The organism is Constrictibacter sp. MBR-5 (assembly GCF_040549485.1).
Classification (GTDB): Bacteria; Pseudomonadota; Alphaproteobacteria; order JAJUGE01; family JAJUGE01; genus Constrictibacter.
Map to the genome: position 1 here is coordinate 675,547 of NZ_JBEPTK010000001.1, position 54,174 is coordinate 729,720.

At 69.8% G+C, this 54,174-nt stretch carries 60 protein-coding genes (1 of these 60 only partly in view); 27 read left to right on the plus strand and 33 right to left on the minus strand.

Annotated features, from left to right (window positions below):
- Positions 1–20 precede the first annotated feature (20 nt).
- Entirely contained in the window at positions 21–434 is a 414-nt protein-coding gene (locus tag ABIE65_RS03215) for an OmpA family protein (protein WP_354075452.1), read from the plus strand.
- Positions 435–452: 18 nt separating this feature from the next.
- Here the strand turns inward: ABIE65_RS03215 and ABIE65_RS03220 are convergent, their stop codons facing one another.
- Positions 453–2,942 carry a cation:proton antiporter gene (locus tag ABIE65_RS03220; RefSeq protein ID WP_354075453.1) on the minus strand — a complete coding sequence of 830 codons (2,490 nt, stop codon included), beginning with the start codon at positions 2,940–2,942 and terminating at the stop codon, positions 453–455.
- Between the two features lie 168 nt (positions 2,943–3,110).
- On the opposite strand from ABIE65_RS03220, the gene ugpB reads away from it, so the two are divergent.
- The 5 genes from ugpB (at position 3,111) to ABIE65_RS03245 (ending at position 8,111) form a co-directional block, all read left to right on the plus strand.
- A complete protein-coding gene (gene ugpB / locus ABIE65_RS03225; protein WP_354075455.1) occupies positions 3,111–4,418 on the plus strand; it encodes a sn-glycerol-3-phosphate ABC transporter substrate-binding protein UgpB in 1,308 nt (435 codons plus the stop codon).
- A 130-nt stretch (positions 4,419–4,548) separates the two neighbouring features.
- Positions 4,549–5,430, plus strand: coding sequence for a sn-glycerol-3-phosphate ABC transporter permease UgpA (gene ugpA, locus ABIE65_RS03230; protein ID WP_354075456.1), 882 nt, complete (start codon positions 4,549–4,551; stop codon positions 5,428–5,430).
- Positions 5,430–6,275 (plus strand): sn-glycerol-3-phosphate ABC transporter permease UgpE, encoded by an 846-nt coding sequence (gene ugpE / locus ABIE65_RS03235; protein WP_354075458.1) that lies wholly within the window; start codon positions 5,430–5,432, stop codon positions 6,273–6,275. Before ugpA ends, ugpE begins: the two co-directional genes overlap by 1 nt.
- Before the next feature lie 4 nt (positions 6,276–6,279).
- Positions 6,280–7,365 carry a sn-glycerol-3-phosphate import ATP-binding protein UgpC gene (locus ABIE65_RS03240; RefSeq protein ID WP_354075459.1) on the plus strand — a complete coding sequence of 362 codons (1,086 nt, stop codon included), beginning with the start codon at positions 6,280–6,282 and terminating at the stop codon, positions 7,363–7,365.
- Entirely contained in the window at positions 7,362–8,111 is a 750-nt protein-coding gene (locus ABIE65_RS03245) for a GntR family transcriptional regulator (protein ID WP_354075460.1), read from the plus strand. The genes ABIE65_RS03240 and ABIE65_RS03245 overlap by 4 nt, the downstream gene beginning before the upstream one ends.
- Positions 8,112–8,137: 26 nt before the next feature.
- Here ABIE65_RS03245 and ABIE65_RS03250 read toward each other — a convergent pair whose 3' ends face one another.
- The 5 genes from ABIE65_RS03250 to ABIE65_RS03270 are packed head-to-tail and all read right to left on the minus strand — an operon-like array spanning position 8,138 to position 14,123.
- Entirely contained in the window at positions 8,138–9,007 is an 870-nt protein-coding gene (locus tag ABIE65_RS03250; RefSeq protein ID WP_354075461.1) for an alpha/beta hydrolase, read from the minus strand.
- A gap of 35 nt (positions 9,008–9,042) precedes the next feature.
- The gene (locus tag ABIE65_RS03255; protein ID WP_354075462.1) at positions 9,043–10,182 is read right to left on the minus strand and encodes a DUF1513 domain-containing protein; all 1,140 of its coding nucleotides are present in this window, start codon (positions 10,180–10,182) and stop codon (positions 9,043–9,045) included.
- A gap of 4 nt (positions 10,183–10,186) precedes the next feature.
- Positions 10,187–11,320, minus strand: a complete 1,134-nt coding sequence (locus tag ABIE65_RS03260; RefSeq protein ID WP_354075463.1) for an imelysin family protein — start codon at positions 11,318–11,320, stop codon at positions 10,187–10,189.
- A 10-nt stretch (positions 11,321–11,330) separates the two neighbouring features.
- Positions 11,331–12,833, minus strand: a complete 1,503-nt coding sequence (locus ABIE65_RS03265) for a di-heme oxidoreductase family protein (protein ID WP_354075464.1) — start codon at positions 12,831–12,833, stop codon at positions 11,331–11,333.
- A gap of 9 nt (positions 12,834–12,842) precedes the next feature.
- A complete protein-coding gene (locus tag ABIE65_RS03270) occupies positions 12,843–14,123 on the minus strand; it encodes an imelysin family protein (protein WP_354075465.1) in 1,281 nt (426 codons plus the stop codon).
- A gap of 346 nt (positions 14,124–14,469) precedes the next feature.
- Between ABIE65_RS03270 and ABIE65_RS03275 the strand changes: the two genes are divergently transcribed.
- A complete protein-coding gene (locus tag ABIE65_RS03275) occupies positions 14,470–16,290 on the plus strand; it encodes an ATP-binding protein (RefSeq protein ID WP_354075466.1) in 1,821 nt (606 codons plus the stop codon).
- On the opposite strand, the gene ABIE65_RS03280 is transcribed toward ABIE65_RS03275, so the two are convergent.
- A complete protein-coding gene (locus tag ABIE65_RS03280) occupies positions 16,274–17,359 on the minus strand; it encodes a mandelate racemase/muconate lactonizing enzyme family protein (protein ID WP_354075467.1) in 1,086 nt (361 codons plus the stop codon). The two genes, ABIE65_RS03275 and ABIE65_RS03280, sit on opposite strands and share 17 nt — an antisense overlap.
- A 164-nt stretch (positions 17,360–17,523) precedes the next feature.
- On the opposite strand from ABIE65_RS03280, the gene ABIE65_RS03285 reads away from it, so the two are divergent.
- The 6 genes from ABIE65_RS03285 (at position 17,524) to ABIE65_RS03310 (ending at position 24,324) form a co-directional block, all read left to right on the plus strand.
- A complete protein-coding gene (locus ABIE65_RS03285; RefSeq protein WP_354075468.1) occupies positions 17,524–18,342 on the plus strand; it encodes a glycosyltransferase in 819 nt (272 codons plus the stop codon).
- Positions 18,343–18,355: 13 nt separating this feature from the next.
- Positions 18,356–19,384, plus strand: a complete 1,029-nt coding sequence (locus tag ABIE65_RS03290) for a glycosyltransferase family 4 protein (protein WP_354075469.1) — start codon at positions 18,356–18,358, stop codon at positions 19,382–19,384.
- A gap of 51 nt (positions 19,385–19,435) precedes the next feature.
- Entirely contained in the window at positions 19,436–20,872 is a 1,437-nt protein-coding gene (locus ABIE65_RS03295) for a mannose-1-phosphate guanylyltransferase/mannose-6-phosphate isomerase (RefSeq protein WP_354075470.1), read from the plus strand.
- Positions 20,873–21,108: 236 nt separating this feature from the next.
- A complete protein-coding gene (locus ABIE65_RS03300; RefSeq protein ID WP_354075472.1) occupies positions 21,109–22,131 on the plus strand; it encodes a glycosyltransferase family 2 protein in 1,023 nt (340 codons plus the stop codon).
- Positions 22,128–23,411 carry a glycosyltransferase family 4 protein gene (locus tag ABIE65_RS03305; RefSeq protein ID WP_354075474.1) on the plus strand — a complete coding sequence of 428 codons (1,284 nt, stop codon included), beginning with the start codon at positions 22,128–22,130 and terminating at the stop codon, positions 23,409–23,411. The genes ABIE65_RS03300 and ABIE65_RS03305 overlap by 4 nt, the downstream gene beginning before the upstream one ends.
- Complete coding sequence (locus tag ABIE65_RS03310; RefSeq protein WP_354075476.1) at positions 23,404–24,324, plus strand: glycosyltransferase family 2 protein; 921 nt, start codon at positions 23,404–23,406, stop codon at positions 24,322–24,324. The genes ABIE65_RS03305 and ABIE65_RS03310 overlap by 8 nt, the downstream gene beginning before the upstream one ends.
- Here ABIE65_RS03310 and ABIE65_RS03315 read toward each other — a convergent pair.
- From ABIE65_RS03315 to ABIE65_RS03345, 7 genes are all read right to left on the minus strand, one after another.
- Positions 24,247–25,455 (minus strand): Coenzyme F420 hydrogenase/dehydrogenase, beta subunit C-terminal domain, encoded by a 1,209-nt coding sequence (locus tag ABIE65_RS03315; protein WP_354075478.1) that lies wholly within the window; start codon positions 25,453–25,455, stop codon positions 24,247–24,249. The genes ABIE65_RS03310 and ABIE65_RS03315 overlap by 78 nt on opposite strands.
- Positions 25,452–26,606 carry a polysaccharide pyruvyl transferase family protein gene (locus ABIE65_RS03320; RefSeq protein WP_354075479.1) on the minus strand — a complete coding sequence of 385 codons (1,155 nt, stop codon included), beginning with the start codon at positions 26,604–26,606 and terminating at the stop codon, positions 25,452–25,454. Before ABIE65_RS03320 ends, ABIE65_RS03315 begins: the two co-directional genes overlap by 4 nt.
- A gap of 60 nt (positions 26,607–26,666) precedes the next feature.
- Positions 26,667–27,323 (minus strand): hypothetical protein, encoded by a 657-nt coding sequence (locus ABIE65_RS03325; protein WP_354075480.1) that lies wholly within the window; start codon positions 27,321–27,323, stop codon positions 26,667–26,669.
- Between the two features lie 237 nt (positions 27,324–27,560).
- Positions 27,561–27,785, minus strand: a complete 225-nt coding sequence (locus ABIE65_RS03330; protein WP_354075482.1) for a hypothetical protein — start codon at positions 27,783–27,785, stop codon at positions 27,561–27,563.
- Between the two features lie 17 nt (positions 27,786–27,802).
- Positions 27,803–27,997, minus strand: coding sequence for a hypothetical protein (locus tag ABIE65_RS03335; protein ID WP_354075484.1), 195 nt, complete (start codon positions 27,995–27,997; stop codon positions 27,803–27,805).
- A gap of 145 nt (positions 27,998–28,142) precedes the next feature.
- Entirely contained in the window at positions 28,143–28,298 is a 156-nt protein-coding gene (locus tag ABIE65_RS03340) for a hypothetical protein (protein WP_354075485.1), read from the minus strand.
- A 60-nt stretch (positions 28,299–28,358) separates the two neighbouring features.
- Positions 28,359–28,973, minus strand: coding sequence for a cold-shock protein (locus ABIE65_RS03345; protein WP_354075486.1), 615 nt, complete (start codon positions 28,971–28,973; stop codon positions 28,359–28,361).
- 244 nt (positions 28,974–29,217) lie between these two features.
- Between ABIE65_RS03345 and ABIE65_RS03350 the strand changes: the two genes are divergently transcribed.
- Positions 29,218–30,534, plus strand: coding sequence for an aspartate aminotransferase family protein (locus ABIE65_RS03350; protein WP_354075488.1), 1,317 nt, complete (start codon positions 29,218–29,220; stop codon positions 30,532–30,534).
- A gap of 114 nt (positions 30,535–30,648) precedes the next feature.
- Here ABIE65_RS03350 and ABIE65_RS03355 read toward each other — a convergent pair whose 3' ends face one another.
- From ABIE65_RS03355 to ABIE65_RS03365, 3 genes are all read right to left on the minus strand, one after another.
- Positions 30,649–30,822, minus strand: a complete 174-nt coding sequence (locus tag ABIE65_RS03355; RefSeq protein ID WP_354075489.1) for a hypothetical protein — start codon at positions 30,820–30,822, stop codon at positions 30,649–30,651.
- A gap of 77 nt (positions 30,823–30,899) precedes the next feature.
- A complete protein-coding gene (locus ABIE65_RS03360; RefSeq protein WP_354075491.1) occupies positions 30,900–31,535 on the minus strand; it encodes a hypothetical protein in 636 nt (211 codons plus the stop codon).
- Entirely contained in the window at positions 31,535–31,951 is a 417-nt protein-coding gene (locus ABIE65_RS03365) for a RusA family crossover junction endodeoxyribonuclease (RefSeq protein WP_354075492.1), read from the minus strand. Before ABIE65_RS03365 ends, ABIE65_RS03360 begins: the two co-directional genes overlap by 1 nt.
- A gap of 175 nt (positions 31,952–32,126) precedes the next feature.
- Between ABIE65_RS03365 and ABIE65_RS03370 the strand changes: the two genes are divergently transcribed.
- The gene (locus ABIE65_RS03370; RefSeq protein WP_354075494.1) at positions 32,127–32,804 is read left to right on the plus strand and encodes a nitroreductase; all 678 of its coding nucleotides are present in this window, start codon (positions 32,127–32,129) and stop codon (positions 32,802–32,804) included.
- Positions 32,805–32,886: 82 nt separating this feature from the next.
- Here ABIE65_RS03370 and leuB read toward each other — a convergent pair whose 3' ends face one another.
- Complete coding sequence (gene leuB, locus ABIE65_RS03375) at positions 32,887–34,002, minus strand: 3-isopropylmalate dehydrogenase (RefSeq protein WP_354075495.1); 1,116 nt, start codon at positions 34,000–34,002, stop codon at positions 32,887–32,889.
- 161 nt (positions 34,003–34,163) lie between these two features.
- Here leuB and ABIE65_RS03380 point away from each other — a divergent pair, with 161 nt between their 5' ends.
- The gene (locus ABIE65_RS03380) at positions 34,164–34,553 is read left to right on the plus strand and encodes a PRC-barrel domain-containing protein (protein ID WP_354075497.1); all 390 of its coding nucleotides are present in this window, start codon (positions 34,164–34,166) and stop codon (positions 34,551–34,553) included.
- Positions 34,554–34,586: 33 nt separating this feature from the next.
- On the opposite strand, the gene ABIE65_RS03385 is transcribed toward ABIE65_RS03380, so the two are convergent.
- From ABIE65_RS03385 to ABIE65_RS03455, 15 genes are all read right to left on the minus strand, one after another.
- Entirely contained in the window at positions 34,587–35,144 is a 558-nt protein-coding gene (locus ABIE65_RS03385; RefSeq protein WP_354075499.1) for a PRC-barrel domain-containing protein, read from the minus strand.
- Between the two features lie 59 nt (positions 35,145–35,203).
- Positions 35,204–35,833, minus strand: a complete 630-nt coding sequence (leuD, locus tag ABIE65_RS03390) for a 3-isopropylmalate dehydratase small subunit (RefSeq protein WP_354075500.1) — start codon at positions 35,831–35,833, stop codon at positions 35,204–35,206.
- Positions 35,834–35,869: 36 nt separating this feature from the next.
- On the minus strand, positions 35,870–37,279 hold the full coding sequence (gene leuC, locus ABIE65_RS03395) for a 3-isopropylmalate dehydratase large subunit (RefSeq protein ID WP_354075501.1): 1,410 nt from the start codon (positions 37,277–37,279) through the stop codon (positions 35,870–35,872).
- A gap of 103 nt (positions 37,280–37,382) precedes the next feature.
- Entirely contained in the window at positions 37,383–37,778 is a 396-nt protein-coding gene (rplS, locus tag ABIE65_RS03400) for a 50S ribosomal protein L19 (RefSeq protein ID WP_354075502.1), read from the minus strand.
- Entirely contained in the window at positions 37,775–38,488 is a 714-nt protein-coding gene (gene trmD, locus ABIE65_RS03405) for a tRNA (guanosine(37)-N1)-methyltransferase TrmD (RefSeq protein WP_354075503.1), read from the minus strand. The genes rplS and trmD overlap by 4 nt, the downstream gene beginning before the upstream one ends.
- A complete protein-coding gene (gene rimM, locus ABIE65_RS03410) occupies positions 38,485–39,039 on the minus strand; it encodes a ribosome maturation factor RimM (RefSeq protein ID WP_354075504.1) in 555 nt (184 codons plus the stop codon). The genes trmD and rimM overlap by 4 nt, the downstream gene beginning before the upstream one ends.
- A 111-nt stretch (positions 39,040–39,150) precedes the next feature.
- Complete coding sequence (gene rpsP / locus ABIE65_RS03415) at positions 39,151–39,501, minus strand: 30S ribosomal protein S16 (protein WP_354075506.1); 351 nt, start codon at positions 39,499–39,501, stop codon at positions 39,151–39,153.
- Between the two features lie 153 nt (positions 39,502–39,654).
- Positions 39,655–41,070 (minus strand): signal recognition particle protein, encoded by a 1,416-nt coding sequence (gene ffh / locus ABIE65_RS03420; protein WP_354075507.1) that lies wholly within the window; start codon positions 41,068–41,070, stop codon positions 39,655–39,657.
- A 224-nt stretch (positions 41,071–41,294) separates the two neighbouring features.
- On the minus strand, positions 41,295–42,407 hold the full coding sequence (locus ABIE65_RS03425; RefSeq protein WP_354075508.1) for an endonuclease/exonuclease/phosphatase family protein: 1,113 nt from the start codon (positions 42,405–42,407) through the stop codon (positions 41,295–41,297).
- A 97-nt stretch (positions 42,408–42,504) separates the two neighbouring features.
- On the minus strand, positions 42,505–42,870 hold the full coding sequence (gene queD / locus ABIE65_RS03430; RefSeq protein WP_354075509.1) for a 6-carboxytetrahydropterin synthase QueD: 366 nt from the start codon (positions 42,868–42,870) through the stop codon (positions 42,505–42,507).
- A gap of 26 nt (positions 42,871–42,896) precedes the next feature.
- Entirely contained in the window at positions 42,897–43,529 is a 633-nt protein-coding gene (gene queE / locus ABIE65_RS03435) for a 7-carboxy-7-deazaguanine synthase (RefSeq protein WP_354075510.1), read from the minus strand.
- A gap of 109 nt (positions 43,530–43,638) precedes the next feature.
- Positions 43,639–44,844 (minus strand): CaiB/BaiF CoA transferase family protein, encoded by a 1,206-nt coding sequence (locus ABIE65_RS03440; RefSeq protein ID WP_354075512.1) that lies wholly within the window; start codon positions 44,842–44,844, stop codon positions 43,639–43,641.
- Positions 44,845–44,920: 76 nt separating this feature from the next.
- Positions 44,921–45,313 (minus strand): hypothetical protein, encoded by a 393-nt coding sequence (locus ABIE65_RS03445; protein ID WP_354075513.1) that lies wholly within the window; start codon positions 45,311–45,313, stop codon positions 44,921–44,923.
- A gap of 18 nt (positions 45,314–45,331) precedes the next feature.
- A complete protein-coding gene (locus ABIE65_RS03450) occupies positions 45,332–45,874 on the minus strand; it encodes a glycine/sarcosine/betaine reductase selenoprotein B family protein (protein WP_354075515.1) in 543 nt (180 codons plus the stop codon).
- A gap of 163 nt (positions 45,875–46,037) precedes the next feature.
- The gene (locus ABIE65_RS03455) at positions 46,038–46,667 is read right to left on the minus strand and encodes a S24 family peptidase (protein WP_354075516.1); all 630 of its coding nucleotides are present in this window, start codon (positions 46,665–46,667) and stop codon (positions 46,038–46,040) included.
- 84 nt (positions 46,668–46,751) lie between these two features.
- Here ABIE65_RS03455 and ABIE65_RS03460 point away from each other — a divergent pair, with 84 nt between their 5' ends.
- From ABIE65_RS03460 to ABIE65_RS03510, 11 genes are all read left to right on the plus strand, one after another.
- On the plus strand, positions 46,752–47,117 hold the full coding sequence (locus ABIE65_RS03460) for a hypothetical protein (protein WP_354075517.1): 366 nt from the start codon (positions 46,752–46,754) through the stop codon (positions 47,115–47,117).
- Positions 47,114–47,521: a hypothetical protein gene (locus ABIE65_RS03465; protein WP_354075518.1), complete on the plus strand. Its 408-nt coding sequence runs from the start codon at positions 47,114–47,116 to the stop codon at positions 47,519–47,521. Before ABIE65_RS03460 ends, ABIE65_RS03465 begins: the two co-directional genes overlap by 4 nt.
- Positions 47,522–47,643: 122 nt before the next feature.
- The gene (locus ABIE65_RS03470; protein WP_354075519.1) at positions 47,644–47,844 is read left to right on the plus strand and encodes a hypothetical protein; all 201 of its coding nucleotides are present in this window, start codon (positions 47,644–47,646) and stop codon (positions 47,842–47,844) included.
- A gap of 1 nt (position 47,845) precedes the next feature.
- The gene (locus ABIE65_RS03475) at positions 47,846–49,378 is read left to right on the plus strand and encodes a portal protein (protein WP_354075520.1); all 1,533 of its coding nucleotides are present in this window, start codon (positions 47,846–47,848) and stop codon (positions 49,376–49,378) included.
- Positions 49,365–49,565, plus strand: a complete 201-nt coding sequence (locus ABIE65_RS03480) for a Bbp19 family protein (RefSeq protein WP_354075521.1) — start codon at positions 49,365–49,367, stop codon at positions 49,563–49,565. The genes ABIE65_RS03475 and ABIE65_RS03480 overlap by 14 nt, the downstream gene beginning before the upstream one ends.
- A gap of 45 nt (positions 49,566–49,610) precedes the next feature.
- Positions 49,611–50,318 (plus strand): capsid assembly protein, encoded by a 708-nt coding sequence (locus tag ABIE65_RS03485; protein ID WP_354075523.1) that lies wholly within the window; start codon positions 49,611–49,613, stop codon positions 50,316–50,318.
- 41 nt (positions 50,319–50,359) lie between these two features.
- On the plus strand, positions 50,360–51,178 hold the full coding sequence (locus tag ABIE65_RS03490) for a phage capsid protein (RefSeq protein ID WP_354075524.1): 819 nt from the start codon (positions 50,360–50,362) through the stop codon (positions 51,176–51,178).
- 208 nt (positions 51,179–51,386) lie between these two features.
- Positions 51,387–51,626, plus strand: coding sequence for a hypothetical protein (locus tag ABIE65_RS03495; RefSeq protein WP_354075526.1), 240 nt, complete (start codon positions 51,387–51,389; stop codon positions 51,624–51,626).
- Positions 51,627–51,655: 29 nt separating this feature from the next.
- Positions 51,656–52,207 (plus strand): phage connector family protein, encoded by a 552-nt coding sequence (locus ABIE65_RS03500; protein ID WP_354075528.1) that lies wholly within the window; start codon positions 51,656–51,658, stop codon positions 52,205–52,207.
- Positions 52,204–54,114, plus strand: a complete 1,911-nt coding sequence (locus tag ABIE65_RS03505) for a phage tail protein (protein WP_354075529.1) — start codon at positions 52,204–52,206, stop codon at positions 54,112–54,114. The genes ABIE65_RS03500 and ABIE65_RS03505 overlap by 4 nt, the downstream gene beginning before the upstream one ends.
- A protein-coding gene (locus ABIE65_RS03510; protein WP_354075530.1) for a hypothetical protein crosses the window boundary here: on the plus strand, positions 54,114–54,174 show its 5' end (the start). The gene runs 350 nt beyond the window's last position; only the first 61 of its 411 coding nucleotides appear in the window; its start codon is at positions 54,114–54,116; the stop codon falls past the right edge of the window. Before ABIE65_RS03505 ends, ABIE65_RS03510 begins: the two co-directional genes overlap by 1 nt.

Below are 54,174 nucleotides of genomic sequence, written 5' to 3' on the forward strand. Positions count from 1 at the left end.
CCGCTAGTGGGGGTACATCGATGTCCGTATTGAAGAGCCTGGCCTTGGTCGCTGTCCTGTCCGGGCTCGCCGCGTGCGGCGGCATGAATTTCGGTCAGGGGACGCCGCCGGCCACCTATCTCGTCTTCTTCGAGCCCGGCAGCACGGACCTCGGGCCGGATGCGCGGGCCGTGGTGGCACGGGCGGCGCGCGATGCGGCCGCGGTCCGGCCGAACGTCGTGCGCATCACCGGCTACACCGACAAGGCGGGAACGACGACGGAGAACCTGACCCTGTCCGAGCGGCGGACGCAGACGGTGGCCGAGACGTTGCTGGCCGACGGCGTGCCGCTCGACAAGATCCGGCGTCAGCCCCTCGGCGAGGCCGTGGCGACGGATGTCGGCCTGGACGCGACACAGGACCGGCGGGTCGAGATCACGTTCGCCGACCGGTAGACCGGAGACGGATCCGGTTCAGTCACCCGACTCGGCCGCTTCGACCAGGTTGCTCTCGCTGCGCCGCCGGGCGATCGCTTCGATCTCGGCGCGCAGTTCCGGCACGCCGCGGACGAACCGGCGGAAATCCGCCGCGTCCAGGCACAGCAGTTGGCTGTAGCCGATCGAGACGACGTCGGCCACCCGCGGCTGCCCGAGCACGAGGGCCATCTCGCCGAACACGTCGCCGGTCGCCAGTCGCACCGGCCCCCCGGGCAGGCGGACCTCGAGGCTGCCGGCGGCGACGAGATACATCGCGTCGCCGCGCTCCCCACGCCTCACCACGGACTCCCCGGGTGTCGCCAGGATCGGCCGCAGCATCCGCGCCAGACGCTCGAGCTGCGATTCGGTCAGTTTGGCGAACATCGGCACCCGCCGCACCATCTCGGCCAGCTTGAAGCCGAGGTCCAGTGCCGGTCGTCGCCGGATGGCGTCGCGGCGGGCGCGCAGGTCGGCCTGGAGATTCTCGAAGACCTCGCGGCTGATCAGCGCCTCTTCCCGCTTGAGCTGGTACTGCCGATCCTCGAACCGCAATGCGGCACGGCCGAGATGCTGCACACCCAGCGCCGTCGCGTAGACGGGATACTGAAGCTCCAGCGCGGCGAGCGCCCGCTGCACGGCCTCCATGCGCTCGGCGAGCCGTGCCGCGATCTTCTCGCTGGCGTCGGCGCCGAGCACCGGGCGGATCGAACGGTCGTTGAACTGGCGCGCCTCGCGCAGCACGAGGCGCTGGATCAGCAGCATCTCGAACCAGTCCGCCAGTTCCGATGCCAGCGGCCGGCTCCACCCCAACCGCCGATGCAGCCACAGGGCAAAGCGCAGGCGGCGGCCGATGCGGGCCGCTCCCGCCACGGCGTAGCCCTCGACGCCCTCGACTTTCACACGGTCCGCAAGGGCGTCGGCGCCGGCCACCAGGATCGCGACGAGACGGCGCGAGATGGTCTGCTGCTCGAAATGGTCGAGATAGGCTTCCCGTTCGCGTGTCACGAGGGTGAGCAGACCGACCTGGATCCGCACGGGCAGCGGAATGTCGACGCCTCCCGCGCCGGCTTCGGACGCCGGCCGCGTCGTCGACACCACCTTGTCGACCAGGCCCGGTTCGAGCCCGTAGTCGCGTGCCACCTCGGTCACCCGGTCACGCAGCCCGACGAGCGACAGGCCCATCACCCGATCGCGCAACGCCCGCTCCACCGGATCGAGGCGGTCGAGGCCGAGCAGGCGCAGCAGCGGCCCGAGGGTCGGCGCGTTCAGGAACAGCGTCAGGAGCACGAAGCCGATCGCCGCGATGGCGACGAAGCGGCGGATCTCCTGCGGCACCGCCATGTTCTCGCTGATCGCGATCGCCAGCACCATGGTGACGGCGCCGCGCAGGCCACCCCACAGAATGACCGCCTTGTAGCGGTTGCTGACCGGCTGAACGAGGCGCAGGGCGGAGAGAAGCGGCAGCGGCCCCCAGAGGACGAGGGCCCGCGCCAGGATGGCGGCGACCGCCAGCAGCGCGATGAATCCCAGATCGCTCAGCGACGCCTCGGACAGCACGCGCGACGCCACCATCGAGGCCATGATGAAGATGAGCGAGGTCGCCCAGAACTCGATCTTGCTCCAGGCCTGGATGAGCGAGCGCCAGTTGGCGGGCGAGAGGCGCAGCGGGCCGTAACTCGCCATGACGACGGCGGCGGTCGCGACCGCGACCACGCCGGAGACCTGGAAGTAGAGTTCCGCGATCACGTAGGACAGGTAGGCCAGCGCCACCGTCAGCGTCGTCTCCGCCGTGAGTGCGCCGCCCATGCTGGGCAGCAGCCCGCAGATGGCGCGCGCCAGGACGAAGCCGACGGCGATACCGCCGGCGAAGCTGGTGAAGAATGCCATGGCGCCGGCACCGAAGCTGGGTGCAGCGGTGCCGGTGACGAAGGCGAGCAGGATCGAGAAGAGCGCGATGGCGGCAGCGTCGTTGAAGATGCTTTCGCCTTCGACCAGGACACTGAGGCGCCTGGGCGCGCCGAGATCGCGGAAGATGGCGACCACCGCGGCGGGATCCGTCGTCGCGATGATCGAGCCGAGGAGCAGGCACGGCACGATGCCGAGCGGCGACAGCCAGCCGAGCAGAAAGCCGACCACCCCGGTGCAGACCACCACGGCGACGACCGCGAGCAGCAGTACGGCCGCGATCTCGTCGAAGAGGCGGCGGACATCGAGATTGAGCCCGGCGGAGAAGAGCAGCGGCGGCAGGAAGATGGCGAGGAAGGCCGGCGCGGAGATGCCGAGATTGCCCAGGCCGCGGACCAAATCGTCGCCCATCATGCTGCCGCCCGCGTCCTGGCGGACCATCACCACCAGACCGAGAAGCAGGCCGAGGGCGGCGAGAAGCACGCTGTGCGGGATGCGCAACCGTGCCGCGACGGGCACCGATACGCTCACCGCCACCAGGAGGGCGGCCACCGCAAGGACAGGCGTCAGTATCTCAGGCATCGGCTGGGGACCAGCTGCTCCACACGTCACCCTTCAGCCCGCGGCCGACCGCCCTCATGGCAGTCCGGCGCAAAGGCCTGTCACAAATCCGTAACCGCAGTATAAAAGTATGGTCACAGCGGCCGTTTAAGAGACCGCGATCACACGCCACGGGAGGCTCTGAATAACATGATTCGCAAATCGCTGCTGCTAGCCGCAGGCATTAGCGCTTTCGCGTCGCCGGCGTTCGCCGCGACCGAGATCCAGTTCTGGCACGCCATGGGCGGCTCGCTGGGCGAGGAGATCCAGGCCATCACCGAGGAGTTCAACGCCTCGCAGGGCGATTGGAAGGTGAACGCGGTCTACAAGGGCAACTACACGGAAACGATGACCGCCGCGATCGCCGCGTTCCGCGCGAAGCAGGCGCCGCATGTGGTCCAGGTGTTCGAAGTCGGCACCGCGACGATGATGTCGGCCGCCGGCGCCGTCTACCCGATCCACGAACTGATGAAGTCGGCGGGCGAGACGTTCAGCGAGGACAAGTTCGTCCCCGCGGTGGCGTCCTACTACACGACGCCCGAAGGCAAGATGCTGTCGATGCCGTTCAACAGCTCGACGCCCGTCATGTTCTACAACAAGGACGCCTTCAAGAAGGCCGGCCTCGACCCCGAGAAGCCGCCGAAGACCTGGCCCGAACTCGTCGAGATGTCGAAGAAGATGATGTCGTCGGGTGCCACCCAGTGCGGCTTCACCACCGGCTGGCAGTCGTGGGTGCAGCTGGAGACCTTCTCCGCCTGGCACAACGTGCCGTTCGCGACCAAGGAGAACGGCTTCGGCGGCCTCGACGCCGAGCTGGCCTTCAACAAGGGCCCGGCGCTGAAGCACATTCAGAACATGGCCGAGTGGACGAAGGACAACACCTTCAAGTACGGCGGCCGCCGCGGCGACCCCAACCCGCTGTTCGTCAACGGCGAGTGCGGCGTTCTCTTCAATTCGTCGGCCTATTACAACGGCTTCAAGAAGTCGATCAAGTTCGACTGGGGCGTGGCCGAACTCCCCTACTATCCGGACGTCCAGGGCGCGCCGCAGAACACCATCATCGGCGGCGCCACCTTCTGGGTGCTGAAGGGCGCACCGCAGGACGAGTACAAGGGCGTGGCGCAGTTCATGAGCTTCGTCTCGAAGCCGGAAATCCAGGCGAAGTGGCACCAGAACACGGGCTACGTCCCGGTGACGACGGCGGCCTACGAGATGACGAAGAAGACCGACTACTATCAGAAGAACCCCGGCGCCGACGTCGCCATCGCGGAACTCAGCAAGAACGCACCGACCCCCAACTCCAAGGGCGTGCGGCTCGGCAACTTCGTCCAGATCCGCGACCTGATCAACGACGAGCTCGAGAACATCTGGGCCGGCAAGAAGACGGCACAGCAGGGCCTCGACGATGCGGTGGCGAGCGGCAACCGCCTGCTCCGGCAGTTCGAGAAGGCCAACTGAGACGTCGGCTGGCGACATGAAGACCGCGGTCCACCGTCGGGTGCGACGTGACGTCCGCGTATAGCAAGGATGCCGTCGGGACAGTCCCGACGGCATTCTCTTTCGATTCCGTCCGGCGAAGGGTCGGCCGATGCTGAAGCGCGTGCATTTCCGTTCGCCGGTGCTGCCCTACCTGCTGGTGGCGCCGCAGATCGCCATCACGCTGATCTTCTTCATCTGGCCGGCCGCCCAGGCGCTCTATTTCTCGGTGCAGCGCCAGGACGCGTTCGGCCTCTCGGTCGTGTTCGTCGGACTGGAGAACTTCGTCGACCTGTTCGACGATCCGCTCTACCTGAACGCGTTCGAGGTCACGGTCGTCTTCAGCCTCGCGACCGCCGCCCTGTCGATGGGCCTGTCGCTGCTCCTCGCCGTGATGGCCGACGGCGCGCTGCGGGCACGAACGGGCTATCAGTCGCTGCTGATCTGGCCCTATGCCATCGCGCCGGCCGTCGCCGGCATCCTGTGGCTGTTCATGTTCAATCCGACGGTCGGCATCCTCGCCTACGTCATCCGGGCCTTCGGGGTCGACTGGAACTATCTGCTGCGCGGCGACCAGGCGATGGTGCTGGTGATCGTCGCCGCCGCCTGGAAGCAGATCAGCTACAATTTCCTGTTCTTCCTGGCCGGGCTGCAGTCGATCCCGCGCTCGCTGATCGAGGCGGCCGCCATCGACGGCGCCGGGCCGGCGAAGCGCTTCTGGACGATCGTCTTCCCCCTGCTCTCCCCCACCACCTTCTTCCTGCTGGTCGTGAACGTCGTCTACGCCTTCTTCGACACGTTCGGCATCATCCACGCGGTGACCCGCGGCGGGCCGGCCCGGGCGACCGAGACGCTGGTCTACAAGGTGTTCAGCGACGGCTTCATCGGGCTCGATCTCGGCGGATCGGCCGCGCAGTCGGTGATCCTGATGGTCATCGTGGTGGGGCTGACGGTCGTCCAGTTCCGCTACGTCGAGCGGCGGGTGCAGTACTGATGGTCCAGAACCGCCCCCTCCTCGGCCTCCTGCGGCACCTCGTGCTGCTGGCCGGCGTCGCCATCGTGATGTTCCCGATCTACGTGGCGCTGGTCGCGTCGACGCACACCGCACCCGACCTCCAGAGCACCTTCCCCGGCTGGTTCGGCGACCAGCTCGTCGAGAATTACGGCACGGTGCTGAGCAGCGGCATGCGATCCGCCGGTGGTGCGCCGGTCGGCACGATGATGTTCAACAGCCTCGTGATGGCGCTGACGATCGCGATCGGCAAGATCGCGATCTCGCTGATTTCCGCGTTCGCCATCGTCTATTTCCGCTTCCCGTTCCGCATGGGCTTCTTCTGGATCATCTTCCTGACGCTCATGCTGCCGGTCGAGGTGCGCATCCTGCCGACCTACGAGGTGGTCGCCGGCTTCGGCATGCTGGACACCTATGTGGGCCTCACCCTCCCGCTGATCGCGTCGGCGACGGCGACCTTCCTCTTCCGCCAGTTCTTCCTGACCGTGCCGGACGAACTGACCGAGGCGGCGCGGATCGACGGCGCGGGGCCGATGAAGTTCTTCAAGGACATCCTGCTGCCGCTGTCGCGCACCAACATCGCGGCGCTGTTCGTGATCCTCTTCATCTACGGCTGGAACCAGTATCTCTGGCCGCTGCTGATCACGACGCGCGAGGACATGTACACCGTCGTCATGGGCATCCAGCGGATGGCCAACGTCGACGAGGCGCTGATCCAGTGGAACCTCGTGATGGCGACGGCCATCCTGGCCATGCTGCCGCCGATCCTGGTGGTCGTCGGCATGCAGCGGCTGTTCGTCAAAGGTCTCGTCGAGACGGAGAAATAGGCCGATGGCCGGAGTACAGCTCAGCGGCGTTCGCAAGGTCTACCCCGGCGGGGTCGAGGCGATCCGCGGCATCGACCTGGAGATCGCCGACGGCGAACTCGTCGTCCTGGTCGGCCCGTCCGGCTGCGGCAAGTCCACCCTGCTGCGCATGGTCGCGGGGCTGGAGGAGATCAGCGACGGCGAGATCCGCATCGGCGAGCGGGTGGTGAACCGGCTGGAGCCGGCCGACCGCGACATCGCCATGGTGTTCCAGAACTACGCGCTCTACCCGCACATGAGCGTCTACGACAACATGGCCTACGGCCTGCGTAACCGGAAGACACCGAAGGCGGAGATCGACCGGCGGGTGAACGAGGCGGCGCAGATCCTGGGGCTGGGCGACTTCCTGAAGCGGAAGCCGCGGCAGCTTTCGGGCGGCCAGCGGCAGCGAGTCGCCATGGGCCGGGCCATCGTGCGCGAGCCGGCGGCCTTCCTGTTCGACGAGCCGCTCTCCAACCTGGACGCGAAACTGCGCGTCCAGATGCGCCTGGAGATCAAGCGCTTGCAACAACGGCTCGGTACGACGAGCATCTACGTGACGCACGATCAGGTCGAGGCGATGACCCTCGGCGACAAGCTGGTGGTGATGCGGGACGGAATCGCGGAACAGGTCGGCACGCCGATCGAGGTTTACGAACGTCCCGCCACCGTTTATGTCGCCGGGTTCATCGGTTCGCCCGCAATGAATTTCCTGCCCGGACGGGTGGACGGCGGCTCGATCGCCCTCGACGAGGGGCCCGTGCTGCCGCTGCCCCATGGAGCGGGCGGCGTCGAACAGGGCAGACCGGTGACCCTGGGCATCCGCCCGGAGCACATCGTCGCGGGAGAAGAACATGATCAAGAAGCGGCGCACTTCGCGATGACGGTGGACATCATCGAGACGTTGGGCGCGGACACTCTCATCTACGGCCCCGTCACCGCCAGAGGCGACGTCATCACCGTCCGCACGGCCGGACAGCGCAGGTTCCGGCAGGGCGACAGCATCCCCTTGGAAGTCTCGCTCGACCATCTGCACGTCTTCGATCCCGAGACCGGGCGGAGGCTGATTTGAACGGGGGACGCGAACCGCGCTACCGCGAGATCGCCGAAGTCCTGATCGAGGAAATCCGCTCCGCCAAATATCCGGTCGGCTCGATGCTGCCGCCGGAACTGGACCTGTGCGAGCGATTCCAGGTCAGCCGCTTCACGATGCGCGAGGCGCTTCGGCGGCTGCACGAACTGGGACTCGTCAGCCGCCGCCGCGGCGCCGGCACGACGGTCGAGGCGCTGGAGACGCCGCAGCCCTATACGCAGTCGCTGAAGACGCTCGACGAGCTGCTGCAGTATCCGCCGGAAACGATGATCACGCTGCGCGGCAGCAAGAAGATCAAGGCGGACCGGCTGCTGGCGCAGACGCTCGGTTGCCAGCCGGGCGACCGGTGGACACGGATCAGCCTCACCCGCGGGCTCGCCGACAGCGACCTGCCGATCTGCTGGAACGACATCCACATCCTCCCCGAGTATGGCGAGGTCGCCAAGCATGTCGGCGGCCAGGGCCGGCCCGTCTATCGGGTCGTGGAGGAGATGTACGGCTGCAGCGTCGACCGGATCGAGGTGCAGATGTATGCCGCAGCCGTCAGCTCGGAGATCGCGGAGACGCTGCGCACCGAACCGGGGACTCCGGCCTTCTGCATCGTGCGCCGGTTCTTCGACAGGGACTCGCGCATGTACGAGGTCTCCGTCGCGATCCACCCCGCGGGCCGCTTCTCCTACTCCATGCAGCTGCGCCGCCAGTGGCAGACCGGCCAGGGCGGCTGAGGCCGCCCGCTCCGCTCTGAAGCCCTCTACGCCTTGAAGAAGGCGGCCAGTTCGGCGGCCGTCTCTTCCGGCGCCTCCTCCGGCAGGAAGTGGCCGCAGTCGAGCGCACGCCCGCTGACGTCGGTCGCCCAGTGCCGCCAGACGTCGACGACGCCCGAGCGCCGGCCGCGGCCGCCCCAGAGGGCCAGCATCGGGCAGGCGATCTTGCGCCCGGCCGCGCGGTCGGCGTCGTCCAGGTCGAAGTCGACGGTGGCCCCCGCCCGGTAGTCGGCGCAGGTCGCGGCGATGGTCGCCGGGTCGCGGAAGCAGCGCAGATACTCGGCCATCGCCTCCGGTGCGAAGCAGCCCGGCGTGCCGCTCCACTTGTCGAGCAGGTAGCGCAGGAAATAGTCGGGGTCGCGGCCGATCATGTCCTCGGGGAACGGCGCCGGCTCGGCCAGGAAGTACCAGTGGAACTTGCCGAGCGCCGTCGCCTTGCCGGGGGCGGAGAACTCCTCCCAGGTCGGGACGATGTCCAGCGTGCAGAGCTTGGCCACGCGGTCGGGATGGTCGAGCGCCAGGCGGTAGGCGACGCGGGCGCCGCGGTCGTGCCCGCACAGCAGGAAGCGGTCGTGCCCCAGGGCCGCCATCGCCTCGACCATGTCGCCCGCCATCACCCTCTTGGAATAGGCGGTGTTGGCGGGGTCAGGCGCCGGCTTGCCGCTGTCGCCATAGCCGCGCAGGTCGGGCGCGACAACGGTGAAGTCGGCGGCGAGCAGGGGCGCCACGCGGTGCCAGATCATCTTGCACTGCGGATAGCCGTGCAGAAGCAGCACCGCCGGGCCGCTGCCGCCGGTCAGCAGGTCGATCTCGACGTCGCCCACCGGGATGCGGCGGTGCTGGAAACCCTCGAACATGACGTACCCCGCGGAAATGCCGGACGGCGGATCCGTCAGACGTTAACCGAGACGATGTGATTGTCCCAGCGCGCCGCGTCGGCCGCGGCACTGGCGAGGCGGCGGCGCCCGCCGTCCCCGGGCCGGACCTCGGCGATGCCGCCGACGCCGCTGCTGAAGAGGAACACGCCCGGCGCGCCCGCCGCCGCGATGCCGCAGCCGTCGGTCAGCCGGGCGGTTCCGACCGGCCGGTTCGCCTCCAGGTCCCAGAACAGGCCGACGCCGCCGCGCGGGCTGGAGACGGCGAGAACCCTGCCCTCGGCGTCGACCGCGGCGCTGCCGCAGTAGTTGCGCATGCCGCGCAGCACCTCGTCCGGCACCTCGACCGTCTCCAGCGCCGCGGCACCCGGCCGATGCAGGCAGACCAGCGGCACGAGATCGCCGGACGGCCCCTCATACTGCAGCGCGGCGGCGACAACGCCGTTCCGGCCGATCGCGAGGTGGCGGATGCTGAGGCGGTGCATCTCGTCGGGCAGGCGCAGGATGGAGACCTTCGTGCCGTCGCGGCCATCGAGATAGGTCAGGTTCGGCCGCATCGTCGCGACGTTGAGCTTGATGCCCGGCGCGTCGGGGTGGGTCAGCAGGCCGCCATTGGCGACGACGAGGGTGCGCCCGTCGGCCAGCAGGCGGATGTCGTGCGGGTCCAGGCCGTTCGAGCGGAAGAAGCCGACACGGCGATAGCCGTCGACCGGGTCGTAGATGCCGACGATCCCCTCGCCGCTGGCGATCTCCGTCTCGGTGGCGAACAGACGCTCGCCGTCGGCGGCGAAGGTGCCGTGGCCGTTGAAGTGGAAGCCGGGCGCCGCCGGGATCGTGCGGAGCGCGCGCCCCGCCTTCAGGTCGATGACCAGCGCGAATGCGCCGGGCCGGCGGCCGAAGGCGATGGCCTCGGGGCGCTGCGGGTGGATCGCGAAGGAATGCCCGCGCGTCGGCAGCGGCAGGTCGAAGGCGAAGCGGCCGTTCGGCCCGAAGCCGGTGGCGTAATAGTTACCCTCGGCGTCGCCGCGTGCGCTGAGCCAGAGGGGCGCGTGCGCCTCGCCCGAAGCCGCTTCCGCCGCACGCGCTAGCGGGACGAACGGTAGGCTGAGCGATGCGGCCATGCCGGCGAGGATCGTGCGCCGTCCGATGTCCGTCACGGCGTCAGTCTCCATCCAGGGCGTTGAAACCGACCGGAATGCCCAGCGCCGCGCTGAGACGCTGCACCAGAAGCTGCTTCAGGGCCGCCGCCTCGGTCGCGAGTTGCTCGACCGCGGGCCGCGCCGCGGGGTCGGACACGGCAGACTCCAGCGGCAGGGCGATCTGGTCAGCCGTCGCACGGGTCTGGGCGAAGGCACGGGTCAGCAGGTCGTCGAGCGCGGCATCGCCCGCCGCCTCTCGCACGAAATCCGACATGCCGTGGCCGCCCGCGCCGCGGTACATCGCTTCGGCGGCTGCGAGATTCGCCCTTATGTTTTCGATCGAGCGGCCGCTCCGCCAGGATTCGGCGAGGTTGGGCCGTGCCGCCGCCGGCGATGCGCCGAGCGGCTTGGCGAGCTTGTGGTCGGCGACCAGTTCGACGGCGGTGTAGAGGCTCTTGAACAGGTCGAGCGTCGCCTCCTTCGGGTCGCGGTAGCGGTCGTTGCCGGGCCCCGCCTCGGCGATCACGGCGGCGAAGGCGCCGGGACCGTCGGTCCAGGCGGTCTCGACCTCCGCGGCGATGACCGCGAGATTGCGCGACACGGCCACGACCATCGTGCAGCGGTAGCGGGCGTCGTCGCCGCTCGCGAGCAGGGCACCGGCGCTGTCGTCGCCGTAGAGCAGGCGCTCCAGAGCCGGGAGGCCCTGGATCGCGATGCTGCCCTTGTCGAAGGCCGACTGCGCCACCGCCTCGGGATCGCGCGCGGCGAGCGTCGACGTGAGCTGTCGGCCGACCGTGTTGCGCGGGTCGGGCCAGAAAGCGAAGCGCACCGCGCGCATGAACAGTTCGACCGGGCCGAACCGGACGTGCTGGATGCCCTGCCAGGCGTCCGCCGCGGCGCCGTAGGCACCGCGGAGCGTCTCCAAGCCGGGGGCCGACGGCGCGGCGCAGAAGGCGTCGGCCGAGGCGCGCAGCCCCGCCGTCGCTTCGGCCAGCCGCGCGTAGCCGGGCACGACATGCCGCTCGACCAGCGATTCGTTGAGCCGCCGGTAGTCGGCCTCGGTCGGTTCGGCGCGCACCGCGCCGGTGCCGGCGAACAGGGTCACCGCCATCGCGAGCAGGAAGATGGGCGACCGACGCATGACGGGACGCTTCATGACCGGAACCTCACAACGAGCGGAGGAACGCGAGAAGCGCCTCGCGCTCTTCCTTCGACATCCCCACCACGGCGTCGCGCGCCTTCTGCGCCTCGCCGCCGTGCCACAGGATCGCTTCGAGCAGCCCTCGCGCGCGGCCGTCGTGCAGGAGGCGCATGTGGCCGCTGACCGTCTCGGTCAGACCGATGCCCCAGAGCGGTGCCGTGCGCCACTCGGTGCCCGACGCGGCCGATTCCGGACGATGGTCCGCGAGCCCCTCGCCCATGTCGTGGAGCAGCATGTCGGTGTAGGGCCAGATCAGTTGGAAGGACTGCTCGGGCTCGATCGAATCGCGGCGCGTCACGAATTTGGGCCGGTGGCAGCCCGTGCAGCCCGATCCGTAGAACAGCGCCTTGCCGCGCAGCACTTCGGGATCGTCGATGTCGCGGCGTGCCGGCACGGCGAGGTTGCGCGAATAGAAGTTCACGAGGTCGAACATCTGCGGCGGAACCTCGAATTCCCCCTTCTCGGCGCCGTGCGGCGCGGCGCGGCAGGCGGCCTGCGCGTCGGTGCAATCGCCCCACATCGCGTCCGCCAGCGGCGACGACAGGCCGATGTCGTTGGCGAAGGCGTGCGCCGTCTGCTGCGGGATCGTCGGCTCGCCCGCCTTCCAGCCGAAGCGGCCGAGCGTGGCCTTCTGGGTTTCGGTGCTGAAGACAATGTTGGGCCGGCCGGAAATGCCGTCGCCGTCCCGGTCGTCGGGATCGGCCAGGGCGAGGATATCCGCCTCGTCGATCGCTTCCAGCAGGCCGACGCCGATCATCGGCGGTGCGATGCGCGGCGAAATCATCGTTTGGGGATGCATCGGGCCGTAGGCCAGATCCTCGACGCGCCAGGTCGGCTTCTCGAGTTCCACGACCGCGCCATCGGCCAGACGGACGGAAACGGTCTCGATCGAGACGACGGGATTCCCCTCGGCGGGCACGCCCTGCACCGAGAAGTTCTGCAGCTGGCCGCCATAGACCGGTTCCGGGATCACCGAGGCGTGCTCGACCGTCACCAGCCGGCGCTGCTCGTCGGTCTGCGGCGGGATGGACAGGCGCAGCAGCAGCGAGGACGCCGGCTCGCCGGCGGCGGGCGGCGCACCGCGGCCGTCCTTCAGATGGCAGGACTGGCAGGAGCGCGCGTTGAACAGCGGGCCGAGGCCGTCGGACGAGGTCGTCGACGACGGCGAGGATACCCAGAGCTTTCGGAAGATGCCGTCGCCGACCTTGAAGTCGAGCTCGCGCTCGAAACTCATGTTCGCCGAGGGCTGAGAAAAAACGCTGATGTTGAGCGGCTTGAAGGACGTCGCAGCACCCCCGGGATGCAGTTCGAACTGCTCCGGAGCGCTGAAGTCGGTCGTGGGGCTCGTCACCGCTGCGATGCGCGCCGCCTCCTTGGGCGTGCGCGCATCGGATTGGGCGGCGACGAGGACCATCGCGCAGGCAGCGCTCGCCGCAGCGAGGCGCCGCAGCACGCCGTAGAGGCGCATCGGCCGGCCTTACTTGAACACGTTGGCGGGGTTGTCGAGGCTGTCCGACCCTTCGAACGAGACGAGCTGCAGGTCGAGAGCCGCCACGACCCGCTCCAGGCTGCGCGTCTGGTCGGTGAGCGCAGCGATCCCCTTCTCGACGACCGCGTTGCCCTCGGCGTTGCCCGCGCCGATCATCTGGTCGTAGGCCTCGACCGTCTCGGCACGACGCTTCAGCGCCGAGAAGGCCTCGTAGCTCGCCGCAAGCTTGGCACGCATCTCGGCGTCGAGCGCCGGATCCTTGGCGGCGACCAGCGCGGAAAGGCCCGGTCCCTCGACCTTGGTGCCGTCGATGCGCATGTAGCTGCCGAGATAGACGTTGCGCATGCCCACCACGTCGTAGAAGTGGGAATTGTGGGTGTTGTCGGAGAAGCAGTCGTGCTCCTCCTCCGGGTCGTTGAGCAGCAGGCCGAGCTTCATGCGCTCGCCGGCGAGTTCGCCATAGGCGAGGCTGCCCAGGCCGGTGACGATGGCGGAAATCCCCTCGTCCCCCTGCAGCGCGGTGCGGGCGGCACCGCCCTTCGTCCACTGCTTCGTCATCCAGTCCAGTTCGTCGACCAGCATCTCGCTCGCGACGGCGAGGTACTGCCCGCGCCGCTCGCAGTTGCCATGGGTACAGGCGTCGCCCTTGGCGTAGTCGGTCCACGGCCGCTCACCGGCACCGGCCGCGGTGCCGTTCAGGTCCTGGCCCCAGAGCAGGAACTCCACCGCGTGATAGCCGATGGCGACGTTGGCCTCGACGCCCCCGGCTTCGTGCAGCGATTCGAGCAGCCTCGCATCGATCCGGCCGGCCTCGTAGTCGGTGCCGCCGGCCTGGAATTTCGGATGGGCGATGATGTTCGCCGTGTAGAAGGGATTGCCGTCGGATTCCGTGCCGTAGCCGCCGTCGACATAATCGATCAGCCCCTCGTCGAGCGGCCAGGCGTTCACCTTGCCCTCCCAGTCGTCGACGATCGGGTTGCCGAAGCGGAAGACCTCGGTCTGCTGGTAAGGCGGACGCGCGGCGATCCACGCCGCGCGTGCCGCCTGCATGGCCTCGGCGCTGGGCGAGGCGACCAGCGCGTCGACCGCGTCCCTGAGCCGCTTCGCCGCGATCAGGGAATCCTCATAGGCCGCCTGGGCGATATCCGCATAGGTCTTGATGACCGCCGACGGCTCGGGCGCGGCGGCACGTACGTCGCCGGCGCCGAAAGCGGCCGTCACGGCGACGAGGCACCCCCCGACCGCATGAAGCAAGACTGATCGTGGCATGGGCCGGCAGGCTCCTCTCGGCTTCGTCGCGGCGCACCATACTGAGATTGCGAATAGGTCTCAATATCCCTTTGACCTCTGTGACCAAAAGCACCTGCGCCAGTTGCCCCCAAAGCCGAAATGCGTGATATCAACGCATATACTGCTCGCGGCTGGATTGAATGCGGTCGCTGGAAGTTACGCACGACGAACAAGAAGTAATGATAGTCACTCTCAGGCTTGAATTCTGCCAACCACTTGCTGCCGGCCGGGGGGACGTTGCGTCGGCCGTGGCTGGCAGGAGCAATCCCAGCATGGCGACGCCCTGTCGGCGCGATGCCGTCCGGGCCGCGCGGGGGATCGCTGCGTGATCGAGGCGCTGACTTTCCTCAAGCTCGGCCAAGCCGCTGCGACCCTCGGCTTCGCCGCGCTCCTCATGGCGATCGTGTCGCCGACCGATCATCGGGGCAACATCGGCCGGCAGGTACTGAGTGGCTTGATCCTGGGCGGTGTCGGCATCCTCAGCATGCTCGACCCGGTCATCGTCCAGGGCATGCGCTTCGACGCGCGGATGCCGGCTGTCGTCATCGCCGCTCCGCTCGCCGGCCCGTTCGGCGGACTGACCGCGGCGGCGGCCATCGCCGGCATGCGGTTGGCCGGCGGTGGCGCAGGGCTGCTGCCGGGCCTGGCGACCATCGCCCTTGGCGCCGCTATCGGCTACGCATACTGGCGGTTCGTTCTCGACGAGGGCCGGATACACTTCTGCCATACGGGCGTATGGCATCTAGCGCTGGCGAGTGCGGTCGTACCGTTCATCGGCTTGGCTCTATATCCCGACTGGCCGTCCGCCATGGCCGCGTTGTCCCTCGCGGTGCCGTTCACCGCGCTCATCAACGCGATCGGCATGGCATTGGTCGGCATGATCGTGATCGGCGACCGCCAGCGCCGACGAAGCGTGGCGGCGCTGCGAGAGAGCGAAGAGAAGCTGCGTACCGTCACGGAGAACCTTCCGGGCGTCGTCTTCCGCTGTGTGCTCGATAATGCCGGCCGGCCGACTTTCCCGTTCATCTCCACGGGCGCCGACGCTCTCACCGGCATCAGCGCCGAACAGATCGTCCGCGAGCCCGACCGCCTCCTGACGCAGATCGAGGACGAGGGCGGCCGCCGATGGATCGATGAACTCGCGAGGTCCGCCAGGGAGGGCATCCCCTTCGCCTTCGAGGGCCGCTATCGACGGCCGGACGGCTCCATCGTGTGGCTCCTGAGCCGGGCGACGCCGCAGAGAGGAGAGGACGGAACGGTGTCATGGGACGGCTTCGTCCTCGACATCACCGATAAGAAGGCGCTCGAGGACGCGCTCGAAACGGCACGGGCGGCAGCGGACGCCGCGAACCACGCCAAGACCCGGTTCGTCGGCCTGGTCAGTCACGAGTTGCGATCGCCGCTTTCAGCCGTTCTGGGATATGCGGCCCTTCTGAAGGATTCCGGCGTCCGGCTGATGGACGAGCGCCATCGCGGTTTCATCGAGTCCATCGAGCGCAGCGCGATGCACATCGCCGCCATGGTCGACGACCTGATCGATCTGAGCGCGGCGGAGAGCGGGATCATAACGCTGCGTCCGCAAGCGGTCGACATAGGCGTGCTCCTGGCCGACGTGGCCGCGATCCTCTCGCAGCGCGCCGACGATGCGGGCGTCCGACTGCAGGTGAGGTCGGAGGGGGGGCTGATCCTGCACGCGGACGAGAAGCGCCTTCGCCAGGTACTGATCAACCTGATCACGAATGCCATCCGCTTCACGCCGCAGGACGGGGAGATCCGGGTAGCCGCCGCCGGCACGCCGTGCGGCGGCGTCGCGATTTCCGTCGCCGATACGGGTATCGGCATTGCGCCCGCCGATCAGGCCCGGATCCTGGAACCCTTCGTCCAGGTCGACAACGAGATCAACCGGCGCGGCGGCGGAACCGGCCTCGGCCTGCCCCTGTCCAAGCGGCTGGTCGAAGCGCATGGCGGGACGCTCGCCATCGAGAGCGCCGTCGGACAAGGCACGACCGTAACGATCCGCCTGCCCCGGATGGCCGCCGGCGGCGCCGCGCGCGAGCGGGAGACGGCCGCGCCGCATCGGGCGATGCCGCCCCCCGACCGCGCGTCCGCCCTGACGTCGTCCGCCTCGCCTACAGAGCGACCGTAAATTCCCGCAGCGCCTCCGGCCGGAACGCGAGCCCATGACCGGGCCGGTCGGGCGGCCGCATGGTGCCGTCGCGCACCGTCACCGGATCGACCAGGAGGTCTTCCAGCCAGCCCATGTATTCGAGCATGTGCGGGTTCGGAATGGCGCACATCAGGTGGCCCATCAGCTCGTCGAAGCAGTGCGGCGCGATCAGCATCCCCCAGGTGTCGGCGACGGCGGCGATCCGCCTGAGCTCGGTGAAGCCGCCGCGCATGGGATCCGGCTGCAGGATCGGGATCTTCGGGTTCTCGAAGAAGGGCCGGAGGTCATGGCGCCCGAAATGGTTCTCGCCGCCGACGACGCGCAGGTCGAGCGCGTCGGCGATGCGGAAGTAGCCGGCGAAGTCGTCGGGACGGACAGGCTCCTCCATCCAGTAGACGCCGTGCTCCTCGAACCGCCGCCCCATGGGAATCGCGGTGTCGGCGGTCCAGCCGCAGTTGATGTCGATCATGATGTCGACCTCGTCGCCGAGCGCATCGCGCATCTGGCGGACGTGCGCCACGTCCTGGTTCAGGCTCCACATGTGGCCGGCCTGCATCTTGATGGCCCTGAAGCCCGCATCCGCGTAGCGGCGGGCCTTCTCCACCATCCCCTCGCCGCCGAGCCCGCGCCAGCAGCCGCTGCCATAGGCCTGGACGTCGCGCGCCGCACCGCCCCACAGGCGGTAGAGCGGCAGCCCCGCATGCTTGCCGAGGGCGTCCCACAGGGCGATGTCGACGGCCGACTGCGCCATGACCGTGATGCCCGCCCGGCCCATCGTGGCCGTCGCCTTCCACAGGTCGTCCCAGATGGCTTCCACCGCGGTGGCGTCGCGACCCAGGATGCGCGGCGCGATCACCTCCCGGATGCAGGCCTGCAGAGTCGCGAGGCCGCCGCCCAGCGGCTGGAGGTAGCCGAGCCCGACCACACCGGATTTGGTCTCGATCTCGACCAGCAGGATCTCGCGCGGCAGGTCGTAACCGTGCGCGAAGCGCGGCGGATCGACCCAAGGGGCGCGCAGCGCGGTGGTGCGGATGTCGGCGATGATCATGGGCGCTTCTCCATGGGCGCGGCCGTTTCTGTTGCACGGATGATGCGCCATGCCCGCGCCGGGCGAAACCGCGGGCGACGCAACGCAGCCCGCCCTTCCTGGCGCGGCGGCCCTCTGGCATAGTCCGGCCGCCATTCGGGGCGGGCCACAGGCGGAGACGCGGGGTGCAGGATACGGTCGTCGACGACCCACGGCCCAGGCTCACCATCGTCACCGTGAACCGGAACATGCGCGACGGCCTCGCGCGGACAATCGCCAGCGTCCGCGACCAGACCTGCGCGGGCGTCGAGCATCTGGTGGTCGACGGCGCCTCGACGGACGGCTCGCCGGCACTTCTCGGCGAGATCGCGGCCGACGGTGGCGCCCCCCTGCTCCGCTGGCTGAGCGAGCCGGACGGCGGCATCTACGACGCCATGAACAAGGGCGCACGACTGTCCCGCGGGACCTGGCTGCTCTTCCTCAATGCCGGGGACGAGCTGGCGGCGCCGGATGCACTGGCCCCGGCCCTGGCGGTAGCGGAAGCGGGCGGTGCCGGAATCGTCTACGGCGACGCCTGGGTCGCCTATGGCGACGGGTCGCGCGCGCTGCGCCCGGCGGGGCCGATCGACACGATCGTGCGGACGATGCCCTTCGCCCACGCCGCCACCCTCATCCGGCGCGATCTTCTGATCGAGCGGCCCTATGCGACCGATGGGCAGGCGTGCGACTACGCCTTCTTCCTGGCTTGCCGCAGCGCCGGGACGGCGTTCCGATACGTGCCGGGGGCGATCGCGACCGTCGAGGCCGGCGGCGTCAGCGACCGGCGGCGCATACGGTCGACCCTCGAACGATGGCACGCGGTACGCAGCCTGGGCTGCGGGTCGCCGAGGCTGGATGTCTGGTATGCCGGCGCACTTCTCCGCGCGGCCGTGGCTCCGCCGCTGGCGCGCCTCGCACCTGCCCCGTTCCTGCGGCGCCTGCGGCGCGCCCGGCTCGCCGGTTGAGCGCCGCTTCCCCATGACACACGGCGCGATTTCCACAGTGTTCGCCGCAGCGGAAGGCATCCTGCTGCTCGGGGTCCTGCTGATCTGCATGCGCGCCGAGGCCGTGGGACGCTGGCTCGGGGTGGTCGACCATCCGGACAAGCTGCGCAAGCTGCACAGGGCGCCGACGCCGCTGGTCGGCGGCATCGCCAGCATGGTGCCGCTGCTCGCCGTCGCGGCACTCGAAGGCTGGCGCCAGCCGTCTCACGCGCCGCTGTTCGCGACACTCGCCTTCTCGACGGCTGCGTTCCTGCTCCTCGGCCTCGCCGACGACCGGCGGCACGTCTCGGTGACGGCGCGGCTGCTGCTCTCGACCCTCGTGCTCACCATGGCGCTCGCCCTCCAGCCGAGCCTGACGCTGCCCACCCTCGCCTTCGGCGCGGAGGGAGCGGCGGCGCTGCACCTGGGCCTGCTGGGCGGGCCGTTCGCACTGCTCTGCCTCCTCGGCTTCCAGAACGCGGTCAACATGGCCGACGGCGCCGACGGTCTCGTCATCGGCATGGCGCTCGGCTGGGTCGGGCTGCTGCTGCTGCACGCGCCGCCGGAACTCGCGCTCTTCCTCTGGATCTGCGGCGCCTCCCTGGCGACGACACTGCCCTTCAACCTGCGCGGCAAGCTGTTCCTGGGCGACGCCGGCAGCTATGCGGTCAGCGTGCTGATCGGCATGGCGGCCATCCACACCTACAACGCGTCCGCCGAGCTGTCCGCCGCGAACGTCATGCTGTGGTTCCTCCTGCCCGTGGCGGACTGCCTGCGCCTCATCGGGACGCGGCTGCGCATGGGGCGGTCGCCGTTCGAGCCCGACCGCAACCACCTGCACCACAGGCTGGCCGCGGTGATGCCGCAGCGCGCGGCGGTGGCGGCCTATCTGGCGCTGGCGCTGCTGCCCGGGGCGGCTGCGGAACTGCTCCCGCACCGGGCGCCGCTGCTCGCATTCTCGGTGATGTTGGTGTACCTGTTGATCCTGCGGATCACGTCGCCGGTGCGGCGCCAGTCCGCCTGACGGGCGTCGTCGAGCGGGCCGGCCAAGGCCGGAATCGAGCCGGAGTTTGCCATGGGTCGTGCCGAGGCCGTGTCCCCCCAGATCGTCCCCGTCATTCTCTCCGGCGGCAGCGGAACGCGGCTCTGGCCACTGTCCCGTTCGCTCTATCCCAAACAGTTCCTGCCCCTCGCCTCGGAGCGCACGCTCCTGCAGGAAACGCTGCTCCGGGTCGCCGGCGGCGGCGGCTTCGCCGCACCGATCGTCGTCTGCAACGAGGAGCACCGCTTCATCGTCGCCGAGCAGGCGCGGCTGGTCGGCATCGAGCCGCAGGCGATCGTGCTCGAGCCGATGGGCCGGAACACCGCGGCCGCGGTAGCCGTCGCGGCCCTCATGGTCGCCGGGCGCGATCCGCACGCGCACCTGCTCGTGATGCCGTCGGACCACGTCATCGGCCTGCCCGAAGCCTTCCAGGCGGCGATCGCGGCGGGAAGCCGCACCGAAGACCGTCTGGTCACCTTCGGCGTCAAGCCGACACGGCCGGAAACGGGCTTCGGCTACATCGAGGCGGGCGATGCGGTCGACGGCGACGAGACCGTCAGGACGATCCGGCGCTTCGTCGAGAAGCCGGATGCGGCGACGGCCGCCGAATATGTGGCCGCCGGCAGCTTCCTGTGGAACAGCGGCATCTTCCTGCTGCCGGCCGGGACGTTCCTCGCCGAACTGGAACGGCTGGCGCCCGACGTGCTGAAGGCCTGCAAGGCGGCGGTCGCCGGCGAGCAGCGCGACCTGGGCTTCCAGCGCCTCGACCGGCAGGCCTTCGCCGCCTGCCCCTCCGTCTCGATCGACGTCGCCGTCATGGAACGCACCGACCGGGGCGCGGTCGTGCCCGTGGAGATGGCCTGGAGCGACGTCGGGTCGTGGAGCGCCCTCTGGGAGATCGCGCACCGCGACGCCGACGGCAACGCGTCGAGCGGGCCGGTGTTCGCCGTGGACACCCGCGATTCCTACCTGCGGTCCGCCGGCCCGGTCGTGGCGACCGTCGGGCTCGACAATGTGGTGGTCGTCGCCACCAAGGATGCCGTGCTGGTCACCAGCCGGGACCGCGCCCAGGACGTCCGGCAGGCGGTCGACCGTCTCGCCGCGGCCGGCCGGCACGAGCACCTGACACCGCCGGAGACGTTCCGGCCTTGGGGGTCTTTCCAGACGGTCGACCTCGGCGACCGGTTCCAGGTCAAGCGCATCGTCGTCCAGCCGGGGCAGAGGCTGTCCCTGCAGATGCACCATCACCGCGCCGAACATTGGATCGTCGTGCGCGGTACGGCCAAGGTCACCTGCAACGACCGCGCCTTCCTGCTGCACGAGAACGAGTCGACCTATATCCCGCTCGGCTCGACCCATCGGCTGGAGAACCCGGGACGGGTGCCGCTGCACCTGATCGAAGTGCAATCGGGATCCTATCTCGGCGAGGACGACATTGTCCGCTTCGAGGACACGTACGGCCGCTCCTGAGGGTCGACGCGACCGGCCGTGACCGGCGCTGCGACAAAATCCGAATGCAACCAATTTACGCCTATTTTCGTCCCGTCTAAGATGCTCTCCGGACACCTCGGAGGGCCCGCCGGATCGCGCGGGCCTGTTCCGGGAGGTCGCGGCGGGGGGCGGATGTGGCGGCAGTGTGGATCGCAGAGTCCGGGGGGAGCCGAAGGTCGCCGGCGGCCGAGGATAGGGTCGTCGACGTCCTGCCGGTGAGCCACGGCCCGGTTTACGTCGTGCTGGTCAACTACGGCCACCCGGCGGACACGCTCGAGTGCCTCGACACGTTGTTTGGCATGGATTACCCGGATTTCCGGGTCATCGTCTGCGACAACGCCACCACGACCGCGAGCTTCGGGATGCTGCGCGACTGGGCGGACGGCGAGATCTCCGCAGGACCGGCGGGTGAGACGGGACGGCGGCTGATGGCCGGGCGGACGCGCCGGCCGATCCCATATCTGGCGGTGACCGCCGAGGCGATCGACGATGACGCCGTCGAACCGGGCCGGGCCCCGCCCCTCGTCCTCATCCGAAGCGCACACAACCGCGGCTTCGCCGGCGGCTGCAACCTCGGCCTGCGCTATGCCCTGAGCCGCGGCGACGCCGCGTGGTTCTGGCTGCTGAACAACGACACGGCGGTGACGCCGGATGCGCTGACCGCGCTGGTCGCCCACTGCGCCGCCAGGCCCGAGATCGGCCTCTGCGGATCGACCCTGCGCTACTACGACACGCCGGACCGGCTCCAGGCGCTGGGCGGCGGCCGCTACGATCCATGGCTGGGACGGATGCATCTGCTGGGATTCCAGCAGCCCGCCGTTCCCGGCGTCGGCGCCGGGCCCGGCGACCTGGACTTCGTGCACGGCGCCTCGATGCTCGTCAGCCGCGCCTTCGTCGACGCCGTCGGACTGATGGACGAGCGGTACTTTCTCTTCTTCGAGGAACTCGACTGGACGGCGCGCGCCGGCGGCCGCTTCGCGCTCGGCCATGCGCCGGGCAGCATCGTGTTCCACAAGGAGGGGGCGAGCGCCGGCAGCGCCACGCGGCGACCGCAGGCGCGCTCGCGGACGGCCGACTATCACGGGCTGCGCAGCCGCCTTCTCTATACCCGGCGGCACCGGCCCTGGGCGCTGCCGACCGTCTGGCTGGGCCTGTTAGGCGCACTGGCGAACCGCATCCGGCGCCGGCAGTGGGACCGCGTGCCGATGATCCTCTCGCTGATGGCGGGCCGGACGTGAACGCCCTCGCACCGATGCCGGCGCGGCCGGTGCAGGCGGTGCGCGCGGCGCCGGACATCGTCGTCGTCAACGACTACGCCCACATCCAGGGCGGCGGCTCGAAGGTGGCCATCGTCTCCGCGGCGGCGCTGGCGCGGCGCGGCCACCGCGTGACCTTCTTCGCCGCCGTGGCGCCGGTCGACCCTGACCTCGCGGCCAGCGGCGCCGAGATCGTCTGCCTCGGCCAGCCCGACATGCTGGGCGACCCCAGCGCCCTGCGCGCCGCCCTGCGCGGCCTCTGGAACGGCGAGGCCGGCCGCCGGTTCGGCGCCGTGCTGGACCGCCTCGACCCCGCCTGCACGATCGTGCACGTGCACGGCTGGATGAAGGCGCTGTCGAGCAGCGTGGTCCGCGCCGCGACGGACCGCGGGTTCCGGGTGATCGGGACGCTGCACGACTACACCGCCGTCTGTCCGAACGGCGGCTTGTTCAACTATCGCAGCGCCGCCCCCTGCACGCTGACGCCGCTCAGCCCGCGCTGCATCGCCACCGACTGCGACGCGCGCAACTACGGCCACAAGCTCTGGCGCGTCGCGCGGCATGCGGTGCAGCAGCGGCACGGCGGGTTCTCGCGGCCGTTCGCTCGCTATGTCTGCCTCTCGGACCTCAACCGCCGCCTGCATGTCGGGCGGCTGCCCGAGGGCGCGCGGATGGAGATGGTGCGCAATCCGATCGATGTGCCCCGGGGGCCGCCGGCAGATCCCGCCCGTCACCACACGTTCCTCTTCGTCGGCCGCCTCGCCGCCGAAAAGGGCCCCCTGCTCTTTGCCACCGCCGCGGCGGAGGCCGGCGTCCCGGCGGCCTTCGTCGGCGACGGCTACCTCGCCGCCGCGGTGCGGGCGGCAGCGCCACAGGCCGAGCTGACGGGATGGCAGCCCGCCGAGGCGGTCGCGCGACGGCTGCGCCACGCCCGCGCCCTGGTCTTCCCGTCGCTGTGGCCGGAGACCCAGGGAATGGCGGTATCGGAGGCCGCAGCCCTGGGGGTTCCCGCCATCGTCAGCGACGGCTGCGCGGCGCGGGAGGCCGTCGAGGACGGCGTGACCGGCCTGCTGTTCCGGTCGGGAGACGCGGCCGACCTGCGGCGCCAGATCGAGCGCTGCCGGGACGACGCTCTGGTGGCCCGCATGGGTCGCGCCGCCCACGCCCGCTTCTGGGCGGACCCGCCCACGGTCGACGCCCATGTGCGCGCGCTCGTCGCACTCTATGCCCAGGTGCTGGAGGACGAGGGCGGCCATGGCTGAGCCGACGATCTGCGCCGTGATCGTCGACTATCGCAAGGCCGCGCGCGTTGTGCAGAACGTGCGCTCGCTGCGCCGGCAGCAGACCGCCGAGCGGCTCGACATCGTGGTGATCGACAATTCCGTCGACCCCGCCAATGCCCGGATCCTCCGCGCGCTCGACGACGAACCGGGCGTGCGGCTGGTCGTCAACGACACGAACACGGGCTACACGGCCGCCTGCAACCAGGGGGCCGCCCTGGGCCGGGGCGCCTTCGTCCTGCTGGTCAACCCGGACATCCTGTGGGCCGATCCCGGCGCACTGGAGCGGCTCGCGGCCTTCATGCGGAGCCGGCCCGACGTGGCCGTCGCCGGGCCGCGACAGGTGAACGAGGACGGGACCGTCCCGCGGACGGCGCGCCGGTTCCCGAACGTCCTCGCGCAGTGTGCGCGCCGCTCGCCGCTGGGAAGACTGCCCGGCCTCGCGGGTTCGGTCGGGCGCTACGAGGCCGCCGACCTCGACTATGGACGAACCCAGCCGGTCGACTGGCTACAGTCCTCGTGCGTTCTCGTGCGCCGCGACTTCTGGGACGGTACCGGCGGCCTGGACGAACGCTATTTCCTGTTCATGGCCGACTGCGTGCTGTGCTGGCAGGCCTGGGATCGAGGGCTTGAAGTCGTCCATTTCGCCGAGGCGACCGTCACCGCCGACGGGATCCGTGCCAGCGCCGGCGGGCCCCTCGCCCTGTTCCGCAACCCTGCCGCCCGCCATCACCTGCGGGACGCGTTCCTCTATCACCTTCAGTATCTCGGCCGGCACCCCGCCGGCAGGTCGCCGATGGAGCCGAAGCCGACGGCGTCACTCGCGATGGCGCCCCTGCAGGACGCGGAGCCCGGTGCCGGCGAGATCGCGAAGCAGGGCGCGCCCGCCCCTTAGGGCGTTCCGCCACAGCCGCAGCTCCCGATAGCGCGGCAGGCGCTGCCCGAGCAGCCGCAGGGCGGCGAGCCGGCCGAGAAGCACGCGCTTGCGCCGCACCTGGTAGGGCTGCATCGCCATCAGTTCGGCCGGTAAGAGCGGTGCGGTCTGGATCGCCCCTGCCGCGACCGCCGCCGCCAGCAAGGCTGCGCCGTGCTCCGTCCGCGCCAGCACGGCGCTGATGCCGTCGCGCTCCGCGAAGTCGGGATAACCGTCGCACGTGAGCCACGCATCGGCGGCGGCGATGTCGGCATGCTCGCCGGTGCCGTCGGGACAGATCTTGCAGCGGAACTGGAGATGGCGGTGCAGTTCGCCGCCCCACGAATCGGTGTAGCTCATGCTCGCCGTGCGGCCGTCCGCGGTCGTCGCCGCCATCCGGCCCGGCCACCCGCGGCCGCGATAGCGCAAGCCCGTCAGCGTCGCCGGATCGAGCCCCATCCGGCGCACGAGGATCTCCGTGCCGACGAGCGACGGCACCCCCGCGCAGAAGAAGGAAAGCATCCAGGGAATGCGGGTGGGGAGCGACGGATCGGTCGCCACATGCCGGCGCAGCGCCGCGATGTCACAGGGCTTGCCGACGACGGCGATACGGCCGTGCCGGGCCAGCGCGTCGTCCAGGCCGGCCAGCACCGGGGATGGCGCATAGCGTGAGCCGGCACGGTCGACCAGTTGGGCGGCGGTGGTACTGACCCGCGGCACCGTCCGCAGCGGCGCGTGCGCCTCGCTCCCGACATGCAGCACCGCATCGACCGCGCCGGTCGCGAGCAGGTGCGTACAGAGCGCCGTGATGACTCCCCCCGATGCGCCGGCGTGGCGCACTCCCGGATCCGTGGCCCAGGCCCGGTGCAGCGCCTGCATCGGCCCCCATACGGCATGCGTCGATGGCGCGGCCGGCGGGCCATCGAGGTTCGCACCCGGACACACCGCCAGGACACGCGCCAGCTCCGTTTCGGAGAGGTCGCCCACGGCCGGCCGGGCGAAGCCGCGTACGGAGATCCGCATCGCGACCGACGGGACCATCGCGGCGCACAGGCCGCAGCCGGCGCACAGGCCAGAGGCGACGAGCGCGTCGAGCGACCGGAGCCGGCTCATGCGGTGCGGACCAGATGCGCCACCAGGTCGGTATAGACCCGCAGCCGCTCGGCGGCGCGACGGTTGCCGGCCGCGGCGGCCGCCGCCAATGCCGCACGCCCCGCCAATCCGTCACCGACGATCCGGACGGCATCCTCGAGGCTGCCGCTGCGAAGGTCCGCCACCGCGTCGTAGCCGAGGCTGCGAAACAGGCCGGTCGCCTTGCGCGTGTAGGCCAGCGGGACCAGCGGCACCCCCGCCGAGAAGGCGGCGACGCAGGCGTGCATGCGGGCGCCGACGAAGAAGTCGAGGCCGGCGATCCAGGATTTCGCGGCGCGCGGGTCGGTGAAGGCCGGCGCCAGCCGGGCCGCCGGAAAGCGCCGCGCGAGCTGCCTGGAGACCGCCCCGTCCTGGTCCGCCTCACCGGGCGCGGCCAGGACATGCGCGACCAGATGAACCTCGTATCCCGCGCGGCCCGTCCAGTCGGCCAGGAGCGCATCGACCAGCGCCGCATAGGGGACGGGAAGACCGAACCCGCGCCCCTGGTAGAGCAGGCCGGACACGTTCAGCCCGATGCGGAGAGGGCCGCCGCGAGGCCGCGCGGGCGCTTCCCACGGAAGCAGGAAGGCGACGTCGGTCGCCAGCGCCAGGTTGGCGGTCGGCGCGAGGCGGCGCGCGAAGGCCTCGGACTCGGCGTCGCGGGCGAAGACATGTGCGGCACGGCGCAGCAGTGCCGCCGGCGGCAGGCGCCGCCCGCGGCCGAACGGCCCGATGGTCTGCGGCGCCAGGATCAGCGGCCGGCCGCTGCGCAGTGCCAGCGCCTTGCTGGCGAGCTGCTTGACGTAGCGTCGCCAGCCATAGACGTCGGTGAAGCTGTCGCCCTCGCCGATGTCGATCAGCAGGTCGCAGCGGCGGAAGGCGCCGAGCAGGTCGCCGGTGCGGCGGAACAACGCCACCGCGGTGAGATCGTGAGGGGGTGCGAGCCGTACCAGCCGTCCCGCATAGTCGAGGCGCGGCGCGCCCCAGTCGGGATGCCCGAAGATGACGGCCTCGACCTCGCGTCCGGCGGCCTCGGCGGCCGTCTCCAGGATGGCGAGCTGGGCGAGCGTCAGCGCACGCACGCCGAGATTGCCCGAGGCGAGCGAGTGCCAGAGCAGCCCGACGCGCAGCATGCGCCTCAGGTAGAAGAAGCTTGGCCCGATGTAAAGCGGGACGACGCACCGCGACCGGCGTCAGCTGATCGCGCCCGGTTCCCCCGGGAGGCTGAGGCGCGCCATGAACATCCGGCTCGCGAACTCGGCCGGCGAGCCCCCCGGCACGACCGGGGTAAAGCCACCGCGCGACGCGATGGCACCCGTGCCGAGGCCGTAGGGCGCCGGCCGGCCTGCTGGTTCCGTAGACGTGGGTGCCACGCCGGCGGCGGCACCGCTCTCCGCCAGCTTTTCGGTGAAGCGGTCATAGACCTGCGCCAGCGTCCGTGCGCCGGACTTGCCGTAGAAGACGTTGCGATTGGCGTGCGCCGCCTCCGGCATCACCTGGGCCGCGATCTGGTTCGGATTGCGCCGCATCGCGGACAGGAAGCGTTTTGCCCCTCCCGCCCCCAGGAAATGCGCCAGATAGAGCTCGGTGTCGCCGATCTCGCCGCCCACCGATTTCTGCAGCGCCTCCTTGTTGTCGCGCGCATATTCCGCCGCCATCAGCGCGGACAGCTTCGGATCCTTGCGCAGTTCGAGGATCTCGCGCCGCGTCTTGCCGTCGACCTTTCCGGCCTCCAGCTTCGCCGCATAGTCCTCCAGGCCGTACTTGGCACCGTTCTCCTTCACCATCGAGAGCCAGGTGCGCTCGATGAACTGATAGAGCCCGGTGGCACTGCTGGTGGGCGCCTTCACGTCGGCACGATATCCGCTCTCCACGGCAGCTTTTGCCATGAGGTAGGAAAAGCTTACCCCCGTCTCGGCGCTCGCCAGTTGCACGGCGGACCGGACTTCGTCGGAAGCGCCAGTAAATACAGCGGGTTGGATCGAAAGGTTCGCCGTCATGCCCATCACGACCATTTCTCTGTTTGGCGTGAGGGAGCAATGCGCGTGCCAGGGCATGCGGACAGAACCTGCGGCGCTTGGCGATCCCTAGGGACGGCTAGGAGAGCGCCCGCCGCGGCTCACATTCTTGTCGATGCCGCCCTGCGCATTGGTGTCGTTGCCGATGTCGCCTTCGACCGTGTTCTCGCCCTGCAATTCTTCGAGTTCCTCGGCGGTGGCTCCAGAGCTGCGCGCGCCCTTGCTGCCGCCGATCATCGGATCGCGCCGCAGATCCGCGTCGTTCGGCTCGCGCGATTTCGGATGCTTCGGCATAGCTGCCTCCTTCCGTCTCAACCGTGCTTCTTGTCGGGCAGGTGTCCCTGGTGATGATCGGCCTCGCCGCCACCGCCCGATACCTCGCTCCGGCGACGCAGTTCGGAGTCCGCCGGCGGCTTATCGATGTCGAGGGGCGCCTTGCCGTTCTGATCGGACGAGCCGGGACCACCTTGGCGGATGGTCGCCGGGCTCTTGCTCGAAGTGGACATAAGCTTTCTCCTTTGATCGGGAGCGCCGCGGCCATAGAAGCCGGTTCCGAGCCGGGAGCCGGCCCGGGGCGACCGGCCATGTCCGAAGAACAGGCCGCGCCGGATATCGTTCGCGACCAGCGACAAAATCCGACGCGCGGCCGCTTCAGACGACCAGGCCAAAGATCATCGCGAAAATGACGAACCCGACGAGGCCGCCGATGAAGACGATCCGGCGGGTCCTGGTGCGCAGGATGATCTCGCCCTGACGGACCTCGTCGGCGGCATAGGTGGGCGGATGGCTGTCGGAACGGCCTCTCATGGGGGGCTCCCTCTCTGCGGTGTCCCCGTGTAACCGGCCGTGCGCCGCCCCTGTTCCCCGTCAGGGAAACTCGACCCGCTCCGCCTCCAGGCCCCTCTCGGAGTCGCGCGTGATCACGCGGATGCGCACGCTGGGCTGCAACGCCTCGATGCCCGAGCGGCGCAGGGCGTCGGCGCCGATGAAGATGTCCTTCCCGCCACGCTCCGGCGTCACGAAGCCGTAGCCTTTGCGCGGGTCGAAGAACTTCACCGTCCCCTCGACCGGACGGCCCGCCGGCGGCGCCGTGCGTACCGGCGCCTTCGGCGCAGCCGGTGCCGGTGGCGCCCGCCGCTCAGCCGTCGCGCCGGGCGTGCCCGGGCGCGGCCGCCCCCCGCGCGACGGACCGGCGGCGCGGCCGGTCGCCCGCGGTACGGTGCTCTCGTCGACGGAATGGATCAGCGCGACCTGCGGGCCCTTCGTGCCCTTGTTCACGTCGCAGTCGATCGTGGCCCCTTCCGGCAGGCTGTCTCGGCCGAGCGCCTTGACTGCGGAGGCGTGCAGGAACACGTCGGGCGACCCGTCGTCGGGGGTGACGAAGCCGAAGCCCTTCTCCGGGTTGAACCATTTGACCTTGGCGGTGACGCCGGACCGGTAGAAGTTCCCCGCCTGCGGCGGCCGGCGCTGATCGGTGGCCATGCTCCCACTCCCCCGGCTCTGTCGACGGCGACGCTGTCGGCGCGTCGCTCCCGTCGTCCGCGTGCCCGAAGGTAGGCTGTCCGCCCGGTCCTGTCACCGGGTGGCCAGGGGGTGCGGCACCGCGTCCCGTGCATGCCTGCCGGACGGGAATCGACGAGACCCGAGGCATTGAGCGCTCGCCCGTCCGGTCCGGCCGGGTCTACTATGCCGGCGCCCCCAGCCGAGCCACCGCCGGAGCCCTCCCATGAATGCGCCGCAGCCGAACTTTGACCTCACCGCCGCCCTGCGCGATGCCGAGGAGCGCTATGTCGCCGCCAACCCGAATAGCCTCGAGGCCTACGAGCATGCGCGGCGCAGCATGCCGGGCGGCAACACCCGCACCGTCCTCTACTATTCGCCCTTCCCGCTCAGCCTGGCGGGCGGCGAAGGCTGCCACGTGACCGACGTCGACGGCCACCGCTACATCGACACGGTGTCGGAGCAGACGGCGGCGCTCTATGGCCATTCGAATCCGAAGATCCAGGCGGCGGTGATCGAGGCGCTGAAGCACGGCATCGTGCTCGGCGGGCCGACGGGCCGCGAATCGGAACTGGCCGAACTGCTCTGCGCGCGGTTCGAGGCGCTCGAACTGGTGCGCTTCACCAATTCCGGCACCGAGGCCAACCTGTTCGCCGTGCAGACGGCGCGCGGCGTCACCGGGCGCTCGAAGATCATGGTCTTCGAAGGCTGCTACCACGGCGGCCTGATGAGCTTCGGCGGCTACGGCTCGACGATGAACGTCCCCTTCCCCTACGTGATGGCCCCCTACAACGACCCCGACCGCACCGCCGCCCTGATCGCCGAACATGCCGGCGACCTCGCCTGCGTCATCATGGAGCCGATGATCGGCAGCGGCGGCTGCATTCCGGCGCAGGCCGACTTCGTGAAGGCGGTGCGCGAGGCGACGGCGAAGCACGGCGTCGTCCTGATCTTCGACGAGGTGATGAGCTCGCGCCTGGCGCCCGGCGGGTTCCAGTCGGTGCTGGGCGTGACGCCCGACATGATGACCATGGGCAAGTATCTCGGCGGCGGCCTCAGCTTCGGCGCGTTCGGCGGCCGTCGCGACCTGATGGAGCGGTTCGACCCGTCGCGCCCCGACGCCTTCGGCCACGCCGGCACGTTCAACAACAACGTGCTCAGCCTGTCGGCCGGCATCACCGGGCTGCGCGACGTGCTGACGCCCGAGGCGTCGATGCGCATCAACGCCGACGGCAACCGGCTGCGCGAGCGGCTGAAGCAGACGCTGGCGAAGCGCGGCGTGCCGGGCACCGTCACCGGCTACGGCTCGATGCTGATGATCCAGCTGGCCGACGGCAGCTACGACCGGCCGAAGGACACGACCCGCGTCCGCCCCGAGGCGCGCGCCCTGTGCCAGTTCGAGATGCTGTCGCGCGGCGTCTACCTCTCCCGCCGCAACATGCTGAACCTCTCCCTACCAATGGATGCGGCCGCGTTCGACGCGATCGTCGCGGCGTTCGACGGCTTCCTGGAGACGCACGCGAAGGTACTGACCGCCGCCTGAGCGGCAGGAGCGCGGCGCACGGCGAGACCATTGTCTGGCGTTCCGTCGGGCGCCTCGGCGCTCCCCCTGGAATGCCGCCGTTCCGGCCGACTGTTCAGGGGCGGCAAGCGGCCCCTATGGTCGCTGCCCGGCGCGCCCGGCGTCGCGGAGGTCGCGCCAGGAGATGCGCTGCACGCCGCGCCGGTCCAGCAGGTCGGCCACCGCCGGATCGGTCAGGCACTCCGCGTCGTCTGCGCGTATGTCGGCGTGCCGCGTGTCGCAGCCACGCAGTTCCTCGCCGTCGAGCACCGGGTGGGCGAGATTTCGGTGACGCCCGGCGCGAGACGCGGAATCTCCTCGAAGAACACGTCGTGCGTCCGCGACGCTCAGCCGCCTGCCGCGGGGCGGAGCGTCCGCGCCAGGGCGACGAGGCGACGAACGGCATCCGGCGCCGGACGAAGATCCAATTGGCCGTGCGCGAGCGCATTGCGCATCCGGGCCACCTGCCGCAACTCTTCCTGCGCCTCCTGGGGCAGGTCCCCGTGCGAGACGAGAAGATCGAGCAGCGTGCTCGCGGCCAAGCCGTCCGAGGCGAGATCCGGATGCCGTGCCCGTGCCAGCGCTTCGAGAGCCGCCCAGGCGAGCAGCAGAGCCGACCGCGGCTCCCGGTCGGCCGACCGTTCCGCCTCGACGAGCGCGCTTTCCACGTCAGCCAGCGGCGCCGTCGCCACCTCGACCTTGTCGGAGGCCGCATAGACCACGACGAGATCCCAATCCTTTTGTCCCGCAAGCAAGCCGCGAAGCCTCGACAGTTTGGTATCGGCATGCGGGCCCGGCCGCCCTACCACCTCGATGACCAGGCCGGGTGTCCGGCCGACCGCGATCGCGTCGGGCCGAAATCCACCGAGAAAGGCCGGGACCTCCTCGGCAGCAGGCTCGCGGACCAACGTATACCCGAGGCGACGCCAGCGCGGCTCCATCCGGTCCAGCGCCACCTGCTCCATCGCTGCAGCCCGAGCCATCACGACAACTCCGCATGTAGATCGTCGGTCAGTCGCACGTACAGTACCGGCCTGTCCGCATCGAGCGCCTGCAGCAAAAGAGCGCTCGGATTCTGGAACGGAAACACCCTTCCCGGTTCGAACTTCTGCACGACGATACGCTCTATCAGACGGTCGTCATCATAGACGAACCGCGTCATCGCATCGAGAATCGGTTTCACGCGATTGTCGACATCGCCGGCGAGCGGCCCATCCGGGAACAGATAGATGGTCACCGCCAGCGGGGCCGTCAGCATCCAGTGATCTTCCGGCAGAGCACCTCTCGCGGCGGCGCGAATGCGGGCCTTCCACGCATCCTTCGACGCGGACGAAGCCTGCGCGCTCATGGCGGTTCCCGGAACCACGAACTCGAACGGCAGAGGGGGCTCCAGGGACACGACCGGCAATCTCCGATCAGGTTGCGCCGCCCAGTATAAGCAATCGGGCGAGCATTCAGCATAGAGGATCGCCGGCCGCCTATGTGCTGGTGCATCCGCCTCGTGGTGCCACTCGACGCGGACCCCGCCGCCCGCCAATCTGCGGCCGAAGCAGATCGCACCATCAGGGGGAAACATGGACTTCACGACACTCGTCGCCACGCGCCGGAGCGTTCGCGGGTACAAGCCGGATCCGGTGCCGCGCGAACTGATCGACGAGATCCTGCATGTGGCGAAGGGGGCGCCGTCGTCGATGAACAGCCAGCCGTGGCACGTCCACGTGCTGACGGGCGAGCCGCTGGAGGAGGTGCGGCGGCGGAATACCGAGCTGATGCTGGCGGGCGCGAAGGCGAACCGGGACATCCACACCCACGGCCCCTACGAGGGCGTGCACCGGCAGCGGCAGGTGGACATCGCCAAGGAACTGTTCGCCGCCATGGGCATCGCGCGCGAGGACAAGGTGATGCGCCAGGACTGGGTGATGCGCGGCTTCCGGCAGTTCGATGCGCCGGTGTCGATCGTGCTGACCTACGACCGGATCCTCGATCCCGGTGCCACCTGCCATTTCGACCTGGGGGCGCTGAGCTACGGCATCGTGCTGGCGGCGTGGGAACGCGGGCTCGGCACCGTGGTCAACGGCCAGGGCATCACCCGCTCGGACGTGGTGCGGGAGGTGGCGAACATCCCCGACGACGAGGTCATCATGACCTGCATCGCCATGGGCTGGCCCGACGACGGCTTCGCCGCCAACGCGGTACGCTCGGTGCGCGAGCCGAACGAAGCGTTCGTGCGCTATGTAGGGTTCCCGGACTAGTCTGGAGGCCTCACCGGGGACGAGGCGAACGGAGCGGCGTTTCGGAGCGAACCTCCCCCGAAACGCCGCGGTCCGCGGGCGCTCACGCCGCCTGGGCGTCGAGCTCCTTCAGGATGGCGTCGGTCATCTGGGTCGTGGAGACCGGCTTCATGCCCGGGCCGACGATGTCGCCGGTGCGGATGCCCGCCTTCAGGACGTTCTCGACGGCGTTCTCGATCAGGTCGGCATCCTCGTTCATGTCGAACGAGTAGCGCAGCAGCATCGACAGGCTGAGCATCTGGGCGAGCGGGTTCGCCTTGCCCTGGCCGGCGATGTCCGGCGCGCTGCCGTGGATCGGCTCGTAGAGCGCCATGCGGCGGCCGGTGGTCGGGTCGACGGCGCCGAGCGAGGCAGACGGCAGCATGCCGAGCGACCCCGTGAGCATGGCGGCGCAGTCGGAGAGGATGTCGCCGAACAGGTTGTCGGTGACGATCACGTCGAACTGCTTGGGTGCCCGGACCAGCTGCATGGCGCAGTTGTCGGCGTACATGTGCTGCAGCTCGACGTCCTGGAACTCGGCGTCGTGCAGTTTCTGCACCTCCTCGCGCCAGAGCACGCCGGACTCCATCACATTGGCCTTCTCGACCGACATGACGCGCTTGGCGCGCTTCTGCGCCAGTTCGAAGCCGACGCGGGCGATGCGCTCGATCTCCGGCGTCGTGTAGACCTGGGTGTTGATGCCGCGGCGCGTGCCGTCGGGCAGCGTCTCGATGCCACGCGGTTCGCCGAAATAGATGCCGCCGGTCAGTTCGCGCAGGATCAGGATGTCGAGGCCCTGGACGATCTCGTTCTTCAGGGTCGACGCGTCGACGAGCGCGTCGAACACCTTGGCCGGACGCAGGTTGGCGAAGAGCTGCATGCCCTTGCGCAGGCCGAGGATGCCGCGCTCCGGACGCTGGTCGAAGGGCAGCACGTCCCACTGGGGACCGCCGACGGAGCCGAACAGCACGGCGTCAGACGCCTTCGCCGCCTCCAGCGTCTCCTCCTTCAGCGGCGTGCCGTAGGCGTCGATCGCGGCACCGCCGACGAGGTCCTCGCTGAGGTCGAAACTCACGTGCCGGCGCTTGTCCATCCAGTCGACGACGCGCAGCACTTCACGCACAACTTCCGGCCCGATCCCGTCCCCGGGGAGTACCAGCAGCTTCTTGTTCGACGGCATCGGCCTTCGTCTCCGTCCATTCGGATTGTCGTTGCGGAGCGTTTTCTAGCCCATGGCCGGACGTTTGTCGCCACCGAGCGGATCCCGCGGCTTAACGATCCTTAATCGGAACGGCGCGCCGGACCGGGTGTTCCTAGGGTAGCGCATCCAGGAGGATCGTCATGCAGACCGGAATGAGAGACACCGCCGTCGAGACCAGCGAAGCCGGCCGCCTGATCGGCTCGGACAAGGTCGAGGGCACGGAGGTGCACGATCGCAGCGGCAACAAGCTCGGGACGATCGAGCGGGTCATGATCGACAAATACTCGGGCAAGGTCGCCTACGCGGTCATGTCGTTCGGTGGCTTCCTCGGAATCGGCGAGCGCTACCACCCGCTGCCCTGGGCCGTCCTGGACTACGACACGCGGCAGAACGCCTATGTGGTCGACCTGGACAAGAGCACGCTGGAAGGTGCGCCGACCATCGGCGACCGGGATCGGGTCGACCTTTCGGACGAAACCTATGGGCGGGAGCTGCACGACTATTACGGCGTCAGGCCGTTCTGGCTCTGAGGCCGCAGCCGCCCGCGCGCGGTCGCGCCGCGGTCAGTTCAGCGGCCGCTCGGCGCGGGGCGGATACTTGAACTCGGGCAGGAGCTTGATCGAGTCCTTGGTGGCGCCGGGGAGGACCAGCCCGGCGCCGGGGTCGCGTGGTTCGAGCGAGTCGAACGGAATCGCCACCAGCCGTTCGCCGACGCCGAGAAACCCGCCGACGCCGACGATCGCATAGGCGACGTGGTCCGGCGGGTTGATGATCACGTCGTTGACCGTACCGATATCCTCGCCGGCCTCGCTACGCACGGCCTTGCCCATCACCCGCGACGCCCGGACGCCCGTGGCGAGAACCGCAACGTCGAAGGGCGGGATCTTCGGGGGAGAGACGGGCTGCGCCGCCGGAGGCGTAGAGGGCGCGGCCAAGAGGCCGGACCTCTCGGGTGCGGCCTTCTCGATTGCGGGCTTCTCCGGAGCCGGCTTCTCCGACATCGCCGGGCGGGCCGGCGGCGCGTCGGCCGATGCGGCCGCGACGCCCGGCGCGGGAAATGACACGGCCAGAACGACCACCGTCGCCACGACGCCGACGGATCCCGCTACCAGCTTTCGCATCGGCCCAGCTCCAACCCCGGGCCTCCGATCGCCCCATCGCAGGACCGGGCCGCGCAACCTCACCCCGCCGCAGTCTGCGCGGTGTAGAGCCAGGGGCGCGCCAGCCGATCCCGTTCCTCGAAAGTGTCGATCTTCGGCTTGTGCTTCAAGGTCAGGCCGATGTCGTCGAGCCCGTTCAGCAGGCAGTGCTTGCGGAACGGATCGATGCCGAACGCGATCGTCTCGCCGTTCGGACGGGTGATCTGCTGGTTCTCCAGATCGACCGTGATGCGGGCGTTCTGGCCGAGCTGCGAATCCTCGAGCAGCTTTGCGATCTCGGCCTTCGGCAGCTTGATCAGCAGCAGGCCGTTCTTGAAGCTGTTGTTGTAGAAGATGTCGGCGAAGGACTCGCCGATGACGCAGCGGATGCCGAAATCGTGCAGCGCCCAGGGGGCGTGCTCCCGCGAGGAGCCGCAGCCGAAATTCTCGGTCGTGACCAGGATCTCGGCCTTGCGGTAGGGCTCGCGGTTGAGGACGAAGTTGGGGTTCTCGGCGCCGTCCGACGTGTAGCGCACGTCGTTGAAGAGGTGCTTGCCGAGGCCCGTGCGCTTGATGGTCTTCAGGAAGCGCGCCGGGATGATGCGGTCGGTGTCGATGTTGGCGTCACCCACCGGGGCGGCGATGCCGGTCAGCGTCTCGAACTTTTCCATGATCGTTGCCTCCTCTGGGCCTCTCCGGGCCGCAGCCTAGCCCACCAACTCGCGCACGTCCGTCAGGTGACCCGTGATCGCCGCAGCGGCGGCCATGGCGGGGCTGACGAGATGGGTGCGTCCGCCGGGTCCCTGACGGCCCTCGAAATTGCGATTCGAGGTCGACGCGCTGCGCTCGCCGGGCTTCAGCTTGTCGGCGTTCATGGCGAGGCACATCGAGCAGCCCGCCTCGCGCCACTCGAACCCGGCCTCGAGCAGGATCTTGTCGAGCCCCTCCTCCTCGGCCTGGTTCTTGACGAGCCCCGAACCCGGGACGACCAGCGCGCGGATGCCGTCGGCCACCTTGCGGCCCTTGGCGACCGCGGCGGCCGCACGGATGTCCTCGATCCGGCCGTTGGTGCAGGAGCCGATGAACACCGTGTCGATCTTGATGTCCGAGAGCTTCATGCCGCCGGTCAGGCCCATATAGCCCAGCGCCCGCTCGACGTTCTTGCGCTTGCCCTCGTCGGCGATCTCCTCCGGACGGGGCACGGTGGCACCGATCGGCAGCGCGTCTTCCGGGCTGTTGCCCCAGGTGACGAAGGGCTGGATGTCCTCCGCCTTCATGACGATCTCGGTGTCGTAGACCGCACCCGGATCGGAGGGCAGCGACTTCCAATAGGAGACCGCCGCCTCCCAGGCCGCGCCCTTCGGCGCCGAGGGGCGACCCTTCAGATACTCGAAGGTCGTCTCGTCCGGCGCCACCAGGCCGGCACGCGCGCCCGCCTCGATCGACATGTTGCAGACCGTCATGCGGCCTTCCATCGACAGCGCCCGGACGGCGGAGCCGGCATACTCGATGACGTGGCCGGTGCCGCCGGCGGTGCCGATCTTGCCGATGATGGCGAGGATCATGTCCTTCGCGGTCACGCCGAACGGCAGCTCGCCGTCGACGGTGATGCGCATGTTCTTCGCCGGGCGCTGGATCAGCGTCTGGGTGGCGAGCACGTGCTCGACCTCGGACGTGCCGATGCCGAAGGCCAGCGCGCCGAACGCGCCGTGCGTCGAGGTGTGGCTGTCGCCGCACACGATCGTCATCCCCGGCTGGGTCAGGCCCTGCTCCGGTCCGATGATGTGCACGATGCCCTGGCGGACGTCGTCGACGGCGAAATAGGGAACGCCGAACTCGGCCACGTTCTTTTCGAGCGTCTCGACCTGGATCCGCGATTCCGGGTCCTCGATGCCGAGGCTCCGGTCGGTCGTCGGCACGTTGTGATCGGCGACCGCGATCGTCGCATCCGGCCGGTGGACCTTACGGCCGGCGAGCCTGAGGCCTTCGAAGGCCTGCGGGCTCGTCACCTCGTGCACCAGGTGCTTGTCGATGTAGATCACGCAGGTCCCATCGGGCTGCGTGTCGACGACGTGGTTGTCCCAGATCTTGTCGAACAGCGTACGCGGCTTGCTCATCCCACACCTCTCCGCGGGCCTCTCGGGGCCGGCTCGGCCGGCATCTGCGCCGGCTGGCGTCCGCGGCGAGCGGGCCGAAGCCCGCCCTCCGTCTCGTTGCGATCTACTCCTGCGCGGACGCAGCAGTCTTTGTCCGCTGCGGACGCGCGCGCTCGACGATGCGGGCGGCGCGGCCGGTGCGGCCACGAAGATAGTACAGCTTCGCACGGCGGACCTTGCCCTGACGCACGACATCGATCGACTCGATGTTCGGCGAATAGAGCGGGAAGACGCGCTCGACGCCCTCGCCGAACGACAGCTTGCGCACCGTGAAGGCCGAGTTGATGCCGGAATTCCGGCGGGCGATGCAGACGCCCTCATACGCCTGGACGCGCTCGCGCGTGCCCTCGACGACCTTGTAGTTCACGCGGACCGTGTCGCCCGGACGGAAGTCGGGGACGGCGCTGCGTGCGACGGCCTTGGCGACCTGCTCCTGCTCGAGCTGCTGAATGATGTTCATGACCTGATTTCCTTTCCTTCCGCCTGGTACCGGGCCCACAGGTCCGGTCGTCGCATCCTCGTAACCGTCTCGGCTTCCGCGCGCCGCCAGGCCCGGATCCGCTCGTGGTGACCGGAGAGCAGCACCTCCGGCACCGGGCGGCCGTCCCAGACCTGGGGCCGGGTATAGAGCGGGTATTCCAGCAGGCCGCGTTCGAAACTCTCTTCCTCGAGCGAAGCCGCCTCACCCATCACGCCCGGCAGCAGGCGAATGCAGGCGTCCAGCAGACAGATGGCCGCCGGCTCGCCGCCGGACAATATGAAGTCGCCGAGGCAGATCTCTTCCGCCTCGTGCGCCGTCAGAACACGTTCGTCGACGCCCTCGTAGCGGCCGCACAGCACGGTCAGCGCCGGTGCCGCCGCCAGTGCCTCGACCCTGTCCTGGGTCAGCGGCCGACCGCGCGGCGTCAGATAGACCAGCGGGCCGCGCGGGTCGCGCCCGGCGCGGATGGCCGCGTCGACCACGTCGGGCCGCATGACCATCCCGGCGCCGCCGCCGAAAGGGGTATCGTCCACGGAGCGGTGCTTATCGCGCGCGTATGCGCGGATGTCCACCGTTTCCAAGGCCCACAGCCCGGTCTCCAGGGCCTTGCCGGCCAGGGAGAAGCCGAGCGGCCCCGGGAACATCTCCGGGAAGAGGGTCAGCATGACCGCGCGCCAGGGCTCGCTCATCGCGACGCCTCCGGCCCGTCGTCGCTCCCGGCCTCCGCGTCGCCCTCGGCTTCAGGCGGGTCGAGCAGGCCTTCGGGCGGCACCACGACGACCCGGCGCCCGGCGAAGTCGATCACCGGAACGACCTCGCGCGTGAACGGCACCGCGAAGGGCTGGCCGCCCTCCGCCCGCGCGATCTCCATCACGTCGCCTGCCCCGAAATCGTGCAGGGCCCGCACCGTGCCGAAGACCGTCCCGTCCTCGCCGACCGCGGCGAGGCCGATCAGGTCGGCGTGGTAGAACTCGTCCTCGTCCGGCTCGGGCAGCGCCGCGCGCGGCACGTAGAGCCGCACGCCGCGCAGCGCCTCGGCGGCGTTGCGGTCCCGCACCTCGGCCGCCGACGCGATCACCACGTCCTTGCGCACCTCGCGCACGGTCAGGGTGAAGCGCCGCGTGCCCGCCTCGTCGCTGACCGGCCCGTAGGACGCGATGTCCGCCGGATCGGCCGTGAACGGCTTGATCCGCAGGTCGCCGCGCACCCCCTGCGCCCCGGCCACCGCGCCGAGGCACACCCAGCCGGCAGGCTCCGCCGACGCTCCCCGGAGGGGAGCATCCGCGGCCGCTGCGGCAGCTGTTTTGGGAACGGGACGGACCATGGCGCGAGAACCGTGAGGGGCTTCGCCTTACGCCGCGTCTTCGGCGGCGGCCTGGGCGGCCTTCAGGCGCTCCTGCGCCTTCGCCTTGGGCTGATTCGCCTTGGTCTGGGTCGGGATCGCGGGGACCTCGACCAGGCCGGCGCGGCCCAGGAAGCGCTCGACGCGCTCGGTCGGCTTGGCGCCGACGGAGAGCCAATGCTTCACCCGCTCCTCGAACAGCTTGATGCGGTCCGGGTGGTCGGCCGGCAGCATCGGGTTGTAGCTGCCGAGGCGCTCGATGAAGCGGCCGTCGCGCGGCGACGTCGCCTCGGCGACGACGATCCGGTAGAACGGGCGCTTCTTGGCACCGCCGCGGGTGAGGCGAATCTTCAGGGCCATGTGCTTCTCTGCTCCTGGTGAACTCGAAATTCGAACGACTTGCTTTTACCTGTCATTGCCGGGCGAAGACCCGGCAACCCAGGGGCAACGCATCAGGCTGCGGCCCTGGGTGCCCGGGTCTCCGCCCGGGCATGACAGCACTAAAGATGACACCTAGCGCATCCCGCGCGGCCCGAAGGGACCGCCCTGGCCGCCGGGACCGCCCATTCCCCCCATGCCGCCGCCGCCCATCAGGCCGCCGAGGCCGGAGCGCATGAGGGATGTCTTGTCCATCTTGCCGACCTTCTTCATCACCGACTGCATCTGCTGGAACTGCTTCAGCAGGCGGTTGACCTCCTGGACGGTCGAGCCGGAGCCGGCGGCGATGCGCTGCTTGCGCGACGCCTTGATGAGGTCGGGCCGGGCGCGTTCCTTCTTGGTCATCGACAGGATGATCGCTTCCTGGCGGCCGATCATCTTCTCGTCGATGTTGGCGCCGGCGAGCTGCTTCTGCATTTTGCCGACGCCCGGCAGCATCTTCATGATGCCGCCCAGGCCGCCCATCTTCTTCACCTGCCGCAGCTGCGAAAGCATGTCTTCAAGGTCCATCTGACCTTTCTGCATCTTCCGCGCGAGCTTCTCGGCGTCTTCCTGCTCGATCGTCTCGGCGGCGCGCTCGACCAGGCTGACGACGTCGCCCATGCCGAGGATGCGGCCGGCGATGCGGTCGGGATGGAACGCCTCGATGGCGTCCATCTTCTCGCCGACGCCGAGGAACTTCAGCGGCTTGCCGGTCACGGCGCGCATCGACAGCGCCGCACCGCCGCGCGCGTCGCCGTCGACGCGGGTCAGCATGATGCCGGTGACGCCGATCCGCTCGTTGAAGGCCTTGGCGACGTTGACCGCATCCTGGCCGGTCATCGCGTCGGCGACCAGCAGCGTCTCGTGCGGATTGATCGCGTCACGGACGGCGATCGCCTCCTGCATCATCTTCTCGTCGATGCCGAGGCGGCCGGCGGTGTCGACGAAGACCACGTCGTAGCCCTCGCGCCGGCCCGTCTCCATGGCGCGCCGGGCGATCGCCACCGGCAGTTCGCCGAAGACGACGGGCAGCGTGGCCACGCCGATCTGGCGGCCGATCTGCGCCAGCTGTTCCTGGGCGGCGGGACGGTGGATGTCCACCGACGCCATCAGGACCTTCTTCTTCTCGCGGTCCTTCAGGCGGAGCGCGATCTTGCCGGTCGAGGTCGTCTTGCCCGAGCCCTGCAGGCCCACCATCAGGATCGGCACCGGTGCCGCGGCACGCAGGCTGAGGTCCTGGGGATCCTTGCCGAGGAACTCGACCAGATGGTCGTGGACGATCTTGACGACCTGCTGGCCCGGCGTGACCGAGCGCAACACCTGCTGGCCGACCGCCTTGGAGCGGACCTGGTCGATGAAGTCCTTGACGACGGGCAGCGCCACGTCGGCCTCGAGCAGCGCCACGCGCACCTCGCGCAGCGCCGCGTCGACGTCGCTCTCGGAGAGCGAGCCGCGCCGGCGCAGCTTGTCGAAGACGCCGGTCAGCCGTTCCTGAAGGCTCTCGAACACGCGGTTACTCCCATGCCTGCACGATGATGGAACCGGGCCAAACGGCAACGAGCCGGTGCGCGAACACTCGCGGACCGGCGTCCCCCATGGGGCCTGGCTACTCCAAAGCTGGCGAAGCGGTGCGGAATGTAGGCGGACGGCGCCCGGAAAGCAACCGCGGTGCGGTGCGGCGCCGTCCTCCTCCCACGCGTCGGCGGGACCGCACCCTTAAGGCCGCGGACAAACTAGATATCGAGATCCGCCCAAAGCGCCGCATGGTCGGAGGCGGCCTCACGCGGGCGGCCAAGCTCCGGATAGACATCCCAGCGCTTCGGCCGCGATCCCGGCCACATGCCGCGGCGGAAGACGCCGGCGGCGCGGACCTTCTCGAAGAGCTTCGGCGACAGGAGCATGTAGTCGATCTTGTCGCCCGCGTTGCAGAGGCCGAAGGTCCCCGGGTAGCCGCCGTCGGCGAACGCCGGGTGCTCGAATATGTCCGTGAGCGATGTGCAGGTCAGCAAAGGCCGCAGCGGGGCGCTGTCCGGCGTATCGTTGAAATCGCCGACGACGGCAATGTCGTCGATGCCCGCTTCGATCAGACGCTCGTAGATCTCCGCCACCCGCTCGGCCTGGGCCTTGCGTCGCGCGTCCGAACGCGCCTTCCCGCCATAGCCCTTGCTCTTGAAGTGGTTGACGAGGACGACGAGCCGCCCGCCCCCCGGCGTCGCGACTTCGAATTCCGGACAGTCGCGCGAGAAGACCGGCGAGCCGTTCGGCAGGCGATCGTCGACATGGCTTCGCATCCGGCCGATCGGGAAGCCATCGCGGCTCATCAGGCCGACATCGATGCCGCGCTCGTCGTTTCCATCGATCAGCATCACGTGCCTGAACGGCGTCCCGTCGAGCGCCGGCAGGATTTCAGTGTTGAAAGCCGCCAGAACCGGCCGGCTCTCCGCTTCGACGACCGCCAGCACGTCGGCCTCGATGTCGATCATCGCCCGGGCGGTGTTGCGCATCGCATGATCGTCTATCGGCTCGTCGCGCAGTTCGAGCGATCCCACCCAGTCGGCGCGGCCGTCGGCCACGATCTCGACCCCGCCGTCGCGCGGGCGCCGGACCAGTCCGCCGCGATTGCGCCGGAGAATGACGAACTTGCCGGTGTCGGAACGCTCCAGGCCGAGATCGGCCATCAGCGCGGCCATCCGTGCCTTGTCGGCGGAGCCGTACTCGATCTGACCGAGCAGGGCGTTCAGTGCCGCGAAGTTCTCGAGAACGGGTCGGCCTTCTTCCCAGCTGCCCAGGTTCATCGCCTTGGCGCGGTCGAACAGGTTCTCGACGTTATAGACCGCCAGCCGCATGGCGCATCTCCCGTGCGCCGTTGCAGCAGGGGCGCACCTCTCGTACGGCCATTCTAGCAGGCGATTGTCACAGCCATGCTACCGGTCGCCGATACCGCTACGCCTGCACAGTACCCGCATACTCCGCCCAGCACATCGGCGTCTCGTAGACGCGCACCGCGGCAAGCAGCGGCAGCCTCGGGCGGGCGCGGTCCCAGATCCAGGCGGCGATGTGTTCCGCCGTCGGATTTTCCAGGCCCTCGACCTCGTTGAGCGTGTGATGGTCGAGGGTGCGGAGGAGCGGGGCGAAGGCCTCCTCGATGTCGAAGAAGTCGGCGACGAAGCCCGTGTGCGGGTCGACCGGCCCTTCGAGCACCAGTTCCACGCGATAGGAATGGCCGTGCATGCGGTGGCAGCGGTGCGTCGGCGGCACGTTGGGCAGGCGGTGCGCGGCCTCGAAGGTGAAGGCCTGAACGATCTTCATGGGGCGATCTTCATGGATACGGACGGTCAGGGAATGCCAATGAGCTTGTGCGTCTGCAGGCCGAGCCGCCAGTGCGGGTGCGCCATGCAGTAGGCGGTGGCGGCGACGGTGTTGGCCGCGCGGTCCGGCCCGTCCATCGGCTGGATCCAGAAATGCCGGAAATCCATCCCGGCGAACTGCGCCGGATCGATGCCCTCCTGCGGGAAGACCAGCTTCAGCTCGTCGCCGGCGGTCAGGCGCAGCGGCGCCCCGGCCTTGGGGCTGACGCAGATCCAGTCGAGCCCCTCGGGCGGGTCCTGGGTGCCGTTGGTCTCGACCGCGCTCTCGAAGCCGCGGGCGCGCACGATGCGCAGCAGGTCCGTATCGAGCTGCAACAGCGGCTCGCCGCCGGTGAAGACGATGAAGCGGCGCTCACGGTCCGGTCCCCACGCCGCCTCGATGGCGTCGGCCAGCGCCGCCGCGTCGGCGAAGCGACCGCCGCCCTCGCCGTCCGTGCCGACGAAATCGGTGTCGCAGAAGCGGCAGACGGCGCCGGCGCGGTCCTTCTCGCGGCCGGACCAGAGATTGCAGCCGGAGAAGCGGCAGAACACCGCGGCACGGCCCGCCTGGCCGCCCTCGCCCTGCAGCGTCTTGAAGATCTCCTTGACCGCGTAAGACATCCGCTCCTCTCCGGCCGCCGCCCCCGCCGATGCGGGGGACATGCGCGGCAGCCAGAGCAAATAGTGGGCCGGAGCGGAAATGTCCCGGCCGGCGTGCCCTATACGGCGGTCAGATCACGCCGTCGGCGGCGAGCCTGGCGAGATCGGCGTCGGACATCTTCAGCAGGCCGCCATAGATCTCGGCGTTGTGCCGGCCGAGCGGCGGGCCGGCATGGGCGATGCGGCCGGGTGTGTCCATCAGCTTCGGCACGACGCCGGGCATGACGATGTCGCCCTCCTCCTCGTCATGGACCGTGACGAGGTTGTTGCGCGCCGCATAGTGCGGATCGGTCGAGATGTCGGTCGCGGTGTAGATGCCGCCGAACGGCACATTGGCACCGACGAGACGGTTCTCGATGTCGGCGAAGTCACGGCCGGCGATCCAGTCGGCGAGCAGCTGTTCCAGTTCGTCGGCACGGGCGATGCGGGCGCGGCTCTTGGCGTAGCGCTCGTCGCTCGCCAGTTCCGGCATGTCCATCGCCGTCACCAGCCGCTCGAACACCTTGTCGCCGCCGGCGGCGATCTGGACGTAGCGGCCGTCGCGCGTCAGGAAGGTGCCGGCCGGTGCGAAGGTCGGGTTGCGGTTGCCGATGCGCTCGCGATCCTCGCCGGTGCGGGCCTGCTTCGTCACCATGTCGGCGGTGATGCGGAACGGCGCCTCGTAGAGACCGAGGTCGATCATCTGGCCCACGCCGCCACCCTGGGCGTCGCGCTGATAGAGCGCGAACATGGTCGCCAGCGCGCCGAAGGTGCCGGTGTTGTAGTCGGCCGTCGGGAAAGCCGGCCGCACCGGATAGCGGTCCGGGAAACCGGTCGGGTACATGTAGCCGGAGAAGCCCAGCGCGATGCGGTCGTAGCCCGAGCGCTTCGAATAGGGGCCCGTCTGCCCGTAGCCGGAAACCCGCACCATGATCAGCCGCGGGTTGATCGCGTGCAGCGCCTCCCACCCGAGGCCCCAGCGGTCGAGCGTGCCGGGGGTGAAGTTCTCGATCAGCACGTCGGACTGCCGGACCAGCTCCTTCAGGATGTCCTGGCCCTCCTTCACGCGCATGTTGAGCGTGACGGACTTCTTGTTGCGGCCCTCGACCAGCCAGTTCTCCGAGCGCGAGGCCTTGCCGTTCTGCGGCGTGCCGCGCAGCGCGTCGCCGATGCCCGGCTGCTCGACCTTGATGATCTCGGCGCCGAAGTCGCCCAGCATGGTGGCCCCGAACGGGCCGGCGATCAGCGTCCCGACATCCAGCACCCGGATCCCGGCCAAAGGTAGCGTCGCGCTCACTCACGTCCCTCCTGAACATGCCCCGTTCCCGCGGCGGCGGCAGCATGCCGGCCACCGCGGGAACCGAGGGTCGTCGTTATCCGGTTTGGTCTTTCGCGACGCCGTCGGCCACGCGCCGCTGGCGGGCGACCTCCTTGATCGCGTCGTTCTCACGGCGCCGCCGTTCGATCTCCTCCGGCGACATCTGGCTGATATTGCTGAAGTCGAGTTTCCAGTCGGGGCTCTCGCTCCAGCGCAGCGGCGACTGCACCGTCGTCCGCGGCCCCGGCGCCGACTCCAGCACCTTCAGCGCCAGTTCCATGGTGAAGGCCTGGGACGCCTCGTCGTTCGGCCGTCCCGCGGGATTGCCCAGCGGGAAGTCGCTGAACAGGAAGCGCGGAACGCCCACCCGTTCGACGATGTCCTTGGCGCATCCCATGATCACCGTCGGGATGCCGTTCGCTTCCAAATGCCGTGCGATCAGACTCACGGTCTGATGACACACCGGTCAATTGGCGAGCAGGACCGCGGCGTCCGATCCGTCGGCGCGCACGCGCTCCAGGATCTCGACGCAGTCCTGTTCGATGGTGGTCTGCTGGCTGCGATTTGTCGGCGCCCCGTGGAAGCGCGGCGCCAGCGAACCGATCCGCCCCTCCGCCCGCAGGCGGCGCAGCTGCTTCAGCGGAAACCAGGTCCGCATGTCTTCCTGGGTCGTGTGGATGCGGTCGATGCCGATGTGCGAGATGCGCAGGTCGGGATCGCCGTCGGTGCTGTCCGAATAGACCCGGTAGAACTTGGCGGCGGCGTTGTAGGCCGAGCGCGGACCCTGGTCGCCCTTGTCGGGTTGGTACGGGGCCGCGGTGGTGATGAGCGCCAGGCTGCTCTCGGCGAGCGGCTTCTTCAGCGGCGTGAACGGCACGTCCGAATAGCGCGCCCACTGGTACGGCTTGCCGTAGCCGAGGGTCACGTAATAGGTGCTGATCCGTTCGATATACGGAATCGGCGCGTCGTGATCGACGGCGAATTCCAGGCTGTCCATCTTGTCCGTCATGCGGGACCTCTCGATCGGTCGACGATCGACGGCGATCGCGGTAGCGGCCCTGGGCCGCCGCCGGAAGGCCGACGTGCATCGCCGATGAGGAAACTCCCGAACCGCCCGCTTGTCCACTACCCCCCGACGGTGGCGGGCGTCGTCGTCCCGAAGGCAGGCGGCGCTACTGGCTCGCCCAGACGATGCGGGCCATCCAGGCGATCTGCTCGGGCGCCAGGGTGCGGTCTTCGTATTCGGGATTGAGCGAGTGGAGTTCGACGCGCTTGGCGGTGCGGCGGACCAGTTCCTTGGCCATCACCTCGCCGTCGACGGTCTTCACCACCACCCGGTCGCCGCGGCGGATGCTGGAGTTCGGCGAGACGACGACCATGTCGCCGTCGCGATAGACCGGTTTCATGCTGTCGCCGCTGACCGTCAGGGCATAGGCGTTCGGGTCGCTGACGTCGGGGAACGAGATCTCGTCCCAGCCGCTGCCGACCGGGTAGCCGGCGTCGTCGAAGAAGCCCGCCGCCCCCGCCTGGGTGTGGCCGATCACCGGAATGCGCTGCAGGCTGTTGCCCTCGGCGCGGATGATGTCGGCCAGGAACTCGCCCATCGTCGTGCCGGTCGCGGCCAGCACCTTCGACACGCTTTCCGTCGACGGCCAGCGCAGCTTGCCGTCGCGCGTCGTGCGCTTGCTCTTGTTGAAGGTCGTCGCGTCGAGTCCCGCCCGCTTGGCCAGCCCCGAGGGGGACATGCCCTTGCGCTTGGCGAGATTGTCGATGGCGGTCCAGACGTCGGCGTGTCGCAGCATGGGAACAATGTCACACATTTTTTCTTGACGGTCCGTAGGCAAAAATTCATAAGAACAAAACCGGAACTTAATAGGAGAAGATTCATGCCATCCCCGCGACTGATCCCCGTTTCCGGCGGCTGGGCCGAGGGCGAGCCGTTCGGCAATGCGGCCGAGGCCTGGTTCTGGTGTGTCGCCGGCGAGACGGCGCGCCTGGAGGGCGCGCGGCCCCGCGCCGGCTGCGCCGAAACGATCCGGCCGTGCGAGACGGCGGACATCCTGCGCAGCGTCGACCGCCTCTACCGGGCGCGCACGCTGCTCCCCGCGCACCTGAAGGTGCTGGTCCATTTCGGCCGGCGCTTCACCGCGCCGGACGGCACCTCGCGGCCACAGCGCCGCTCCGCCCGCCTCTGGGACGAGGCGCTGGCGCGACTCGAACCGGTCCTCCGCAGCAAGGGAATCGTGGCATGAGCCGCCGCCCCGATCCCACCCGCCCGGGCCAGCGCGAACGGGCGCTGGTCGCCTTCGCCGACGAGACCCGGCTGAAGCGGTTGCTGCCGCTGCGCCCCGGCTTCCGGCACTGCTTCGTTCTGCTGGAACGGCGCGGCGCCGCGGTCCTGGTCGATCCGCTCTCGGACCGCATGGCGGTCGAGGTGTTCCCCGGCATGACGCTGGAAGACGCGGCCGAGCGGTGGCGCGATGCGGGCTTCACCGTGGTCGGAGCGAGGGTCCGGGAGCCCGGCGGGCCGGCGCCGGCGGCACCGCTGACCTGCGTCGAGGTGGTCAAGCGCACGCTGGGCATCCACGCCCGCGGCATCCTGACGCCGCACCGGCTGTACCAGACCTTGGAGGAAGAAAAAGAATATTTTCCTTGACATGCCGAGACGCCTGGATCATATTCCCTTTCAACGAGCCACACCCGCGCCCGCCGGTCCCCACCGGCGGGCGCTTCGCGTTTCCGGGCCCCGCATCGGCCCACTAGAGGAGCGACACGAGCATGGGCGGACTCTTCTCGAGCCCCAAGATCCCCGACCCGGAGCCGATTCCCGACACCGCCGCGGAGAACGAGCAGCGCGAGCGCGAACGCTTGCTGCTGCGCCGGCTGCGCGGCCGCGCCGGCCTGATCGAGACGGGGCCGCGCGGCCTGCTGCGCACCGAGGACAGCGCGCCCGGCCGGCGCAGCCTGCTGGGCCAGTGAGATGGCGTCCGAACCGGACTCCGACACGACACGCGCCGATGCGCTGATCCGGCGCTTCGCCGCGGCCCGCGACCGACGCTGCCAGTGGGAATCGCACTGGCGCGACTGTTTCGAACAGGTGATGCCGCACCGCACGCGCCTGGAGGGTCCCGGCGCCAAGTCGGCCGACCGCCTGTTCGACGGCACTGCGCCCGACGCGGTCGAGCAGCTGGCGGCCAGCCTGGTGGCGGAACTGACGCCGCCCTGGTCGCGCTGGTTCGGCCTGGCCCCCGGTCCCGACCTGACGCCGGAGGAGGCCGCCGCGGTGGCGGCACCGCTCGACCGCGCGGCGGAGACGCTGCAGCGGCATTTCGACCGGTCGAACTTCGCGACCGAGATGCAGCAGGCCTATCTCGACCTGGTGACGGCCGGCACGGCGTCGCTGCTCTTCGAGGAGGCGCAGCCGGGCGAGCAATCGGCCTTCCGCTTCACGGCGGTGCCGATCGAGGACGTCGTCCTGGAGGAAGGACCGTCCGGTGCGCTCGACCGGACCTTCCGGCGCGCCGAACTGACCGCCGCACAGATCCGGGCACGCTTCCCCAGTGCCGACCTGCCCGATCCCGAAGAGGGCGACGCCGCCGATGCGCGGCACGCCCTGCTGGAAACGGTCGAACCCGAGAAGGGCGGCTATCTCTGGTCGGCCGTGCTCGAAGCCTCCGCCGACGGCGAGGCTCGGCTCCTCGGCGAAGGCCGGTTCACCGCCTCGCCTTTCCTCAACTTCCGCTGGCTGAAGGCGCCGGGCGAGGTCTACGGCCGCTCGCCGGTGATGAAGGCGCTGCCGGACATCAAGACCGCCAACAAGGTCGTCGAGCTGATCCTGAAGAACGCCTCGATCGCCGTCACCGGCATCTGGCAGGCCGATGACGACGGCGTGCTCAACCCGGCGACGGTGCGCCTCGTCCCCGGCGCCATCATCCCGAAGGCGCAGGGCTCGGCCGGCCTGACCCCGCTGGCCGCCCCCGGCAGGTTCGACGTGTCGCAGCTGGTGCTCGACGACCTGCGCGCTCGCATTCGCCACGCCCTGCTGGTCGACCGGTTGGGGCCGGTGGACGCGCCGCGCATGACGGCGACCGAGGTTCTGCAGCGCTCCGCGGAGATGGCGCGGGTGCTTGGCGCCACCTACGGCCGGCTGCAGTCGGAGCTGCTGTCGCCGCTGGTGACGCGTGGCCTGGCCTTGCTGCGCCGGCGCGGCGAGGTGCCCGACATCGTCATCGACGGCCGCACGGTAACGCTCGAATACCGCTCGCCGCTGGCGATGATCCAGGCCGAGGCGGAGGTGCGGGCGACGCTGATGTGGCTGGAAGCGACGGCGACGCTCGGACCGGACGCCGCATCGGTGGTCGACGGCGCGGCCACCGCGCGCTGGATCGGCCGCCGCCTCGGGGTACCGGCAGAGCTGATGCGGGAAACCGGTTCGCCGGCCGAAGCCGCACCGGGCGCCGCCGTACAATTGCCGGCGGAACTGCTGGCGGGGATGGCCGATGTCCTCGGATGAGGTGGCGCGGGCCTTCGCCTGCACCTTCGCCGGGCCGCACGGCGCGACCGCCCTCGCCCATCTGCGCGCCGTCACCATCGACCGCCGCCTCGGCCCCGAGGCGAGCGAAGCCCTGCTGCGCTTCGTCGAGGGCCAGCGCGCCCTCGTCGCCACCATCGAGGCGCTGATCGCCCGGGGCCGCGGGTAGGCCATCGCTCGACGCCAGCGCTCCGACCTTCTCGAAAGGACCACCATGAACGAAAGCAGCTTCGAACCGGCGCCTGCGGCGCCGGAATACACCCACACGCCCGCCAACGCGCCCATGGACGCGCCCGCAGCCCCTGCACGGCCGGAGCACGTTCCCGAACCCTTCTGGGACGCTCAGGCCGGCCAGGTGCGGGTCGACGACCTCGCCCGCGCCTATGCCGAGCTGGCCGGTGCCGAACGGCCGCCCGCGTCCGCCGACGCGTACGACTTCGCCGTGCCGGAAGCGCTCGGCGCCGGCGATCCGCAAGTGAACCGCCGCCTGCACGCCGCCGGTTTCACCAACGCCCAGGCGAAGCTGGTCTACGACCTCGCCGCCGAGGTGCTGGTGCCGCTGGTCGGCGGCGACGCGGCCGAGCGCGAGGCGCAGCGCGACACCGAGCGCCTGGCCCAGGCCTTCGGCGGCGAGACGCGCTGGCGCGAGGCGTCGCGCCAGATGCTCGCCTGGGGCAAGGCGCACCTGAAACCGGAACTGCTCCAGGCGCTGTCGACGACCTACGAGGGCGTGATGGCGCTGAAGCAGATGATGGCGTCGGGCGAACCCGGCGTCCTCGGCGGCGGTGCGACCCAGCCGCCCGAGGACGAGGACGCGCTGCGGTCCCTGATGCGCGACCCGCGCTACTGGCGCGACCGCGACCCGAAACTGGTCAACCACGTCGAAGAGGGCTTCCGCCGGCTGTTCGGCGACGCGCGCTGACGGGCCTCGGCGTTCAAGAGAACAAAAGGAGATCAAACCGCATGTCGACCTCGATCGATCAGGCGTTCGTCAAGCATTTCCAGGCGGACGTCCACATGGCCTATCAGCGGATGGGCTCGAAGCTGCGCCAGACCGTGCGCTCGAAGGGCAACATCAAGGGCAGTTCGACCACCTTCCAGCGCGTCGGCGCCGGCACCGCCGCCACCAAGTCGCGCCACGGCCAGATCCCGGTGATGAACCTGAACCACACGCCGGTGGAGTGCTTCCTCTACGACTATTACGCCGGCGACTGGGTCGACCGGCTGGACGACATCAAGGTGAAGTCCGACGAGCGCCAGGTCATCGCCAACGCCGGCGCCTACGCCCTCGGCCGCAAGACCGACGAACTCATCATCAAGCAGCTGGACACGTCGACGAACTATGCCGGCGGTGCCGCCGATGGCCTGACCAAGGCGAAGGTGCTGGCGGCGTTCGAGGCGCTGGGCGGCGCCGACGTGCCGGACGACGGCCAGCGCTACGCCGTCATCGGCTGGAAGCAGTGGAGCCAACTGCTCGACATCGAGGAGTTCGCCAATGCCGACTATGTCGGCGCCGACGAACTGCCCTGGCGCAGCACCCAGGCGAAGCGCTGGCTCGGCACGCTGTGGATGCCGCATTCCGGGCTGACGCTGACCGGCTCGGTCCGCTCCTGCCACTGGTACCACAAGACCGCGATCGGCCACGCCTCGGGCGCCGACGTGAAGAGCGACATCACCTGGCACGGCGACCGCGCCGCCTGGTTCGTCGCCAACTCGATGAGCCAGGGCGCCGTGATCGTCGACCCCGCGGGCGTCGTGACGCTGCGCTGCCTGGAGAGCTGAGGGCTCTTTCCGCTCCCCGTGCTTCGAGACGCGCCCTGTCGGGCGCTCCTCAGCACGAGGGCCTGCCAAACCCACCAGACCAGTAGGACCGCCTCATGCTGAGGAGCGGCGCGCAGCGACGCGTCTCGAAGCACGGGGCGGTCCGGCCCCACGGCCGCAGGCGGGGCGAGCGCCGCCCCTACGCACGCACCACCAAAAGGAACTTCCCATGGCCTTCCAGTCCAGGAACCTCTCGGTCATCGCCTACGCCAACGGCTTCACCCTCTGGCAGTACGGCAGCGGCGCCGATGCGCTCGCGGCGATCACGGCCTCCGGCTACTTCAACGAGGCTGCCCCCATGCTGCGCGTCGCCGACCTGATCGTCATCGCCGACAGCGCCGGCTCGGCCGGCATCCGCCGGGTCGCGACGAACGCCGGCGGCACGGTGACCGTCGCGGCGACGGCCTGACGCATTCCCCTCCCCGACAGGAGCATCCGATGGCCCTGACCGCGCTCGCACTCTGCTCGTGCGCACTGCTGAAGCTCGGCGCGGCGCCGATCGCCTCCTTCGAGGAGGGGACCGCCGAGGCCGAGGTGGCGGCGAACCTGTATCCGTCGACGCGCGACGCGCTGCTGTCCGTCCACCCGTGGGGCTTCGCCACGGGACAGCTGCGGCTGCCGCGCCTCGCCGCGTCGCCGGTCGCCGACTACGACCACGCCTTTCAGCTGCCGGCCGACTTCCTGCGCGGGATTTCGACCGGCGGCGTGCCCTACCGCATCGCCGAACGGCGCCTGCACGCCTCGACCGACGAGATCGTGCTGACCTACATCTTCCGCCCGGCCGAGGCCGACTTCCCGCCCTTCTTCGACCAGGCGCTGATCGCGCGGCTGGCGGCGGAGTTCTGCACGCCGATCACCGAGAGCACGGCCCGCGCGCAGCTGCTCTTCAAGCTCGCCGACGACGAGATGCGGCGCGCCCGCCTGATCGACGCGCAGCAGGAGACCGCCCAGGCGCTCGACCGCTTCCCGCTGGTGGAGGCGCGCGGATGAGCCGGCTCGACCATCTGAAGACCAGCTTCACCGCGGGCGAACTGTCGCCCGACCTGCTCGGCCGCGGCGAACTCTCGGCCTACACTAATGGCGCGGCGCGGCTGCGCAACGTCTTCATCCGGCCGACGGGCGGCGTGGCGCGACGGGCCGGCACACGCTTCGTCGCGACGGCGCGCGGCCCCGGCCGCCTCGCCGCCTTCGAGTTCAACACCGAGCAGACCTACCTGCTGGTGCTGACCGACGGCTGGATCGACGTCCTGCGCGAGGGCGAGCCGGTCGCCGCCGTGGCGTCGCCCTGGACGGCGGCACACCTGCCGCAGTTGGTCTGGACCCAGTCCGCCGACACGCTTCTGGTGGTGCATCCGGATCTGCCGCCCCGCCGCGTCAGCCGCACGTCGGAAAGCGTGTGGACGATCGCCCCGTGGGCGTTCGTCGAGGAGGACGGGCTGCTGCGCGTGCCGTTCCAGCGCTTCGCCGCCGACGCGGTGACCCTGACGCCCGGCGGCACGACCGGCACCGTCACCCTGACCGCCTCGGCCGATCACTTCGTCGCCGACCATGTCGGCCTCCGCTTCCGGCTGAAGCGCAGGCAGGTCGAGATCGCCACGGTCGTCTCGCCCACCCAGGCGACGGCGACGGTGAAGGAGGACCTGGAAGACACCGCCGCCACCACGGACTGGGACGAGGCCGCCTTCTCCGCCGTCCGCGGCTGGCCGGCTTCGGTGTGCTTCCACCAGGACCGGCTCGTCCTCGGCGGCAGCCGCGACCAGCCGAACCGGCTGTGGCTGTCGAAATCGGGCGAGTTCTTCAACTTCGACCTGGGCACCGGGCTGGACGACGAGGCGATCGAGTTCCCGATCCTGTCGGACCAGGTGAACGCCATCCGCGCCGTCTTCTCCGGCCGCCACCTGCAGGTCTTCACCTCGGGCGCCGAGTGGATGGTCACCGGCGAACCGCTGACCCCGGCGGCACTGCAGGTCCGCCGGCAGACGCGCGTCGGTTCGGTTGTCGCCCGACAGGTGCCGCCGCGCGACGTCGACGGTGCCACCCTGTTCGCGGCGCGCAGCGGGCGCGAGCTGCGCGAGTTCCTGTTCGCCGACATCGAGCAGGCCTATCAGGCGACCGACCTGGCGCTGCTCGCCCGGCACGCCTTCCGCGATCCCGTGGACCAGGACTACGACCCCGGCCAGCGCCTCTTCCATGTCGTGCTGGGCGACGGCAGCCTCGCGACGCTCACCGTCTACCGCGCCGAGCAGGTGACGGCCTGGACCTTCCAGTCGACGGCCGGCGCCATCCGCGCCGCGGCCTGCACCGGCGGCGACGTGTGGCTGCTGGTCGAGCGCGACGGCGCCTTCCTGATCGAGACGTTCGACGACGGGCTGCTGACCGACAGCGCGCTGACCGGCGAGTCCGAAGATCCCACCGACACCTGGAGCGGTCTCGACCATCTGGAGGGCCGCACGGTGCGGATCGTCGCCGACGGCACCCTGCGGCCCGACGCGCTGGTGACCGACGGGACCATCCATCTCGACGCACCGGCGCGCAGCGTCGCCGCCGGGCTCGCCTATACCCACGAGATCGAACCGCTGCCGCCGGCCTTCGGCGAAAGCTCGGTGCAGGGCCGGACCTGGCGGCCGGTGGAGATCACCTTCCGCCTGCTGGAGACCGGGGCGCTGCGGCTCGACATCGGCCGCGGCTTCGCCGACCTCGCCTTCCGGCGCATCGGCCCGGCTGGGGTCCTCGACGGGCCGGCCCCGCGCTTCACCGGTGACCGGCGCGTGCGCGCCATCGGCTGGCGGCGCGGCGACCTCGGCCCGGCAGCCGCACCGGTCTGGCGCGTGGCGCAGGACGCGCCGCTGCCCTGCACGATCCTTTCCGTCAACACGCGACTACAGGTGAACGACTGATGGGCTCTTCGATTCCCGTGGCCGCACTCGCGCTGAGCGGGCTCGGCACCATGGACCTGC

What these genes read in the sequence shown, in the direction of transcription:
- ABIE65_RS03215 (WP_354075452.1), top strand. Translation starts at nt 21, where the DNA reads ATGTCCGTATTGAAGAGCCTGGCCTTGGTCGCTGTCCTGTCCGGGCTC.
- ABIE65_RS03220 (WP_354075453.1), bottom strand. Translation starts at nt 2,942, where the DNA reads ATGCCTGAGATACTGACGCCTGTCCTTGCGGTGGCCGCCCTCCTGGTG.
- ugpB (WP_354075455.1), top strand. Translation starts at nt 3,111, where the DNA reads ATGATTCGCAAATCGCTGCTGCTAGCCGCAGGCATTAGCGCTTTCGCG.
- ugpA (WP_354075456.1), top strand. Translation starts at nt 4,549, where the DNA reads ATGCTGAAGCGCGTGCATTTCCGTTCGCCGGTGCTGCCCTACCTGCTG.
- ugpE (WP_354075458.1), top strand. Translation starts at nt 5,430, where the DNA reads ATGGTCCAGAACCGCCCCCTCCTCGGCCTCCTGCGGCACCTCGTGCTG.
- ABIE65_RS03240 (WP_354075459.1), top strand. Translation starts at nt 6,280, where the DNA reads ATGGCCGGAGTACAGCTCAGCGGCGTTCGCAAGGTCTACCCCGGCGGG.
- ABIE65_RS03250 (WP_354075461.1), bottom strand. Translation starts at nt 9,007, where the DNA reads ATGTTCGAGGGTTTCCAGCACCGCCGCATCCCGGTGGGCGACGTCGAG.
- ABIE65_RS03260 (WP_354075463.1), bottom strand. Translation starts at nt 11,320, where the DNA reads ATGAAGCGTCCCGTCATGCGTCGGTCGCCCATCTTCCTGCTCGCGATG.
- ABIE65_RS03265 (WP_354075464.1), bottom strand. Translation starts at nt 12,833, where the DNA reads ATGCGCCTCTACGGCGTGCTGCGGCGCCTCGCTGCGGCGAGCGCTGCC.
- ABIE65_RS03270 (WP_354075465.1), bottom strand. Translation starts at nt 14,123, where the DNA reads ATGCCACGATCAGTCTTGCTTCATGCGGTCGGGGGGTGCCTCGTCGCC.
- ABIE65_RS03280 (WP_354075467.1), bottom strand. Translation starts at nt 17,359, where the DNA reads ATGATCATCGCCGACATCCGCACCACCGCGCTGCGCGCCCCTTGGGTC.
- ABIE65_RS03290 (WP_354075469.1), top strand. Translation starts at nt 18,356, where the DNA reads ATGACACACGGCGCGATTTCCACAGTGTTCGCCGCAGCGGAAGGCATC.
- ABIE65_RS03295 (WP_354075470.1), top strand. Translation starts at nt 19,436, where the DNA reads ATGGGTCGTGCCGAGGCCGTGTCCCCCCAGATCGTCCCCGTCATTCTC.
- ABIE65_RS03310 (WP_354075476.1), top strand. Translation starts at nt 23,404, where the DNA reads ATGGCTGAGCCGACGATCTGCGCCGTGATCGTCGACTATCGCAAGGCC.
- ABIE65_RS03315 (WP_354075478.1), bottom strand. Translation starts at nt 25,455, where the DNA reads ATGAGCCGGCTCCGGTCGCTCGACGCGCTCGTCGCCTCTGGCCTGTGC.
- ABIE65_RS03320 (WP_354075479.1), bottom strand. Translation starts at nt 26,606, where the DNA reads ATGCTGCGCGTCGGGCTGCTCTGGCACTCGCTCGCCTCGGGCAATCTC.
- ABIE65_RS03330 (WP_354075482.1), bottom strand. Translation starts at nt 27,785, where the DNA reads ATGCCGAAGCATCCGAAATCGCGCGAGCCGAACGACGCGGATCTGCGG.
- ABIE65_RS03335 (WP_354075484.1), bottom strand. Translation starts at nt 27,997, where the DNA reads ATGTCCACTTCGAGCAAGAGCCCGGCGACCATCCGCCAAGGTGGTCCC.
- ABIE65_RS03340 (WP_354075485.1), bottom strand. Translation starts at nt 28,298, where the DNA reads ATGAGAGGCCGTTCCGACAGCCATCCGCCCACCTATGCCGCCGACGAG.
- ABIE65_RS03345 (WP_354075486.1), bottom strand. Translation starts at nt 28,973, where the DNA reads ATGGCCACCGATCAGCGCCGGCCGCCGCAGGCGGGGAACTTCTACCGG.
- ABIE65_RS03350 (WP_354075488.1), top strand. Translation starts at nt 29,218, where the DNA reads ATGAATGCGCCGCAGCCGAACTTTGACCTCACCGCCGCCCTGCGCGAT.
- ABIE65_RS03360 (WP_354075491.1), bottom strand. Translation starts at nt 31,535, where the DNA reads ATGGCTCGGGCTGCAGCGATGGAGCAGGTGGCGCTGGACCGGATGGAG.
- ABIE65_RS03370 (WP_354075494.1), top strand. Translation starts at nt 32,127, where the DNA reads ATGGACTTCACGACACTCGTCGCCACGCGCCGGAGCGTTCGCGGGTAC.
- leuB (WP_354075495.1), bottom strand. Translation starts at nt 34,002, where the DNA reads ATGCCGTCGAACAAGAAGCTGCTGGTACTCCCCGGGGACGGGATCGGG.
- ABIE65_RS03380 (WP_354075497.1), top strand. Translation starts at nt 34,164, where the DNA reads ATGCAGACCGGAATGAGAGACACCGCCGTCGAGACCAGCGAAGCCGGC.
- ABIE65_RS03385 (WP_354075499.1), bottom strand. Translation starts at nt 35,144, where the DNA reads ATGCGAAAGCTGGTAGCGGGATCCGTCGGCGTCGTGGCGACGGTGGTC.
- leuD (WP_354075500.1), bottom strand. Translation starts at nt 35,833, where the DNA reads ATGGAAAAGTTCGAGACGCTGACCGGCATCGCCGCCCCGGTGGGTGAC.
- leuC (WP_354075501.1), bottom strand. Translation starts at nt 37,279, where the DNA reads ATGAGCAAGCCGCGTACGCTGTTCGACAAGATCTGGGACAACCACGTC.
- rplS (WP_354075502.1), bottom strand. Translation starts at nt 37,778, where the DNA reads ATGAACATCATTCAGCAGCTCGAGCAGGAGCAGGTCGCCAAGGCCGTC.
- trmD (WP_354075503.1), bottom strand. Translation starts at nt 38,488, where the DNA reads ATGAGCGAGCCCTGGCGCGCGGTCATGCTGACCCTCTTCCCGGAGATG.
- rpsP (WP_354075506.1), bottom strand. Translation starts at nt 39,501, where the DNA reads ATGGCCCTGAAGATTCGCCTCACCCGCGGCGGTGCCAAGAAGCGCCCG.
- ABIE65_RS03425 (WP_354075508.1), bottom strand. Translation starts at nt 42,407, where the DNA reads ATGCGGCTGGCGGTCTATAACGTCGAGAACCTGTTCGACCGCGCCAAG.
- queD (WP_354075509.1), bottom strand. Translation starts at nt 42,870, where the DNA reads ATGAAGATCGTTCAGGCCTTCACCTTCGAGGCCGCGCACCGCCTGCCC.
- queE (WP_354075510.1), bottom strand. Translation starts at nt 43,529, where the DNA reads ATGTCTTACGCGGTCAAGGAGATCTTCAAGACGCTGCAGGGCGAGGGC.
- ABIE65_RS03450 (WP_354075515.1), bottom strand. Translation starts at nt 45,874, where the DNA reads ATGACGGACAAGATGGACAGCCTGGAATTCGCCGTCGATCACGACGCG.
- ABIE65_RS03455 (WP_354075516.1), bottom strand. Translation starts at nt 46,667, where the DNA reads ATGCTGCGACACGCCGACGTCTGGACCGCCATCGACAATCTCGCCAAG.
- ABIE65_RS03460 (WP_354075517.1), top strand. Translation starts at nt 46,752, where the DNA reads ATGCCATCCCCGCGACTGATCCCCGTTTCCGGCGGCTGGGCCGAGGGC.
- ABIE65_RS03465 (WP_354075518.1), top strand. Translation starts at nt 47,114, where the DNA reads ATGAGCCGCCGCCCCGATCCCACCCGCCCGGGCCAGCGCGAACGGGCG.
- ABIE65_RS03470 (WP_354075519.1), top strand. Translation starts at nt 47,644, where the DNA reads ATGGGCGGACTCTTCTCGAGCCCCAAGATCCCCGACCCGGAGCCGATT.
- ABIE65_RS03475 (WP_354075520.1), top strand. Translation starts at nt 47,846, where the DNA reads ATGGCGTCCGAACCGGACTCCGACACGACACGCGCCGATGCGCTGATC.
- ABIE65_RS03480 (WP_354075521.1), top strand. Translation starts at nt 49,365, where the DNA reads ATGTCCTCGGATGAGGTGGCGCGGGCCTTCGCCTGCACCTTCGCCGGG.
- ABIE65_RS03485 (WP_354075523.1), top strand. Translation starts at nt 49,611, where the DNA reads ATGAACGAAAGCAGCTTCGAACCGGCGCCTGCGGCGCCGGAATACACC.
- ABIE65_RS03490 (WP_354075524.1), top strand. Translation starts at nt 50,360, where the DNA reads ATGTCGACCTCGATCGATCAGGCGTTCGTCAAGCATTTCCAGGCGGAC.
- ABIE65_RS03495 (WP_354075526.1), top strand. Translation starts at nt 51,387, where the DNA reads ATGGCCTTCCAGTCCAGGAACCTCTCGGTCATCGCCTACGCCAACGGC.
- ABIE65_RS03500 (WP_354075528.1), top strand. Translation starts at nt 51,656, where the DNA reads ATGGCCCTGACCGCGCTCGCACTCTGCTCGTGCGCACTGCTGAAGCTC.
- ABIE65_RS03505 (WP_354075529.1), top strand. Translation starts at nt 52,204, where the DNA reads ATGAGCCGGCTCGACCATCTGAAGACCAGCTTCACCGCGGGCGAACTG.